Annotated in this window: 48 protein-coding genes (2 of these 48 running past the window's edge); 22 read left to right on the top strand and 26 right to left on the bottom strand. The window is 67.6% G+C overall.

Annotation, left to right across the window (positions count from 1 at the left end; translation table 11 throughout):
- The 4 genes from NJ1_RS13295 to NJ1_RS13280 form a co-directional block, all read right to left on the bottom strand.
- On the bottom strand, positions 1 to 2,479 hold the 5' portion of the coding sequence (locus NJ1_RS13295; RefSeq protein ID WP_245717366.1) for a Z1 domain-containing protein. The gene continues 476 nt to the left of window position 1, outside the view; only the first 2,479 of its 2,955 coding nucleotides appear in the window; its start codon is at positions 2,477 to 2,479; the stop codon falls past the left edge of the window.
- Positions 2,476 to 4,017: an ATP-binding protein gene (locus NJ1_RS13290; protein WP_067692986.1), complete on the bottom strand. Its 1,542-nt coding sequence runs from the start codon at positions 4,015 to 4,017 to the stop codon at positions 2,476 to 2,478. Before NJ1_RS13290 ends, NJ1_RS13295 begins: the two co-directional genes overlap by 4 nt.
- Positions 4,018 to 4,164: 147 nt before the next feature.
- The gene (locus NJ1_RS13285) at positions 4,165 to 5,058 is read right to left on the bottom strand and encodes a lipase family alpha/beta hydrolase (RefSeq protein ID WP_067692594.1); all 894 of its coding nucleotides are present in this window, start codon (positions 5,056 to 5,058) and stop codon (positions 4,165 to 4,167) included.
- 189 nt (positions 5,059 to 5,247) lie between these two features.
- Complete coding sequence (locus tag NJ1_RS13280; RefSeq protein ID WP_067692591.1) at positions 5,248 to 5,859, bottom strand: TetR/AcrR family transcriptional regulator; 612 nt, start codon at positions 5,857 to 5,859, stop codon at positions 5,248 to 5,250.
- Positions 5,860 to 6,027: 168 nt separating this feature from the next.
- Between NJ1_RS13280 and NJ1_RS13275 the strand changes: the two genes are divergently transcribed.
- Complete coding sequence (locus tag NJ1_RS13275; protein WP_067692588.1) at positions 6,028 to 6,798, top strand: SDR family NAD(P)-dependent oxidoreductase; 771 nt, start codon at positions 6,028 to 6,030, stop codon at positions 6,796 to 6,798.
- A gap of 89 nt (positions 6,799 to 6,887) precedes the next feature.
- Here NJ1_RS13275 and NJ1_RS13270 read toward each other — a convergent pair whose 3' ends face one another.
- Complete coding sequence (locus tag NJ1_RS13270) at positions 6,888 to 7,637, bottom strand: TetR/AcrR family transcriptional regulator (RefSeq protein WP_067692585.1); 750 nt, start codon at positions 7,635 to 7,637, stop codon at positions 6,888 to 6,890.
- Between the two features lie 412 nt (positions 7,638 to 8,049).
- On the opposite strand from NJ1_RS13270, the gene NJ1_RS13265 reads away from it, so the two are divergent.
- The 3 genes from NJ1_RS13265 (at position 8,050) to NJ1_RS13255 (ending at position 9,598) form a co-directional block, all read left to right on the top strand.
- Positions 8,050 to 8,706 (top strand): hypothetical protein, encoded by a 657-nt coding sequence (locus NJ1_RS13265; protein WP_067692582.1) that lies wholly within the window; start codon positions 8,050 to 8,052, stop codon positions 8,704 to 8,706.
- Between the two features lie 81 nt (positions 8,707 to 8,787).
- Positions 8,788 to 9,093 (top strand): hypothetical protein, encoded by a 306-nt coding sequence (locus tag NJ1_RS13260; protein ID WP_067692579.1) that lies wholly within the window; start codon positions 8,788 to 8,790, stop codon positions 9,091 to 9,093.
- Positions 9,094 to 9,169: 76 nt separating this feature from the next.
- Positions 9,170 to 9,598, top strand: coding sequence for a hypothetical protein (locus NJ1_RS13255; RefSeq protein WP_067692576.1), 429 nt, complete (start codon positions 9,170 to 9,172; stop codon positions 9,596 to 9,598).
- A gap of 57 nt (positions 9,599 to 9,655) precedes the next feature.
- On the opposite strand, the gene ilvC is transcribed toward NJ1_RS13255, so the two are convergent.
- The 3 genes from ilvC to NJ1_RS13240 all read right to left on the bottom strand — a co-directional run bounded on the left by ilvC (position 9,656) and on the right by NJ1_RS13240 (position 13,279).
- Positions 9,656 to 10,657: a ketol-acid reductoisomerase gene (ilvC, locus tag NJ1_RS13250; RefSeq protein WP_174557079.1), complete on the bottom strand. Its 1,002-nt coding sequence runs from the start codon at positions 10,655 to 10,657 to the stop codon at positions 9,656 to 9,658.
- A 151-nt stretch (positions 10,658 to 10,808) separates the two neighbouring features.
- Positions 10,809 to 11,312 carry an acetolactate synthase small subunit gene (ilvN, locus tag NJ1_RS13245; protein WP_067692570.1) on the bottom strand — a complete coding sequence of 168 codons (504 nt, stop codon included), beginning with the start codon at positions 11,310 to 11,312 and terminating at the stop codon, positions 10,809 to 10,811.
- Complete coding sequence (locus NJ1_RS13240; RefSeq protein ID WP_067692567.1) at positions 11,309 to 13,279, bottom strand: acetolactate synthase large subunit; 1,971 nt, start codon at positions 13,277 to 13,279, stop codon at positions 11,309 to 11,311. Before NJ1_RS13240 ends, ilvN begins: the two co-directional genes overlap by 4 nt.
- A 315-nt stretch (positions 13,280 to 13,594) precedes the next feature.
- On the opposite strand from NJ1_RS13240, the gene NJ1_RS37935 reads away from it, so the two are divergent.
- The 3 genes from NJ1_RS37935 to NJ1_RS13225 all read left to right on the top strand — a co-directional run bounded on the left by NJ1_RS37935 (position 13,595) and on the right by NJ1_RS13225 (position 16,914).
- Positions 13,595 to 14,458 (top strand): PH domain-containing protein, encoded by an 864-nt coding sequence (locus tag NJ1_RS37935; RefSeq protein ID WP_084478097.1) that lies wholly within the window; start codon positions 13,595 to 13,597, stop codon positions 14,456 to 14,458.
- A gap of 134 nt (positions 14,459 to 14,592) precedes the next feature.
- The gene (gene ilvD / locus NJ1_RS13230; protein ID WP_067692564.1) at positions 14,593 to 16,434 is read left to right on the top strand and encodes a dihydroxy-acid dehydratase; all 1,842 of its coding nucleotides are present in this window, start codon (positions 14,593 to 14,595) and stop codon (positions 16,432 to 16,434) included.
- 180 nt (positions 16,435 to 16,614) lie between these two features.
- Entirely contained in the window at positions 16,615 to 16,914 is a 300-nt protein-coding gene (locus NJ1_RS13225; RefSeq protein ID WP_067692561.1) for a hypothetical protein, read from the top strand.
- 123 nt (positions 16,915 to 17,037) lie between these two features.
- Here the strand turns inward: NJ1_RS13225 and NJ1_RS13220 are convergent, their stop codons facing one another.
- Positions 17,038 to 17,973: a DoxX family protein gene (locus tag NJ1_RS13220; protein WP_067692558.1), complete on the bottom strand. Its 936-nt coding sequence runs from the start codon at positions 17,971 to 17,973 to the stop codon at positions 17,038 to 17,040.
- A gap of 137 nt (positions 17,974 to 18,110) precedes the next feature.
- Here NJ1_RS13220 and NJ1_RS13215 point away from each other — a divergent pair, with 137 nt between their 5' ends.
- The gene (locus tag NJ1_RS13215; RefSeq protein WP_067692555.1) at positions 18,111 to 19,265 is read left to right on the top strand and encodes a PQQ-dependent sugar dehydrogenase; all 1,155 of its coding nucleotides are present in this window, start codon (positions 18,111 to 18,113) and stop codon (positions 19,263 to 19,265) included.
- A gap of 475 nt (positions 19,266 to 19,740) precedes the next feature.
- Here the strand turns inward: NJ1_RS13215 and gatB are convergent, their stop codons facing one another.
- The 4 genes from gatB to NJ1_RS13195 all read right to left on the bottom strand — a co-directional run bounded on the left by gatB (position 19,741) and on the right by NJ1_RS13195 (position 25,136).
- Complete coding sequence (gene gatB / locus NJ1_RS13210; protein WP_067692979.1) at positions 19,741 to 21,255, bottom strand: Asp-tRNA(Asn)/Glu-tRNA(Gln) amidotransferase subunit GatB; 1,515 nt, start codon at positions 21,253 to 21,255, stop codon at positions 19,741 to 19,743.
- Between the two features lie 235 nt (positions 21,256 to 21,490).
- The gene (locus tag NJ1_RS13205) at positions 21,491 to 23,986 is read right to left on the bottom strand and encodes an ABC transporter permease (RefSeq protein WP_067692552.1); all 2,496 of its coding nucleotides are present in this window, start codon (positions 23,984 to 23,986) and stop codon (positions 21,491 to 21,493) included.
- Positions 23,983 to 24,771 (bottom strand): ABC transporter ATP-binding protein, encoded by a 789-nt coding sequence (locus NJ1_RS13200; RefSeq protein WP_067692549.1) that lies wholly within the window; start codon positions 24,769 to 24,771, stop codon positions 23,983 to 23,985. The genes NJ1_RS13205 and NJ1_RS13200 overlap by 4 nt, the downstream gene beginning before the upstream one ends.
- 35 nt (positions 24,772 to 24,806) lie before the next feature.
- Positions 24,807 to 25,136 carry a hypothetical protein gene (locus NJ1_RS13195; RefSeq protein ID WP_067692546.1) on the bottom strand — a complete coding sequence of 110 codons (330 nt, stop codon included), beginning with the start codon at positions 25,134 to 25,136 and terminating at the stop codon, positions 24,807 to 24,809.
- A gap of 178 nt (positions 25,137 to 25,314) precedes the next feature.
- On the opposite strand from NJ1_RS13195, the gene NJ1_RS13190 reads away from it, so the two are divergent.
- The 6 genes from NJ1_RS13190 to NJ1_RS13165 all read left to right on the top strand — a co-directional run bounded on the left by NJ1_RS13190 (position 25,315) and on the right by NJ1_RS13165 (position 32,530).
- Positions 25,315 to 26,691, top strand: coding sequence for a sensor histidine kinase (locus NJ1_RS13190; protein ID WP_084478095.1), 1,377 nt, complete (start codon positions 25,315 to 25,317; stop codon positions 26,689 to 26,691).
- Positions 26,688 to 27,374 carry a response regulator gene (locus NJ1_RS13185; RefSeq protein WP_067692543.1) on the top strand — a complete coding sequence of 229 codons (687 nt, stop codon included), beginning with the start codon at positions 26,688 to 26,690 and terminating at the stop codon, positions 27,372 to 27,374. Before NJ1_RS13190 ends, NJ1_RS13185 begins: the two co-directional genes overlap by 4 nt.
- 57 nt (positions 27,375 to 27,431) lie before the next feature.
- Entirely contained in the window at positions 27,432 to 29,168 is a 1,737-nt protein-coding gene (locus tag NJ1_RS13180; protein WP_067692540.1) for a serine/threonine-protein kinase, read from the top strand.
- Complete coding sequence (locus tag NJ1_RS13175) at positions 29,158 to 30,114, top strand: serine hydrolase (RefSeq protein WP_084478093.1); 957 nt, start codon at positions 29,158 to 29,160, stop codon at positions 30,112 to 30,114. Before NJ1_RS13180 ends, NJ1_RS13175 begins: the two co-directional genes overlap by 11 nt.
- A gap of 268 nt (positions 30,115 to 30,382) precedes the next feature.
- A complete protein-coding gene (locus NJ1_RS13170; RefSeq protein WP_245717365.1) occupies positions 30,383 to 31,360 on the top strand; it encodes a serine hydrolase in 978 nt (325 codons plus the stop codon).
- A gap of 138 nt (positions 31,361 to 31,498) precedes the next feature.
- Positions 31,499 to 32,530: an ATP-dependent 6-phosphofructokinase gene (locus NJ1_RS13165; RefSeq protein WP_067692969.1), complete on the top strand. Its 1,032-nt coding sequence runs from the start codon at positions 31,499 to 31,501 to the stop codon at positions 32,528 to 32,530.
- A 90-nt stretch (positions 32,531 to 32,620) separates the two neighbouring features.
- On the opposite strand, the gene NJ1_RS37930 is transcribed toward NJ1_RS13165, so the two are convergent.
- From NJ1_RS37930 to NJ1_RS13145, 6 genes are all read right to left on the bottom strand, one after another.
- Positions 32,621 to 32,818: a DUF397 domain-containing protein gene (locus NJ1_RS37930; protein ID WP_084478091.1), complete on the bottom strand. Its 198-nt coding sequence runs from the start codon at positions 32,816 to 32,818 to the stop codon at positions 32,621 to 32,623.
- Entirely contained in the window at positions 32,815 to 33,696 is an 882-nt protein-coding gene (locus NJ1_RS13160) for a helix-turn-helix domain-containing protein (protein WP_067692537.1), read from the bottom strand. Before NJ1_RS13160 ends, NJ1_RS37930 begins: the two co-directional genes overlap by 4 nt.
- A 668-nt stretch (positions 33,697 to 34,364) precedes the next feature.
- Positions 34,365 to 34,595, bottom strand: coding sequence for an RGCVC family protein (locus NJ1_RS40975; protein ID WP_369690856.1), 231 nt, complete (start codon positions 34,593 to 34,595; stop codon positions 34,365 to 34,367).
- Between the two features lie 207 nt (positions 34,596 to 34,802).
- Positions 34,803 to 37,475, bottom strand: a complete 2,673-nt coding sequence (locus tag NJ1_RS40180) for a serine/threonine protein kinase (RefSeq protein ID WP_218025181.1) — start codon at positions 37,473 to 37,475, stop codon at positions 34,803 to 34,805.
- A gap of 67 nt (positions 37,476 to 37,542) precedes the next feature.
- On the bottom strand, positions 37,543 to 38,202 hold the full coding sequence (locus tag NJ1_RS13150; protein WP_067692534.1) for a response regulator: 660 nt from the start codon (positions 38,200 to 38,202) through the stop codon (positions 37,543 to 37,545).
- A gap of 138 nt (positions 38,203 to 38,340) precedes the next feature.
- Positions 38,341 to 39,555, bottom strand: a complete 1,215-nt coding sequence (locus NJ1_RS13145) for a sensor histidine kinase (RefSeq protein ID WP_245717363.1) — start codon at positions 39,553 to 39,555, stop codon at positions 38,341 to 38,343.
- Positions 39,556 to 39,722: 167 nt separating this feature from the next.
- On the opposite strand from NJ1_RS13145, the gene NJ1_RS13140 reads away from it, so the two are divergent.
- Positions 39,723 to 40,556: a hypothetical protein gene (locus tag NJ1_RS13140; protein ID WP_157573926.1), complete on the top strand. Its 834-nt coding sequence runs from the start codon at positions 39,723 to 39,725 to the stop codon at positions 40,554 to 40,556.
- A gap of 232 nt (positions 40,557 to 40,788) precedes the next feature.
- Positions 40,789 to 42,102 carry an alpha/beta-hydrolase family protein gene (locus NJ1_RS13135; RefSeq protein ID WP_245717362.1) on the top strand — a complete coding sequence of 438 codons (1,314 nt, stop codon included), beginning with the start codon at positions 40,789 to 40,791 and terminating at the stop codon, positions 42,100 to 42,102.
- 7 nt (positions 42,103 to 42,109) lie between these two features.
- Here NJ1_RS13135 and NJ1_RS40970 read toward each other — a convergent pair whose 3' ends face one another.
- The 3 genes from NJ1_RS40970 to gatC form a co-directional block, all read right to left on the bottom strand.
- Positions 42,110 to 44,317, bottom strand: a complete 2,208-nt coding sequence (locus NJ1_RS40970) for an ADP-ribosylglycohydrolase family protein (RefSeq protein WP_218025180.1) — start codon at positions 44,315 to 44,317, stop codon at positions 42,110 to 42,112.
- Between the two features lie 142 nt (positions 44,318 to 44,459).
- The gene (gatA, locus tag NJ1_RS13125) at positions 44,460 to 45,929 is read right to left on the bottom strand and encodes an Asp-tRNA(Asn)/Glu-tRNA(Gln) amidotransferase subunit GatA (RefSeq protein ID WP_067692528.1); all 1,470 of its coding nucleotides are present in this window, start codon (positions 45,927 to 45,929) and stop codon (positions 44,460 to 44,462) included.
- Between the two features lie 61 nt (positions 45,930 to 45,990).
- Positions 45,991 to 46,290: an Asp-tRNA(Asn)/Glu-tRNA(Gln) amidotransferase subunit GatC gene (gene gatC / locus NJ1_RS13120; protein WP_067692525.1), complete on the bottom strand. Its 300-nt coding sequence runs from the start codon at positions 46,288 to 46,290 to the stop codon at positions 45,991 to 45,993.
- A 245-nt stretch (positions 46,291 to 46,535) separates the two neighbouring features.
- Here gatC and NJ1_RS13115 point away from each other — a divergent pair, with 245 nt between their 5' ends.
- The 3 genes from NJ1_RS13115 (at position 46,536) to NJ1_RS13105 (ending at position 48,412) form a co-directional block, all read left to right on the top strand.
- Positions 46,536 to 47,186 carry an ACT domain-containing protein gene (locus NJ1_RS13115; protein ID WP_067692522.1) on the top strand — a complete coding sequence of 217 codons (651 nt, stop codon included), beginning with the start codon at positions 46,536 to 46,538 and terminating at the stop codon, positions 47,184 to 47,186.
- Between the two features lie 201 nt (positions 47,187 to 47,387).
- Positions 47,388 to 47,846, top strand: a complete 459-nt coding sequence (locus tag NJ1_RS13110) for a hypothetical protein (protein WP_067692520.1) — start codon at positions 47,388 to 47,390, stop codon at positions 47,844 to 47,846.
- 26 nt (positions 47,847 to 47,872) lie between these two features.
- Complete coding sequence (locus NJ1_RS13105) at positions 47,873 to 48,412, top strand: hypothetical protein (RefSeq protein ID WP_067692517.1); 540 nt, start codon at positions 47,873 to 47,875, stop codon at positions 48,410 to 48,412.
- A 151-nt stretch (positions 48,413 to 48,563) separates the two neighbouring features.
- Here the strand turns inward: NJ1_RS13105 and NJ1_RS13100 are convergent, their stop codons facing one another.
- Positions 48,564 to 49,070, bottom strand: a complete 507-nt coding sequence (locus tag NJ1_RS13100; RefSeq protein WP_067692958.1) for a GNAT family N-acetyltransferase — start codon at positions 49,068 to 49,070, stop codon at positions 48,564 to 48,566.
- A gap of 178 nt (positions 49,071 to 49,248) precedes the next feature.
- Here NJ1_RS13100 and NJ1_RS13095 point away from each other — a divergent pair, with 178 nt between their 5' ends.
- The 3 genes from NJ1_RS13095 to NJ1_RS13080 all read left to right on the top strand — a co-directional run bounded on the left by NJ1_RS13095 (position 49,249) and on the right by NJ1_RS13080 (position 54,297).
- The gene (locus tag NJ1_RS13095; protein ID WP_067692515.1) at positions 49,249 to 52,173 is read left to right on the top strand and encodes an alpha/beta hydrolase; all 2,925 of its coding nucleotides are present in this window, start codon (positions 49,249 to 49,251) and stop codon (positions 52,171 to 52,173) included.
- Between the two features lie 400 nt (positions 52,174 to 52,573).
- Complete coding sequence (locus tag NJ1_RS13085) at positions 52,574 to 53,377, top strand: 2OG-Fe(II)-dependent halogenase WelO5 family protein (RefSeq protein ID WP_067692509.1); 804 nt, start codon at positions 52,574 to 52,576, stop codon at positions 53,375 to 53,377.
- Positions 53,378 to 53,436: 59 nt separating this feature from the next.
- Entirely contained in the window at positions 53,437 to 54,297 is an 861-nt protein-coding gene (locus tag NJ1_RS13080) for a PhzF family phenazine biosynthesis protein (protein WP_067692955.1), read from the top strand.
- Here NJ1_RS13080 and NJ1_RS13075 read toward each other — a convergent pair.
- From NJ1_RS13075 to NJ1_RS13065, 3 genes are all read right to left on the bottom strand, one after another.
- Positions 54,275 to 54,736, bottom strand: coding sequence for a RidA family protein (locus tag NJ1_RS13075; RefSeq protein ID WP_067692506.1), 462 nt, complete (start codon positions 54,734 to 54,736; stop codon positions 54,275 to 54,277). The genes NJ1_RS13080 and NJ1_RS13075 overlap by 23 nt on opposite strands.
- Positions 54,737 to 54,818: 82 nt before the next feature.
- Positions 54,819 to 56,936, bottom strand: a complete 2,118-nt coding sequence (gene ligA, locus NJ1_RS13070) for an NAD-dependent DNA ligase LigA (protein ID WP_067692504.1) — start codon at positions 56,934 to 56,936, stop codon at positions 54,819 to 54,821.
- Positions 56,937 to 57,124: 188 nt separating this feature from the next.
- Positions 57,125 to 57,671, bottom strand: partial view of an ArsR/SmtB family transcription factor gene (locus tag NJ1_RS13065; protein WP_067692951.1) — the 3' portion only. Its footprint extends 242 nt past the window's final position; the window shows 547 of its 789 coding nt (coding positions 243-789); the start codon falls outside the window, past its right edge; the stop codon is at positions 57,125 to 57,127.

Genomic DNA, 57,671 nt, shown 5'->3' with positions numbered 1-57,671 from the left:
CAAATTGGCCGGGGGTGAGCCAGCGCATCCGGTCGATGATGTCGATCAGTTCGGATGCGCCGAAACAGCCCGTCAGAGCGGAGAATCGATGAACGGGCTTGTTGTGGAGATGGTAGGCGAAATCGGTTGTCGTAGTAGTCAATCGGTCGAAGACCGGGGACCAGAGTTCAGTGTTGTGGCGCATATCCGCGGCCTTGATGGGGTAGGCGAACGGCTCGCGCCAGCTGCCAGGTGAACGGATCTCCACGAGTTGGGCGTTGTACATCTTGTTGGGGCTGGTGGGTCGCAGAGTCGGGAGGTGCTGGGATACCAAAGGAGGCACCTGAGCCGGGGTCACCTGTGGCATTCCGTCGACCATCACCGCGTACTGCTCGAGTTCGCTGCGGAAGCTTTCCTCGTCCATACATACCGCCTCGAACGCCTTGTACAGGTCGATGTCCTGCTTGCCCTGCACCTCTTCCCGCCCGATATACAGCCGCACCAGGTCCCGATACCCCTTGCGGAAGCCGAACCAGCGGCCCATCTGCATCAGAGCCGAGGCGTTGGCGGAGCGGCGGCGGAAGTAGGACACCGTAAGGCCTTCGACGGTGAATCCGCGGGACAACTTCTGGCCGCCGATGAGGATCTTCCAAATGGAACGGCGGTCGAAATCGGCGTCGCCGGTGGCTAGTTCAGCGTCTCCGTTCACCACGATGATGGGTTTCTGATCCGCGCTGATGTTCTGAACGGTGGGGCCGACGTAGGGCATCAGGTCGTCGTAGGTGGTGGGGGTGGTGTAGCCGGCGGAGCGAACGGCCGAGACCGGGGCTACGTCGGTATCGAAGAGGGTGCGGAGTCGGTCGTGGCCGCGGGCGCTGGAATAGGCTGCTTCCCACCAGATCTTGGTAATGCGACCGAGCAGCTCTCGGTGGGACTCGACCCAGTTGGACTCGTGAATGAGCATGGTGTGGTGGCGGAAGTAGCTGTCACCCAGTCTGTCTCGGTCTTGACGGTAAAGCTTCATTGCGCCTGCCAGGACGAACATGTCGATGGCACGTTCGAGCGGTTCGGTGTCGTCTTCGTCGGTGACTACGACGTCGCGCACGTGAGCCAGCTCGTTGGAGTTGGCTACGTTGCGGTCGTCATCTGTGTCGTCGAGGTCGAAGTCGTGGAAGTCGCTGGCGCCCATGTATCCCTCGGGACGGGCGAGGGAGATGATGAAGTCCTTGGGGAAGATGTCGGCGCTGTCGCTGGGGTCGATGAAGACGTTCGCGTAGGGAGTTGCGGTGTAACCGACGTACTGGGCGCGGGGCAGCATGGTCAGGAGTTGGGAAATCTTCTGATTGATCGCAGTACGTTCGACGTCAGGCTTGGGCCGCGAGGTGTTGACCGAGGCTTCATCGGATTCGTCGTCGATGATCAGGACCGGGATCTCGTCGAGCGGGGTGCGGATCTTGTTGAGGTCCTTCACCAGTTTCGTGAGTACCGACTTGTTCTTCTTCACCACCATCAATCGGGCTGCGGCGCGATGCAGGTTCACAGGGTCGTAGAGCGGAAGCGCAGGTTCCTGCTTCTCGAACTCCAGCGCGACGATGCCTTGCAGCAGGCTTTTGTAGTCGTCGTACCGGGTGGTCAGGCGGTGGATGTCGAACCCACCCAGAGCAGAAGGGACAGTGCCGAATTCGACGAACTTGCGCTGGATCCACTCGGGATCGTCGGCATAGTCGGATTCGAATTCGCTGGCGCCGCGCAGCACGTTCTCCCGGCCGACCAATTCCATGTCGAGTCGGCGCTGGGTCTGATCACGCAGCAGGTTCAGAGTGCCACCCAGGACAATGACGAGCCGGTAGCCCGCATCGATTGCGCGCGCGATGACGCCGGTGAAATTCGCGGTCTTGCCGGACTGCACATAACCGACGACCAATCCCTTGGACTGGTACGCCTCCGGCCGAGTTGGATCCGAGAGTCGTTCCACCACACTTTCGGTCGCCATATCGAGGGTCGTGATCGCATGGTCGGTCCACCCGCGGCGACTCAGCAGCTCGCTGTACATCGGCCAGTACCAGGACCGACCCTGATGGGTGTCGTGCCAGGGCACGAATTCCTTGCTGATTACCACGGGCAGCGGCACTTTGATCACCGGTACCGCGGCGTCGAGCAGCTTCGCTGTTTGCCCGTCGAGCACCAGTTGTGCGTATACATCGGCGCGGCGGAGGTCGGTGCAGGGCTCGGCGGTCGACCATTGCGGTCTGGGGGCGAAATCCCAGACCCGCAACTGCTTTCGCCACAGATCCACGAGTTGATCACCGGCGTCTGCGGCACGCAACGCCTGTTGGAAGTCTGCTTCGGAGGCGTACGGCGCTGCGCCGGGGATGTCCTCGGCGTGATACTCCAACGCGCGTTCGAGGCGCTTGGGTTTGTTGCGGGACAGATCATTGAGAACCGATGTGTGCAAGGCGATTCGCGGCGCCGCGTCCGGGATGTGCAATGTCATCGTCATTCACCGTCCCGGTCGCTCAAGCGATCCATCTCCGCGCGTGCAGCTGCCACCAGTACTGATTGCCACATTTGCAGATTGTCCTTGTCGCGTGGACCGATTCGTTCGCGTTGGAAGACCTCGTGCACCATCAGATACAGCATCGACTTGATCATCGGGGCGTCGTTGAGGCCACCTCGGCGGCCGCCGAGGATGCCGGGGCGGTAGCGCTGGTTCAGGAGGATCTGGCGGTCCTCACGGTCGAGTTCGAAGAAGGCATCGCCCTCCAGGGCCTGCCATTTGATGACGATCGGTTCCTCGCCGATCAGGGGCGGGAGTTCTTCCGAGATCACCTCTCGGATGCTGGGGTCCAGGCCTTTTCCCGGCGGGATCACCGGCTTGCGTTCTACGCCTGCGCGTTTGCGCGCATCACGGTAGGTGGTGTCCGCGTCTGCGACGTAGGTTGCGAAGAACGCGCCGCTGTCGTCTGCCGCGTTCTCCAGTGCCGCAATGAACTCCGGCGAGATTTCCACGCCGTCCTTCTTCACAGTCAGGCGGAACACATCGCTGGAGGTGGACGGCAGCTCGACCGCGACCCGGGCCAGGGCCAGGTGCTGTTCGGGTTGGCGGAAGTTGTTCCAGCCGCCCGCCTGGACGAGGCGGTCGTTGCGGTAGAGGTAGAAGCCCTGGGTTTCGATGAGCGAACCGATGCCGCGGAATTCGGCGATCGAAGATTTGGGCGGCCAGATGTGGGCGGTCATCGACACCACACCGACCTCGGCGTTCTCCACCTTGAAGGTCTTCGGATAGTCCTGATTTCCGGTGATCGGGTAGCCGAACGGGTCGAGCGGCATGACGCCGTAGCTGGTCACCACCATGCCGGTGGTGATGTCCTCGACCGCGATGGTGATGTTGAAGTCCTCACGGGTGAGGAATCGGTGCAGTTGCAGGCCCAGGTGCATGCCGAGTTTGGCGATGATCCGAGCGATGTAGCGTTCGGTCTGCTCCAGACTTCCGTTGCGCGGGAAGTCCTTCACGCCGTCCCAGCGCACGACGGTGCCGTTCCATTTGATCGGGCTGCCGCCGGAGTAGCGGTCGATAAGGGATTGGGCGTACGCCGGTTCGACTATGTCGCAGTGGAATCCGTCTTTCGCGTGCTCCATCACCCAGCGTCGTCCGGCCGGGCGACTGGTCTTGGTGCGACTGACCACCGCGACGGCCGACGCGCTGCTGAGCGACGCCGATTTCAGGCCGGTGCCGAACATGCCGAGCGCGCCGTGCTGGTAGTCGCGGCGACCGCCGACGGTCATGGCGACGTCGAGCTCGTCCTCGGTCATGCCGCAGCCGTCGTCGACGATGAGGAGGCTGACCAGGCGGTCGCCGTCACGCAGGAAATGAATCACCACGTCGTTGGCGCCCGCGTCGATGGAGTTGTCGACCAGGTCGGCTACGGCGGCTTCGAATCCGTAGCCCTGGCTGGTGAGCGCCTCCATGTATCGCGGATCCGGCGGGAGTTGCTTGCTGCCGACTGTCGGTACATCGAACTTCCACTCGTCCGCCATGTCCACCCCGATGCCACGTAATTGCCGACCCCGTTCCGAGCAGTGCGGAACTCAGTGAACAATACGTACGCCATCGGAGGTTGTTACGCCAGCTGTCGAAGCGGACAGGAAGCGCGAATGTGCGTACCGGTCAGTAGGACTCGGTGATCAGATGTACGGGCTCGGGCTCGGGGCGCAGGGGATCTTGGGGACCGAGCCGGGGGTGAAGGTGTTGAGCATCAGCGCTGCCACGGTCGGGTCCACCGAGACGCTGTTGTGCCCCGCCAGGTTCACCGGACAGACGTCCTGGAGGGTGATGTTGGTGGCGTTGGGGGCTTCTCGGATGCCGCTGGTGTACGGGACGACTTCCATGTCGGCCTTGGTGACCAGGTTGGTGTAGTGCACGTCCGGGGCGTAGACGCCGGCGGCTTGGAGGTTGTGGATGAAGTCGGAGACCGGGAGCATGTCGACGCAGCCCTGGCAGATCGGGCGGAGGGCGGCGAAGACGGCGTTCTGGGCGTTGAGGCCGTAGGCGGCGTTGACGAGGGGGTCCGCGACGTGGGTGCCCTGCCAGATGGGGACCAGGTTGAACGTTTGGTCGACCACCTGGTTGCCGCCGTCGAAGAGGAGGTAGTTGGCGGCTACCAGGGTGCCTTCGGACCAGGTCAGCAGGTCTACCTTCGGGGCGCCGGTGGTGGCCAGGACCCGGTTGACGAAGTCGCGTAATTCGGTGCTGGACTGCGGGATCGGCTCGAGGCCGCCCATGCCTGCGATGGGGCCCGCCTGGCCGGGGTAGATGCCGTAGGTGACCGAGAAGACGCAGTAGCCGTTGTTGTGCAGGAGCGGGGACATCGCGGGCCAGCCCGCGCCGTTGCCGGTGATGCCGTGGACCAGGACCACGGGGCGGGGGTGCGCGGCGGTGGGGACGCAGGACCAGTCGTTTCCGCCGGGTGGGGTGTAGGGCGGCTTCGCGGCGTTGGTGTCCGAGAACCATTGCGCCACTGAGTAAACAACGGGGAGCTGGTCGGGTTCGGCGGCGGCGGTTCCTCCCGAGACGAGCATCGCGGTGGTTGCTGCCAAAGATAGGCCGAGACGACTCCAGATGCGACGCAAGCGATCCTCCGGTGTCCATGCGAATGGGTAGCCGAGAAGTCGCTGCGCGCGACCGATTGCCACTGTATCGCCGGACATGCCGGACATCGCGGGCAAAACGCCGACGGCATCCAGCAGCGTTCCGCGGACAGCGGCCGCTCAGAGTCCCGCGCCGAGAACCCGCATGCAGCGCACCACCAGGCTCGCCGGATCCTGTCCCCCATCGGCCGCCCACTGCTCCAGGGCGATTCGGATGGAACCGGCGGCAGCGGCTGCCAGCAGACGCAGATGTAGCGGATCCGCATCGGGTCCGCCCAATTCGGCCAGTACCCTTCGCAATTCGCGTTCGCCCTCCATGTTGATGCGATGCCAGACCGCGCGCAGGGCGGGGTCGGTGTCCATCGCGCGCAGCAGGCCCCGGGTGAGCTCGAAGTCCTCGCCGCCGTCGATGGTCAGGGAGCGGACGGCGGCGGCTTCGAGGTCCGCGAGGGTGGGCAGGCCGCCCGATCCGGCCGCGATCGCCCCGAACCAGCGTTCCGCGCCGGTGGCGAGCATCGGCTCGACCGCGTCTTCCTTCGTGCGGGCGTAGCGGTAGAAGGTACGCAGTCCGATGCCGACCTCGGCGGCGATCTGGTCGGCGGTCACGTCGGCCGTGCCGTGTTCGGCGAACAGGCGCGCGGCGGCGCGGGCGATGTCCAGGCGCGTTTCGGACTTGCGGCGTTCGGCCAGGGTGGGGCGGCGCGCTGCGGGTTCGGTGCGCGGTGCGGGCACTCCACTACCTCCGGGTCAGGGGATGTCTATCGGCAATCCTAGTCGACGGGATGCCACTATGGCATGACGTGCCATTGAGGCGTAACGTGTCGAGTAGTGGGGCAGGACCCCGAAAAGGCCAGGTCGAACCCCGAGAGCCTGGCACAGCTGGAACAAGGAGATGTCGCAATGGAGCGTTTCACCGATCGCCGAGTACTGATCACGGGCGCGGGATCCGGGATCGGACGGGCCACCGTGCACCGCATCCTGGGTGAGGGCGGGCGCGTGGTCGCTGCCGATATCAACCAGGACGGGCTGGCCGAGACCGCCAAGCAGGCCGCCGCGAACGGGAATGGCGACCGGCTCAGCACCGTCGCGATCAATATCGGCGACGAGGATTCGGTCAAGGCGGGAGTCGCCTCCGCGGTGGAGACCCTCGGCGGGCTGGACGCGCTGGTCAATGCCGCGGGAATTCTGCGTTCGGCGCACACCCACGAGATGCCGCTGGCCGATTTCAACACCATCATCACGGTCAACCTGACCGGTACGTTCCTGATGATCCGCGAATCGCTTCCCGCGCTGCTGGAGTCGGGCAAGGGCGTGATCGTGAACTTCACCTCGACGTCGGCGTTCTTCGCCCACCCGTATATGACCGCGTACGCCGCGTCCAAGGGCGGCATCATGTCGATGACCCACGCGCTGGCCGCGGAGTACGGCAAGCAGGGGCTGCGCGTGGTCGCGGTCGCGCCGGGCTCGATCTCCAGCGATATGACCGACGGCAAGGGCCCGGGCCTGCCCGCCGACGCCGACTTCACCCTGTTCACCAAGCTGATGCCGATCCTCGGCCAGGGCTTCGCCTCACCCGACACGGTCGCCGGCGTCGTGGCCATGCTCGCCTCCGACGATGGTGCGTTCATCACCGGCACCGAGATCCGCATCGACGGCGGCACCCACCAGTAGTCACACACACTGGCGCCGGTTAGCTTGCGCCTGAAAGACATTCACCACACGGCCCGCCGGATGCCCGGCGGGCCGTTGGCGTGCGAGAGTCAACCGGCGATGACCCCGGCAACCCCGTCGAGAATCAGGTCCAGGCCGAAGTCGAAGTCCTCGTCGCCCGGCTCGGCGGTGTCGGGGATCGACTCGAACAGGCCCGAGGCCAATAGTGCTGCCACGTCGGGGAATCGGGTCTCGTCCACCACCGCGGACAGCTCTCGCTGATAGCCGCGCAGGGCTTGCGATTCGTTGAGATCCGCTGCGCCACGGTGTACTTCGAGTTGGCGACCAGTGAGGAAAGCCTGGCGAACGTAGCCGCCCACCACGGTGATCACGCCGATCTTCGCGGGCCAGTCCAGCGCGGTCTCGCGCAGCGTGCGAAGTCCCACGTCCATCCACGCGATCGCGTGCGGGCCGCGCGGCGGACCGACGATCGGGAGCTGCGCGAGCCACGGATGCCGCCGGTGAACGGCGAGTTGCGCACGCGCCCAGTGACTTAAAGCAGGTCGCCAGTCGCCGGGGACGACACCGGGGATGTCGGGGAACGGTCCCAGCGCCAGATCGGCCATCAGTACGTTCAGCTCGTCTTTGGACCCGATGTGCCGATACAGCGACATCGGCGTGACGCCGAGGGCCGCAGCGATTTTCGGCAGCGTCACCGCGGGCAAGCCGCCGAGGTCGGCCAGATCGATCGCCGTGCGCACGACGCGATCGACGTCCAGCCCGGCGGGACGGCCCAGCCGCGCACCCGCTCGCAGTCGCCACAGTCTGGCGAGCTCATCGGAGATGTTCTCGTCGGCCATTCCTGCGCGTTACCTCCGGTCTGCTCTTGACAACGAAGTTAACATACTCCTTATAGTATAAGTCATATACTTATGGTGCGGCGGGACTCACCTCGGCCATACCGGACCTGACACCACCGAACACCCACACCCGAGCTGGGATCCGCATCCACGGGCGAGCCCCCGCCCACCGACACGGCACCCCTGAAACGGGCGGCCCGCGAGGAGACGGGCACCTGGGCCTAACCGAGACCGCACGCGGGGACACGCCCCTTCGGCGAGGCCAACCGGTCGCGGTGGCACCCCCTCCGCGCGCGCCCGCCGCACCAGCCCCACCCACAGCACCGCCAGCCAACTGCCACCGACCACAGGCAGGGCCACACCACCCACTGCCCGAAGCCGCACACATCCACTTCACCAGAACCGAGATCCCATGGACAACAACGCAATACAGCGAATCTCCGGAGCCTCCGCACTGATCGGCGCGGCCTTCCTCCTGATCGAACTACCCCTGTACTTCGTCTACTCCGGCCCACCCCCGGACGGCAACATCCTCACCCGCAGCCTCTTCGGCCTGCTCGGCACGACCGCGCTGATCGTCTTCATGACCAGCCTGAACCACCTGATCAAACGCATCGGCCCCGCGTACGAGTGGGTCGGATCGCTCGCCACCACCGCCGGATCGATGTGGCTGACAGTCGTTTTCGTCTCCACCGCCCTGGAGGTGGGCGCGGTGATCCAGTCCCCCACCGACATCGACCCGACCATCACCGTCTCGGGCACCTACATCCTCTACGGCACCGTTTCCCGGCTCCTCGAGGCGTTGTTCTTCGCGGCCTTCGGTGTCGCGATCGGCCGCACCGCACTGCTCCCCCGGTGGGCCTCGCGATCGGCGTACGCCCTGGCCGCAATCAATCTCGCGTTCGTCCCGTCCCTGTACTTCGGCAACACCCCTGCGAACTTCTACGCCGCCAACGGCTGGGGAACCACGGCGACCCTCGGCGGATTCACCATGATCTGGCTGCTGTTCATCGGAGTAGCGCTGCTCCGCGCCACCGCGGCTCCGCCCCTGAGCGCCGCTCATCCCTGAGGACTACCTCACCCTGAAATTTCCCGGAAGAATGCTCATACCATGGTCTTTCGCGCGGCATCTGCGGCACAGTCGAGAACTATGCAGTCGATCAGAAGAACCGCCCGCATCGCCGTGGCCGGTGCCCTCGTCCTGATTCCGCTCGGCGCGGTCACCATCCCGGCCACCGCCGACATCACCCTCGAGCCCGGTGTTTCCGAAGTGGCCCGGCCCCACCACAATGACCGAGACCCGTGGAACGACAACAACTCCCGCGACCCCTGGAACAACAACCGGCACGATCGCCGCGACGACGATTGCGACCGGAACGACCGCAACCGGTCGCATGACCCGAACCGGTCCTGGTATCAGCAGGCTCTTCCGCGCGGGGCGTTCGGCAGCTCCTGACCGCGACCCGCCCGGGATTCGGGACAAACCACTGATTACGGCACGCACGTCCTCACCAGCGCATACTCTGCGCGAAATGTACTGTCTGGCACTGGTGCTGGCACCGCCCAATCACCCCGACCCGGTCCGCTTCGCGGAGACGGCAATGACGCCCTACCTGCGGGACGACCGCGAGACCCGCGACGATTCCCGACCGGACGATCCCAGACCCTACGACGGCTTCCGCATCGGCTGGCACGACGAGACCGGTGTGCTGTGGCGCTCCCGGCTCGGCGATCTGCCCGCCCATCACCCCGTGGAGGGGGCCTCGGACGAGACTCGCCGCGTCGGCGACGTGGACTTCGACAACCGCCTGTTCCCCATCCCCTCGGCCGTGCTCACCCCGGACGGCCGCCTGCATCAGGTCAGCCCCAACTTCTTCCCCAGGGTCTCCGAATGGCACGCTGCCCGTGACCTTCTCACCGAGGACCCCGATCGCATCCTGATCCCGATGGCCTGTTACTGATGAATGCCGAAGGGCCCGTTCGCATCAGCGAACGGGCCCTTCGAAAAGCTGGAAACCTTACGCGGTTTCGGTGATCGGGCGATCGACCCAGCTCATCAGACCACGCAGCTTGGCGCCGGTGACCTCGATGGGGTGCTCGGCGTTGGCCTTGCGCAGGCCCTCGAGCTCGGTGTTGCCGTTCTCGACGTTGGCCACGAGGCGCTTGACGAAGGTGCCGTCCTGGATGTCGGACAGGATCGCCTTCATGCGCTCCTTGGTGCCGGCGTCGATGACGCGCGGGCCGGACAGGTAGCCACCGAACTCGGCGGTGTCCGAGACCGAGTAGTTCATGCGGGCGATGCCACCCTCGTACATGAGGTCGACGATCAGCTTGAGCTCGTGCAGGACCTCGAAGTACGCCATCTCGGGCGCGTAGCCGGCCTCGACCATGACCTCGAAGCCGGTCTTGACGAGCTCTTCGGTGCCACCACAAAGAACGGCCTGCTCACCGAACAGGTCGGTCTCGGTCTCTTCCTTGAAGGTGGTCTTGATGACGCCGGCGCGGGCACCACCGATGGCCTTGGCGTAGGACAGCGCCAGGGCCTGGCCCTCGCCCTTCGGGTCCTGGTCCACGGCGATGAGCGCGGGAACGCCCTTGCCGTCGACGTACTGACGACGCACCAGGTGACCGGGGCCCTTCGGGGCGACCATGGCGACGGTGACGTTGGCCGGAGCCTTGATCAGACCGAAGTGGATGTTCAGGCCGTGGCCGAAGAACAGCGCGTCGCCGTCCTTCAGGTTGGGCTCGATGTCATTGGTGAAGATCGAGGCCTGCGCGGTGTCGGGCGCGAGGACCATGATCACGTCGGCCCACTCGGAGACCTCGGCGGGGGTGCCGACGGTCAGACCGGCCTCTTCGGCCTTCGGGCGGGACTTGGAGCCCTCGGTCAGGCCGACGCGGACCTCGACGCCCGAGTCGCGCAGGCTCAGCGAGTGGGCGTGGCCCTGGCTGCCGTAGCCGATGACAGCGACCTTGCGGCCCTGGATGATCGACAGGTCAGCGTCGTCGTCATAGAACATCTCGACTGCCACTTTGGGGTTCCCTTCTGGATGGGCTCATCCCCGCCGAACGGGGAACTTTCATGAATTCAAATGTGTGTATCGGTTCAACGCGAACCGGGGCCCCGCATACGCGGGAAGGTGGCCGCCGACCTTTCGATCGGCGATAACCCTAGCGTGTGGCCGTAATCGACTTGGGCCCGCGGCCCACCGCGACGACACCGGACTGCACGATCTCGCGGATGCCGTACGGCTCCATCATGCGAAGCAGCGCGTCGAGCTTGGACCGGGTTCCGGTCGCCTCGATCGTCAGCGCATCGGGTGACACGTCGATCACCTTGGCGCGGAACAGATTCACCGCTTCGATCACCTGGGTGCGGACGCTGGCGTCGGCGCGCACCTTCACCAGGATCAGCTCGCGGGCAACGGAGGAGTCGTTGTCCTGCTCGACGATCTTGATGACATTGACCAGCTTGTTGAGCTGCTTGGTGACCTGCTCGAGCGGCAGGTCCTCGACCGTCACGACGATGGTCATGCGCGAGATATCGGGGATCTCGGTGCCACCGACCGCGAGGGACTCGATATTGAACCCGCGGCGGGAGAACAGGCTGGCCACGCGCGCGAGCACGCCCGGCTTGTCCTCCACGAGCACGGAAAGGGTATGGGTCGTGCTCATTGCTCGGTCCCCTTCTGGGCGGCATCGGCAGCGCGCTCGTGCGCGGTCAATGTGGCCTGCTCGTGCGACATGGCCTCGTGGATGACGGCGGGCTCGGAGACCGACTCGTCGTCGTCGAACAGCGGGCGGATGCCGCGCGCGGCCATGATCTCGTCGTTGGAGGTGCCGGCGGCGACCATCGGCCACACCTGCGCGTCCTTGCCGACGATGAAGTCGATCACCACGGGACGGTCGTTGATCGACTGCGCCTCGCGGATCGCGGCCTCCACGTCCTCTTCCTTCTCCACGCGAATTCCGTGGCAGCCCAACGCTTCCGCGAGCTTCACGAAGTCCGGGATGCGCAGGGTGTGTGTACCCAGATCGGTGTTCGAGTAGCGCTTCTCGTAGAACAGGGTCTGCCACTGGCGGACCATGCCGAGGTTGCCGTTGTTGATCAGCGCGACCTTGATCGGCACGCCCTCGACGGCACAGGTGGCCAGTTCCTGATTGGTCATCTGGAAGCAGCCGTCACCGTCGATGGCCCAGACCTCGCGATCCGGCATGCCCATCTTCGCGCCCATGGCGGCGGGCACCGAGTAGCCCATGGTGCCAAGGCCACCGGAGTTCAGCCAGGTACGCGGCTTCTCGTACTTGATGAACTGCGCGGCCCACATCTGGTGCTGGCCGACGCCGGCGCAGTAGATGGCATCGGGACCGGCGAGCTGCCCCAGCTTCTCGATGACGAACTCCGGCGACAGCGAACCGTCGGACGGGGTCTTCCAGCCCAGCGGGTACGAGCTGCGCACGCCGCTGAGGTAGGTCCACCACTGCGAGATCTCCAGCAGCGGAGCGGTTTTGCCGGTGGCGGCCGGATCGGCCTTGAGGGTCTCGATGAGCTCGGCGATGACCTCGCGGCAGTCGCCGACGATCGGGACGTCCGCATGCCGGTTCTTGCCGATCTCGGCGGGGTCGATATCGGCGTGGATGACCTTGGCATTGGGCGCGAAGGAGTCCAGCTGACCGGTGACGCGGTCGTCGAAACGCGCGCCCAGGGTGATCAGCAGGTCCGACTTCTGCAGGGCCGCAACGGCTCCCACGGTGCCGTGCATGCCGGGCATGCCCATGTTGAGGGTGTGGGTGTCGGGGAACGCGCCGCGCGCCATCAGCGTGGTGACGACGGGGATGCCGGTCAGCTCGGCGAGCTCGAGCAGTTCCTCGGACGCATCGGCCTTGATCACGCCGCCGCCGACGTAGAGCACCGGAGCCTTGGACTCCATGATCATGCGGGCGGCTTCGCGCACCTGCTTGCCGTGCGGCTTGGTCACCGGACGATAGCCGGGCAGGCGCATCTCCGGCGGCCAGCTGAACGTGGTCTGCGCCTGCAGCACGTCCTTCGGGATGTCGACCAGGACCGCGCCCGGGCGGCCGGAGGAGGCCAGGTAGAACGCCTCGGCCAGCATGCGCGGGATGTCGATCGGGTCGGTCACCAGGAAGTTGTGCTTGGTGCACGCCATGGTGATGCCGGAGATGTCGGCTTCCTGGAAGGCGTCGGTGCCGATCAGGCTGCGCCCGACCTGGCCGGTGATCGCGACCAGCGGGACCGAGTCCATCTGCGCGTCGGCGATCGGGGTCACCAGGTTCGTCGCGCCGGGACCGGATGTGGCCATACACACACCGACCTTGCCGGTTGCCTGGGCGTAGCCGGTGGCCGCGTGGCCGCCGCCCTGCTCGTGGCGGACCAGCACGTGGCGAACCTTGACCGAATCGAACAGCGGATCGTAGACGGGGAGAATCGCGCCACCGGGAATACCGAAAACCGTGTCGACGCCGAGCTCCTCGAGCGAGCGGACGACGGACTGCGCGCCGGTGACCCGCTCGGGCGGGACCTGGCGGCGATTCGGAGTGCTGGCCACAGGCGCAGTCGGCTGCGAGGCCGAAGGCGCGGGCCGACGGGCCGAGGGCCCGGGTCGGGCGGTAGGTGCGCTCACCGTCTTGGTTCCTTACTGCTTGTCGTTCCGGTCCAAAGGGCTGTGCCTGAACAAGTGAGATGCCTGAACACAAAAAAGCCCCCGACAGCCATGGCTGTTCGAGGGTGGCGCGTCGCAGTCGCGAGCTGACGTAATTGACTACAGTCGTCGGCTCAGCGCTGGACGCGCCGGCCGATTACGAGCAACTCGATTCGATTCACGCACAAGACGGTAATTGTGCCTGCATCGTCCAGTCAAACATCTGACCAAGGGTGTCCCATTATGTGAGACAGAGCGGTTGTTCGGGTCCGTTCAACACAATGCGAGGATGGGGGTGTGTCATCACCGCATCAGTCCGTGCCACCGGCGCAATCGTCCCACACCCCCGACCTCGGATCGGACACGGGTCCATTTCCCGAAGCCCGTTTCCGCAGCGACTGGCTGTGGCTGCTGGGCGTGTTCATCGGTCCGCTGATCGTTGTCGTCCCGCTCTGGCTGCTACGCCTGCAAACCGATCTGACCAGCACCGGGGTCGAAACTCGCGGGTTGGCCCGGACCCGGCGGGTGCCGTGGTCCGAGATCGAGGGCGTGCGGGTGCCCGGCTTCGGCCGGGTGTATCTGCGCACCACCGATGGCACCGAGATCCCGCTGCCGGGCGTCGACTTCGCGCGGCTGCGGGCGCTGCTGGTGGCCGCGCGCGGTCGCATCCAGGACCCGGGTGTGCGCGTGATCGGACTGACCCGGCTGGCGCACATCGCGGTGTTCATGGTGCTGATGGGTGTGATCTTCCCGTTCGCCGGGCTGCCGCAGGTGCTGTGGATTCTGTTCGCGATTCCGATCGCCATGGCGGTGTGGATCGAGCGCACCCGGACCAAGGTGTCCGCGGACGGTCTGCACTTGCGGACCATGTTCTCGACGCGGCACATCGATTGGTCCGAGGTGAAGGGCCTGCGCATTCCGGCGCGCGGTTTCCTGCGGGTGCATCTGGCGGACGATTCCGATGTGAGTTTGCCCGCTGTCGGCTACGACCGGCTGCGCGATCTGGTCGAGGCGTCCGACGGCCGGATCCCGGATCCGTTCGTGGAACCCGAGGACGCGGACGAGGCGGAACTCGTCGCGAGCGAGGTCGAGGAGCCGATCACGGCCGAGGCCGATGAGCACGGCACCACGCCCTCGGAGCGCGACACTTCAGACAAGTAGGCGCGTGTCGGGGTGCGAGGTTTCGGGCGCTGAGAGGGACCGGCCAGCGCGGGAGTAACGTTGTGATCCCCGCCGGACCATTCCGGTGTAGTCGCCGACCAGCCCCTGCGACGAGAACTCGAGGATCGAAACTCATGCCACCGCTTCGCTCACGAACCACCACCGTCGGACGCAATGCCGCGGGAGCTCGCGCTCTCTGGCGCGCCACGGGTATGACCGACTCCGATTTCGGCAAACCGATCGTCGCCATCGCGAACTCGTACACGCAGTTCGTGCCGGGCCATGTGCATCTCAAGAATGTCGGCGAGATCGTGGCCGAGGCGGTTCGGGCGGCGGGCGGCGTACCTCGCGAATTCCACACCATCGCGGTCGACGACGGCATCGCCATGGGTCACGGCGGCATGCTCTACTCGCTGCCCTCGCGCGAGATCATCGCGGACTCGGTCGAGTACATGGCCAACGCGCACACCGCCGACGCCCTGGTGTGCATCTCCAACTGCGACAAGATCACCCCGGGGATGCTGAACGCCGCCATGCGGCTGAACATCCCGGCCGTGTTCGTCTCCGGCGGTCCGATGGAGGCCGGTAAGGCCGTCGTCGTGGGCGGCGTCGCCCAGGCCCCGACCGACCTGATCACCGCCATCTCCGCGAGCGCCTCGCAGGTCGTCACCGACGAGGGCCTGGACGAGGTCGAGCGCAGCGCGTGTCCGACCTGCGGCTCGTGCTCGGGCATGTTCACCGCCAATTCGATGAACTGCCTCACCGAGGCGCTGGGCCTGGCCCTGCCGGGCAACGGCTCCACCCTGGCCACCCATGCCGCCCGCCGCGCGCTGTTCCAGAACGCGGGCCGGGTCATCGTCGATATCGCCACCAAGTGGTACCGCGACGACGACGCCTCGGTGCTGCCGCGAAATGTGGCCAACGCCAAGGCTTTCCGCAACGCGATGGCGCTGGACGTGGCCATGGGCGGCTCCACCAACACCGTGCTGCACACCCTCGCCGCCGCGCAGGAGGGTGAGATCGACTTCGATCTCGCGACCATCGACGAGATCTCGCGCCGCGTGCCGTGCCTGTCGAAGGTCTCCCCCAACTCCGATTACCACATGGAGGACGTGCACCGCGCCGGTGGCATCCCGGCTCTGCTCGGCGAATTGCGCCGCGGCGGGCTGCTGGAAACCGACGTCACCACCGTGCACACCGCGACGGTCGAGGAGTGGCTCGACACCTGGGACATCCGCTCCGGCAAGGCTTCCGAGGAAGCGATCGAGCTGTTCCACGCCGCGCCCGGCGGCGTGCGCACCACCGAGCCGTTCTCCACCGAGAACCGCTGGTCCTCGCTCGACACCGACGCCGAGGGCGGGTGCATCCGCTCGGTCGAGCACGCGTACACCGTCGAGGGCGGGCTGTGCGTGCTGCGCGGCAACATCGCACTCGACGGCGCGATCCTCAAGACCGCCGGCATCGACGAGGACCTGTTCACCTTCGAGGGCCCGGCCGTGGTGGTCGAGTCCCAGGAGGAGGCGGTCTCGCTCATCCTCGGCAAGAAGATCGTGCCGGGCGATGTGGTCGTGGTGCGCTACGAAGGCCCCAAGGGCGGTCCGGGTATGCAGGAGATGCTGCACCCGACCTCGTTCCTCAAGGGCATGGGCCTGGGCAAGAAGTGCGCGCTCATCACCGACGGCCGGTTCTCCGGCGGCACCTCGGGTCTGTCCATCGGGCACATGTCGCCCGAGGCGGCCGGCGGCGGCGCGATCGGCCTGATCGAGAATGGCGACCGCATCCGCATCGACGTGCACTCCCGTGCGCTCGAATTGCTGGTCTCGGACGAGATTCTCGCCGAGCGGCGCTCGAAGATGGATGCGCGCGAACGGCCTTGGCAGCCCGTGGCTCGTGAGCGGCCGGTCACCACCGCGCTGCGCGCGTACGCCGCACTCGCCACCTCCGCGGACAAGGGCGCAGTGCGCCACGTGCCGTAGGCCGCGGTGCGCCACGTGCCATGGGCCGCCGGTGCGGCCACGAGCCGTAAGCACCGGCACAGTTTCACTAGTTCGATTCGGCGTCGTTCATCGACCCGGCAGGGGGCTCGCCCCGAGAATTTCTCGGCCGAGCCCTCCGTCGGGTCCGCGCGGCGCCTCGGCTCAATTTCGGGGACAGATATGACAATCGAATACGTCGGCAAGGCCGACACCATGCTGGCCGAGTACTCGGCGATGCTCGAGCGCAGCGACGTTCGCAACACCGAGGCGCGCGCACTGCTGGCGGAGGCGGAGGACCTCGCCGCGCAGTCACGCGAACTGGGTTCGGCCGAGTTCATGGCCGAGCCCGCGGAGGCGGCCGAGATCAGCGCGCATCGCGCGATGCTGCAGCAGCAGATCGACAGCAAGTCCGGACTGGTCATGCAGCTGCATCACGAGACGTACCAGGAGTGGGAGCAGTTCACCGCGACCCAGTGGTGAGCTAGCCGTCCGGCGGTGAACCGGATCCGACGTAGATGAAGCGGCCGGGGTGATTCGACATCACCCCGGCCGCTTCGTATTCCGATGTTCGTTCGGGCATGCCGCCGCGCGACGACCGCCCGATCAGTCGAACGGGCCGATCCCCGTCAGCGGATTGCCGCCGTGCATATAGACATAGGTGAGAATCGCGGCCGCGATCGCCGCCACCAGGACCGCGAGCGAGCCCATGAACGGCCTTGTGGCCCAGCCGCGATTGCGGTCCAGCGACAACCGGCCCGGCCCGGTCAGCAGGATCGCCGCCGCACCGCCGGCCAGGATGGACTCCAGTTCCACCCCGGTCTGCGCCTTGTACTGGAACCCGGCGACCATGCCCTGCTTCCACATCCAGGCGTCGAGAATGACGGCCAGCACCGCGCCCGCGGCGAGTGGGGTGGCCAGGCCGAGCACGAGCAGGATGCCGCCACCGAGTTCGCCGGCGATGAGCAGGGCGGCGGAGATGTCGGGCTGCTTCCAACCGCCGTTCTCCATCATGGCCTTGGTGCCGTCCAGGCCCGGGCCATGGAACCAACCGGCCAGCTTCTGCAGGCCGTGGTAGATGAAGGTGCCGCCGATGACCAAGCGCAGCAACAGAAGTCCGAGGTCCAGGGTGCCGCGGCGGTCGTCACGACGGCGCACCCGGTTGTTGGGTTCGGTCGACGGCGCGGGCGGAATGCTGGCGAAGGAGTAGGCCGGGGTGGCGGCGGTCTCGGAGGTGACCTCGGCGGTGTCCGACGCGCCCGGGATCGAATTCTTCAGTTCCGAATACAGCGGCACCTCGGGATCGAGGCCCAGCTCCTCGTCGGTGCGCGCCGGCTCCTTGGAGAGCTTCGCGGACTTGTCCAGGACCTCGGTCCGGCCGGTGTCCGCAGCCGCGCCGAAGTCGGCGGTCGCACCCGACGCGGTGAACTGCTCGGTCGGCGAATCGAAAGGGCTGCGGACCGGTTCACCGGCCGGCCGGGGCGTTGCGGGCGGGATCTCGCCCGGCGCGGCGGCGGAGGGCTCGTTCGGCTTCTCGGTCACGCGGGTCAGAGTATGCGCCCGAGGGGCTCAGCACACGGCTGTCCGAGGGCGTGTCCACTGTCCGGTTCGTGGAGTGTCGGTGGAATGTCGCACCCCCGTCCGAGCAGACGCGTCGGGTTTTCCGTAACGTCTGAGCCATGAAGTTGGTTGCCGCAGGTCGTGTCGGGGTGGGCACGCGGAGGGTCGTGCTGGGCGTGACGCTCGGCGCCGTGCTGCTGTCCGGCTGCGCCCGGTTCGATGATCGCGCGTCCAGCCCGTTCACCACCGAACCCGTCTGGCAGGACGCCGACCAAGGCACCACCACTCCGAAGGTACCGCCCAGCACCGCCAAGCGTCCCGACCTGCCGTGTGTGGATCCGGATCCGGCGGTCGTGGTGTCCTGCCTGGACACCACCGGCGGACTGGTCGCGCTGCCCGACGGCGGCAGTGCGCTGGTCGCCGAGCGGCTCACCGGCCGGATCCTGAAGGTGGTCGCCACCGATGAGGGGGTGCCGCCCGAGCCGGTGGAGGTCGCCCGCCTCGACGTGGATCCCACCGGCGACGGCGGCCTCACCGCGCTGGCCCTGTCCCCCACCTACGGTGAGGACGGGTTGATCTACGCCTACGTCACGACCCCCTCCGACAATCGCGTGGTGCGCATCTCCACGTCCGATGCCGGTGGCGCGCCCAAGCCGATCCTCACCGGAATCCCGAAGGGCCCCAACGGCAATCGCGGTGGCATCGATTTCCACACCGTGAGCCGCATGCTGGTCCTGACCGGCGATGCCGGAAACCCCTCCGCCGCGGCGGATTCCGGCTCGATGGCCGGAAAACTGTTGAGCGTCGAGTCCCCCGGTCCCGGCGCGAACGCCGCCGTCGTGGCCTCGGGTATCGGCGTGGCCGGTGGCGTCTGCTCCGATCACAAGGACTCGATCTGGATCACCGATCGCACCGCCACCGAGGACCGGCTGCAGCGGATCGGCCCGGACGGGGTGGCCGTGAAGGCCTGGAGCTGGCCCGATCACCCGGGTGTCGCGGGATGCGCGGCGGCGAGTGACGGTGTGGCCGTGGCACTCACGAACCAGAAGGCACTGGCCCTGGCCACCGCCGACAAGAACACCCACGCTGTCACCGCGGCTCCCTCGCTGCTCTCACAGGACAAGTACGGCCGCCTCGACGGCGCGACGCTGGGCGGCGACGGCAACATCTGGGCCGCCACGGTCAACAAGACGGACGGCCAGCCCAACCAGTACGACGACCGCGTGGTGCGGATACCGCCGCCGTCCGGCGGCAACGGCTCCGGCCCGGACTAACCCCGGCCATCACCTGCGGCGCGCGGCGAAAGCCGTGCGCCGCAGGCGTATCCGGACCGAAACATGCCCGGTGAGCGGAACTTCCTGGCATACGGGCGATTCCGCGCCTACTGTGGCGGGCATGCGCAAACTACTCGTAATCGGTCTCGTCGTCGGTCTCGCCACTGCACTGGTGAAGTGGCGGGCGAACGCCAACGGCTAGGCACTCCCGTCGAACACCCTACGGCGCACAGCGATCGCTGTGCGCCGTAGGCGCGTCCGGGGTCGGACGCTGCGCCTGTGCACCCTGGCGCCGCCCGCATCGCGCGGTCTCGCGGTCCACCGTGGACGGGCTCGAAGAACCCGTACGCCGTGGCCGCGTCGCGTGATCCTTCCGAGCATGGGGCGAGAAACGACTGCGGCACACGGGGTTACCGTGTGCCGCAGAGGTATCGGGTGAGCGGTATCGGGTATTCGGTATCGGATATTCGGTGGCCTACTCGCTGACGCCGCAGGCCGCGAGAACGAGTTCGCGCACGCGGGCGGCGTCGGCCTGCCCGCGCGTGGCCTTCATGACATCGCCGACGACCTTGCCCGCGGCCTGGATCTTGCCGGAGCGGATCTTCTCGGCGATGGCCGGATTGGCCTCCAGGGCCTTGTCCACCTCGGTCTGCAGGGCCGAATCGTCGCTGACCATGCCGAGGCCCTTGGCTTCGACGATGGCGGCGGGCTCGCCCTCACCGGCCAGGACGAAGTCCACGACCTGCTTGGCGACCTTGTTGTTGATGGTCTTGGCCTCGACCAGTCCGGCGACCTCGGCGACCTGCTTCGGGGTGATGGGCAGATCCTCGAGGGCGACCTCGCGCTCCTTGGCCTTCTCGGTCAGGTAGGCGACCCACCAGGAGCGAGCGGCGTCGACCGAGGCTCCGGCGTCGACCGTCGCGATGATCACGTCCAGCGCGCCGGCGTTCACCAGGTCGCGGAAGACCTCGTCGGACAGACCCCAGTCGGCCTGGATGCGGCCGCGGCGCAGCCACGGGTACTCCGGAATGGTGCCGCGCAGCTCCTCGACCCACGCCGCGTCGGGCGCGATGGGCTCGAGGTCCGGCTCCGGGAAGTAGCGGTAGTCCTCGGCGGTCTCCTTGACGCGGCCCGAGGAGGTGGAGCCGTCGCCCTCGTGGAAGTGGCGGGTCTCCTGGATGATGGTGCCGCCCGCGCTCAGCACCGCGGCCTGACGCCGCATCTCGTAGCGCACCGCGACCTCGACGCTCTTGAGCGAGTTCACGTTCTTGGTCTCGGTGCGAGTGCCGAATTCCTTGGCGTCCTTGGCCATCAGCGAGACGTTGGCATCACAGCGCAGCGAGCCCTGCTCCATCTTCACGTCCGAGACGTTCAGCGACTTGAGCACCTCGCGCAGCGCGGTGACGTAGGCGCGCGCGACCTCGGGGGCACGCTCACCGGCGCCCTCGATCGGCTTGGTGACGATCTCGATCAGCGGCACGCCCGCGCGGTTGTAATCCAGCAGCGAGTGCGACGCGCCGAGGATGCGACCGGTCGCCCCGCCCACGTGCAGCGACTTACCGGTGTCCTCCTCCATGTGCGCGCGCTCGATGGCGACCCGGAAGATCTCGCCGTCGTCGAGCACGACATCGAGGTAGCCCTCGGTGGCGATCGGCTCGTCGTACTGGCTGATCTGGTAGTTCTTCGGCTGGTCCGGGTAGAAGTAGTTCTTGCGCGCGAAGCGGCCCCACGGGGTGATCGAGCAGTTCAGCGCCAGGCCGATCCGGATGGCCGATTCCACGGCCTTCTCGTTCACGACCGGAAGCGATCCGGGCAGACCCAGACACACCGGGCACACCTGGGTATTGGGTTCCGCGCCGAACTCGGTCGGGCATCCGCAGAACATCTTGGTGGCCGTGCCGAGCTCGACATGCACTTCCATACCCAGCACCGGCGCGTACCGGCTGATGACGTCGGTGTAGTCCATCAAGTCGACCGTGGCTGCGCTCATGGCGTCCATCCTAGGGAAGCCCGCCACGCGGGCGAAAACCACCGTCACCTGTGGCTCGCGCGCCCGTCCGTCGCGGCCCGCGCGGGCGCCGATATCGCCGACGAACACCGTGAGAGCCCCGCGCCGCCGACGCGAACGCCCGAGAGAGACGTGCGCGCCGACGGCGACGGCCGATCGACGGCGATGTTCAGTCCACGATGTTCAGTCGACGGCGATGTTCAGTCGATGGCGATGTTCAGTCGATGGCGATGGCCTCCACGATCGGCAGCCGAGAGGCTCGGACCGCCGGAGGGATGGATCCCAGAAGCGACAGGACCAGCGCGGCGACCGCGTAGACCAGCAGCAGCGGGCTGGGGTGGTAGGCGATATCGAGGGAGATGGCGTTGCTCAGGGCGATGGTCGCGAGGTAGTGCACGGCCGAGCCGACCACCAGACCGATTGCCGCGCCGGTCAATCCGATGCCGACCGCTTCGGTGAGGATGGTCCGGAGCAGGAACTGTCTGCTGATTCCCATGGCACGCAGCACGCCCAGTTCGCGGCGGCGTTCCAGCACCGAGAGCATCAGCGTGTTGAGCAGCGCGACCGTGGCCACCAGCACGACGATCCACAAGATGGCGGTGCTCAATGACGTGCCCTGCTGGACGCTGCCGGTGATCGCGTCCACCGTGGCGGCGCCGGTGGCGACATGCAGATCGGGGGGAACGGCCGCGCGCACGGCGGCCATGACGGCCTCGCGATCCGCGCCCGGCGCCAGGTCGATGCCGATGATGGTCTCGCCGGGCCGCTGGTACCACTGCCGCAGCACATCGAGATCCATCACGACGATGCCCGAGATGGCGGAGAAGTACGGGACCACCCGCAGCACCTGCACCCGGTGCACGCCGGTGGGAGTGGGCAGGTCGAGGTCGGAGCCCTCGTGCACGCCCAGCGAACCGGCCACGTCGCGCGAGACGATCACCCCCTCGCCCGCCGCCATCCGAGCCAGATCGCCCTGGGTCGCGCTGTCCAGCGCCGCATTGCGTGCGACGCCGCCCTCATACCCCTGGAGCATGACGCGGCCGCGGCCCAGTGTCGCGAAAGCCATTTGCGCCGAGCCCATATCGCCGATGCCGGGGATGGCCCGGAGCTTCGCCTTCAGCTCGGCCGGGAGCAGCGGCCCGGTGGGGAACTGTTCCATCGGGGTCGGGCTGACGAAGATGTCCGTGCGGCCCAGATCCTGGAAGGTGTCGGTCGCCGCCGAGACCATATTGCGGGTGGCGTTGCCCATGGCCACCACGGCGGTCACACCGATCATCACGGTCATGGCCGTCGCCCAGACGCGGCGCGGGGCGCGTTCGAGGGTGGTCGCGCCCAGTGCCCCCGGTGCGCCGAACAATCGGGCGACCCCGGCGATCACTCGCACGATGGGATCGGTGGCGGCGAAGCACAGCACGATCGCCCCGAGAATGGACAGCGAGATCGAGGCCAGCGAGTACCTGCCCAGGTCGGCCTTGGCGATCACGATGCCGCCGACGACCATGACCGTGCCCAGAACCACTGCGGCCCAGCGCATCACCGGCTTGACGGAGTCGGACGCGGACGCGCCGACCGGGGCCAAAGCCTCGATGGGCTCGACCTTGTAGACCTGGCGAGCGGCGAGCGCGGCGGCCGAGACGCTGGCCAGGACGCAGGCGACGACGGCCACCGGCACCGCGTAGCCGGGCACCATGTACTCGGTGCGCGCCTCCACCGACTGCACGATCGCCGCCGGGAGTCGAACGATAGCGGTGCGCCCCATGAAGATTCCGGCGATCGCGCCGATCAGGCCGCCGAGCAGTCCGAGCAGTGCCGCCTCGGCGATCAGATCGCGCACCATCGGGGTGCGCCGGCCGCCGATGGCGCGCAGCAGCGACAGCATCGGGCGACGTTGCACCACAGCCATACTCATGGCGTTGTAGATGAGGAACGAGGACACGATCAGGGCAGCCGCGGAGGAGGCCAGCGTCGAGTACCGCACCAGTTGAATGGCGCCGCCCGCCTGCGCGGCGCGCAGCGACGGATCCGCGACCACCGCACGGCCCGCCACCACCTCGGTGAGCGTCGAACGCAGCTGCTCCACATCGGCATTCGGCGCGGCGATGATCTGCACCGAGTCGAGTTTCGCGGTCCGGCCGGTGATCTTCTGCGCGACCGGCAGCAGAGCGACCACGATGTGCCCGCCGTTGAGCCGGCGCGCGGCCTCGTCGTCGAGCACGCCCGCGACGGTGGCGGTCACCGAGCCGAGCTGGAACCGCTCACCCTCGTGCCTGCCCATCGCGGCGCCGACCAGCACGCCGTTCGAGACCGAAAGCAGTGTGGACGCCTGGTCTTTCAGCGGTCCGTCCAGATCACTGCCGAGCTGGGACACGCTGGCGTCCGCACCGATGAGCAGTGCCTTGTTCTCGTCCGTGCCGATGGATTGCCGCAGCATGGGCACCGCCGCGGACACTCCCGACACCGTCCGGATCTGTTGCAGCAGTTCCTGATCGAACCCGGCATCGGTGATACCACTGACCTCGAGCGCCGCATTGCCGCCGAGGCTCTGGGTGAGTTTGTCCACCGAGCCGGTGATCGAGCCGGAGATGCTGAACACCGAGACCAGCAGTCCCGCCGAGATTCCCATCACCACCATCGACATGACGGTGCGACCGCGATGGGCGAGAAGTTCACCGATATTGAACAGCCGCAGCCGATCCCATGCCGCCTGGATCATGCGCGCACCACACCGCTGCCGTCGGCGGCCTCGCCCGCGGCCTGACCGTTGGCGGTGACAGCGACGTCGGCGGCGGCCGGGACCGTGCGGACTTCACCGTCATCGGCGCGCTCGACCGACTCGTTGGATCCGATCTGCCCGTCCCGCAGGGTGATGATCCGGTCGCAATAGCGCACCGCGCCCATGTCATGGGTGACCATGACCACCGAATTCCCCTCGCGGGTGATGTCCCCGAGCAGTTGCAGGATGGCCGCACCGGTCTTGGAGTCCAGGTTGCCGGTGGGTTCGTCGGCCAGGATCAGCGGCGGGTCCATGATGAGCGCGCGCGCCACCGCGACCCGCTGCATCTGCCCGCCGGACAGTTCGGCCGGCCGGTGTTCGGCGCGGTCCGCGAGGCCGACCAGATCCAGCAGTTCCAGGGCGCGCGGCTTGGCCTTGCGCAGCCCGGTGCCGTCCAGCAGCTTGGGAATCGCCACGTTCTCCCACGCCGAGAGCGTGGGCAGCAGATTGAAGAACTGGAAGACGAATCCCACCTGATGCCGCCGGAATTCGGACTGCCGGTCATCGTCGAGATCGCCGATTTCCTTGTCCTGGAACCGAATCGATCCGGAATCCGGGGAGTCGAGCGCACCCAGCAGGTGCAGCAGGGTGCTCTTGCCCGATCCGGACGGCCCGATGATGGCGGTGAACTCCCCCGCCTCGATGCGCAGGCTGATCCGGTCCAGTGCGGTGACCCTCTGCCCACCCACCCGGTATTCCTTCGTGATGTCGGTCAATTCCAGCATGGTCGTCGTTCCCCTCGTAGATCAGCCGGTGTGGATCAACCGGCCAAGGCCCGCGGTCGCGGACCGCGGTAGAGCTGATCGGTGTCGTACCTGTCGAGAATCGCGCGCAGCGCGGGCTGCTCCGCGGACAGTTCGAGATAGCTCTCGACCGCGGACTTTCCCTGTGCCAGAGCGTGATCCAGTTTCACGTTCAGGTGGTTCTCCCACCGATGGCGCAGCGCCAGCAGGACCCCTTCGGGTCCGCCGAAGAGCCGGCGCAGCTCCGGCAGATCGTCGAACAGCGTGCTGTCAGCGGGATTTCGTGCCGCCCGATCCAGGATCGTGTGCAGGATGTCGGTGCGAGCATGCAGGTCTGCCCAGGACATGGCCCCCAACCTTTCGTCACGCACCCGATCCGTCGGGTGCCGATGAGCACCCACGCTACGGTCGCGCCGCGATGCTGTCGTCGTGCCGAGGACCCGACTTGACCTCCTACCCCGGTAGGAGCCGGACCCCTGCCGCCGAACGATGTACGCCGTCGAATTCGGCTATTAGCCTGACAGGATGGACGTGAGCGGCGCCACCCCGCAATCGGGCGGGCGGGTGTTCTGGCGACTACGCGACGGGGCACGGCGCAGCGGCGTGCGGGTCAGGCAGTTCGCCCGCGACCCGGTGGCCCAGTTCCGGCGCAATGTCGAGCAGTTGCCGTTCGACTATCCGGTCTCGACGGTGGTACTGATCGATGTGGTGCTGCTGGTGGTCTCGACTGCCGCGCTGATTCAGCGGTTCAGCTATTTCCCCAGCGTGGTGCCGGTCTTGGCGGTGGTGCTGACCTATCTGAACGGGCCGCTGTACGCGTTCCTCGGGCTCAGTCCGAAGCCGTGGCTGATGGCATTGCTGACCATGTCCGCGACCGCGCTGTTCATGTCGCAGCCGGTGGATGTGGATGTCGCGCCGTTCATCCTGATCTGCGCCGCCGGTGAGATCGCCGCCATCACCCCGCTGCTGATCAGCGTCGTGGTCGCCGCGGCGATGGCGGCGGAGGTGGCTCTCTTCGCCGTCCTCGGGAACTTCGAGACCGGGACGCCGCCCTATCTGGTCGGAATTCTGTGCGGCTGGATGGCCGGGCGCGCGCTACAGGCGCAGACCAAGTACCTCAATCAGGAGCGCGCCTATCAGGACATCCGCACCTCGCAGGCCACGGACGAGGAACGCCGCCGCATCGCCAGGGAGGTGCACGACGTGATCGCGCATTCGCTGAGCATCACGCTGCTGCACGTCACCGCCGCCCGCCACGCACTGCAGACCGATCGGGATGTGGACGACGCGGTGGACGCGCTCACCGATGCCGAACGACTCGGCCGCCAAGCCATGGCCGATATCCGGCGCACCGTCGGACTGCTGGATCAGCGCCCCGCACCGCAGACCCCCGAACCCGGCCTGGACGACCTCGGCGATCTGATCGCGGATTTCGTCGGCGCGGGGATGGAGGTCGACTTCCGGGTGGACGGCGACATCTGCGGCGTGTCACCGGGACTGGGCCTGGCGCTGTACCGGATCAGCCAGGAGTCGCTGGCCAATGTCGCCAAACACGCGCCGGGCGCGTCGGCACGGCTGCGCATCGAGGTGTCCGCCAGGGACATCGCGGTGACGGTGACCAACACCCTGCCGACCGGCGCGGCGCAGCGACCCGGACGCGGCATGGGTATCTCCGGAATGCGCCAGCGAGCGCGCATGCACGGGGGCGGGCTCAGCGCGGGTCCCTGCGAGGACGGCTGGCAGGTGCAGGCGCGAATTCCGTTCTCCGGGCAGCCGATCGACTGTGCCGCCACCGCGGCCGAGGACTCGGTCTGGTCGATGATCCACTCCATGAAACGCAAGCGGCAGGAAAGCCGCACCGAACCGGCGAGCACGCCGCAGACGCCTCGGGAGAGTGTGTGACCTCGCAATCGGACGAGGATCTCGTCGCCGTCCTGGTGGTCGACGATCAAGAGCTGGTGCGGGGCGGCCTGCGCCGAATCCTGCGCCGCCGTGACGGTTTCGCGGTCAGCGAATGCGCGGACGGTGACGAGGTGCCCGCCGCGGTCGCGGCCGGCAGGCCGGATGTGGTGCTGATGGATCTGCGGATGAAGCGGATCGGCGGGATCGAGGCCACGCGCATCCTGCGGACGATCGCCGATGCCCCACCGGTATTGGTGCTCACCACCTTCGACGACGATCAGCTGATGCAGGGCGCGCTGCGGGCGGGCGCGGCCGGGTTCATCCTCAAGGACTCTCCCGCCGAGGATCTCATTCGCGCGGTGCGCACGGTGGCCGCCGGTGGTTCCTGGCTCGATCCGACGGTCACCCCGCGGGTGCTCTCGACCTACCGGTCGGTCCGCCCGACCCCGACGGCCGCGAACAGCCGCCTGTCCGAACTGACCGTGCGCGAGCTGGAAGTTCTCGAACTCATCGGCCGCGGGCGCGTCAACACCGAGATCGCCCAGAGCCTCGGCATCTCGGAAGTGACCGTGAAAAGCCACGTGGGACACATCTTCGGAAAGCTGGGGTTACGCGACCGTGCGGCGGCGATCGTGTTTGCGTTTGACCATGGCGTAGTCGCACCGGGAGAATCCACTTCCTGAGGGTGGGGAGCGCGTTGTCAGTCGCACCCCGCCCAGGAAAGTTGGAGGTTTGACGGGGTGGATGCACCGCCATCGCGGGCCGGCGGCACGTTCGGGCCGTACGAGCTCCGCTCGCTGCTGGGCCGGGGCGGCATGGGAGAGGTCTACGAGGCCTACGACACCTCGAAGGATCGCGTCGTAGCACTCAAGCTGCTACCGCCCGAGCTCGCGAAAGATCCCTCCTACCAGGAACGTTTCCGCCGCGAATCGCAGGCGGCGGCGCGGCTCGCCGAACCCCACATCATCCCGATCCACGACTGGGGCGAGATCGACGGTCAGCTGTACATCGATATGCGGCTGGTGCGCGGACAGGATCTACACTCGCTGCTCGACGCCTCCGGGCCGATGCCGCCGCTGCGGGCGGTGAACATCGTCGAGCAGATCGCGGCGGCGCTGGACGCCGCGCACTACTCGGGTCTGGTGCACCGGGACGTGAAACCGGCCAATATCCTCGTGACCGATGCGGATTTCGCATATCTCGCCGACTTCGGCATCGCGCGCGCCGAGGGTGACACCACCATCACCATGACCGGTACCGCGGTCGGGTCGTATGCCTATATGGCGCCCGAGCGCTTCGACGACGCCGGTCCGGTGACCGGGCGCGCGGACCTGTACTCGCTGGGCTGTGTGCTGCACGAATGCCTCACCGGGGCAAAGCCGTTCCCGGCGCACAATATGAGTCTGCTCATCCGGGCGCACATCTCCGAACCGCCGCCCCGGGCCAGCACGCTGCACGACGGAATTCCGCCCGCCCTGGACACGGTGGTCGCGCGGGCACTGGCCAAGGATCCGAACGGCCGCTTCGTGACCGCGGGCGAATTCGCGCGGGCCGCCCGCGCGGCGCTGGCCGGTGGCGTGACGCCACCGCCCCCGACGGAGATGCTGCCGCCGCCCAGGACCGTGCCCCCGGCCGTGCCGACCGCCGGACCCCAGGGCGTGCCGACCACGGTGCTGCCGGTGCGCAATTCGGATCCGACTGTGGTGCAACCGAATACGGGAAATCTCCCGGCCTATGTCACCGGCGCCTTCCCGCCTGCCGAGAACGACACTCCGCCCACCAGCGATCTGCCGGTGATCGTGCCGTCGGATCCGACCATGGTGCGGGTCAGCGACTTTCACTACACGCCGCTGCCGCCGACGGCGCAGCAGAGCGCGGTGTGGGGGCACGCGCAGGCGCAGCAGCAGGACTTCCCGTACGCGCCCACTCCCGATCCCTCGCTGTATCCGACCTCGGATCATCCGCGGATGGAGTCGGCTCCGCCGCAGCGGTATCGGTCGCGGCGCCGGTCGTTGGCGGTGCCGATCTCGATCGGCGTACTGGTCGTGGCGGTCGGCGCGATCGCGGGTGCGATCGGCTGGCAGGTCCTGGAGAACGGATCGAACAAGACGAACACCAGCGCGTCGCAGGACAGCGGCGGCGGGGCGACGGTTCCGCTGTCGCAGCCGAAGGGCTCGGCCACGACCACGACTCCGAGCGCCGTGCAGTTGCCGGCGGGTTCGACGCCGTGCACTCCGGTGTACGCCGAACTCAACGGGTATACAACGGCCGCGATCGGGAATACCGTCACCAGTTGCCCTTTCGCCGAGGAGGTGCGTCGGGCGTATGCCGAGGCGACTGCCGGGCGAGCGGGCGCGGCAAGTAGTGTGGTGGCGGTCAGCCCGGTTACCCGCCGGGCGTACACGATGAACTGCACGGCAGCAGGTAAATTGGTCACCTGCATCGGTGGCGAGAACGCGGTGGTGTATGTCTACTGACCCAATTCCGGCCTGTCGCAAGGCCATTGCTCGATGTTTCGCGGTGGCGACGGTGCTGGCGGTATCCGCCTGCGGCGTGCACGGGACCACATCGGGCGCCTCGTCGTCGAATTCGGGCGAGATCGTGCCGGTGGCAGCGGGTTCCGAGGCGGCGGGCGGCATGGTGATGGCCGCGCCCAATTTTCCCGAACTGTTCGGTCTGCCGAAATCGGTCACCTTCGCAGCGGATTTCGCCGATCTTCAGTCCGGACTGGACGGTCGAATTGGACTGGCGGTCATGCCGGTCGGCGGCGGCGATATGACGGTGCTGGGCAACTGGACCACCGGCATCGCCTGGTCCACCATCAAGGTGCCGCTGGCGCTCGCGGCGCTGCGCCGCGATCCGGACGGCCTGCGCTCGATCGCCGAAGCCGCCATCACGTTCTCGGACAACGATGCGGCACAAGAGCTTTGGAACTCCCTCGGCACCGGCAGCCAGGCCGCCGCCGCGGTCGAGTCCGTGCTGCGCGAAGCCGGTGACAACATCACCGACGTCGCCGCGCGGCACACCCGCCTCGCCACGCTGGACTCCGACGATCTGCTCGCCTTCGGCGCGACCGACTGGGCGCTGACCGATCAGGTGCGCTTCGCCTCCCGGCTGCCCTGCCTCCCGCGCGCCAATTCGGTGGTGTCTCTGATGAGTGAGATCACCCCGAGCCAGAGCTGGGGCCTGGGCCGGTTGATCGGCGCGGAATTCAAGGGCGGCTGGGGACCCGACGACGACACCGGCAAGTACACCGTCCGGCAGTTCGGTCTCGTTCCCACGCTGGCCGGTCCGGTCGCGGTCGCGCTGGCGGCCGAACCGGAGTCCGGCGTGTTCGAGGACGCCACCGACATGATGGACAAGATGGCGCTGCTGCTCGGCGATCACCTGCCCGATCTGCGCGGCGGGCTCTGCAGCCACTGACAATGTGCTCGAAAGCCACCGACAATGTGCTCGAAAGCCACCGACAATCCGCTCGAAAGCCACCGACATTCGCTCGCGGGCGCTCGAGTGCCGTTGACAAGTCCGAGCAGCCTTGGCAATTCGGACAAAAGGCCCTGAAAAGCAGGTTTACGCACCGCGTTTGACCCCACTACCCGTCCCGCACAACAATCCTTGCGATTGACGGGTGCGGGTGGGTCCGCTAGGAAACAGGGACTCACCGGCACCCGGGGATGATGGAGGTATTGGGGTGGACGCACCGTATTCGCGGACCGCTGACCAGCGCGGAGCCCACGACGCTCTGGATGGCGCACGCGATACCGGGACGGGCGCGCCCCGATCCGGACGACCACGCGGACGACTGGCGCGACTGGCCGGCTGCGGGGCGGCGGCGCTGCTGGCCGTGGTCGTGACCGGATGCGGCAGCAAGCCGGTGCTACTACCGGACCCCACCGGCACCGCCTCCGCGCGCGCCGCGGCCCCCTCCAGCATGGTGGTGACCGTTCCGGGCACGCTGGCCTGGGATTTCGTGAACGAGCTGCGCCCCTCGCTGAACGCCAAGGTGGGGCTGGCGATCATGCCGGTCGGCGGGGACCGGGTGGTCGCGCTGGGTGATTGGACCACCGGACCTGCCTGGTCGACGATGAAGGTGCCGCTGACTCTCGCGGCGCTGCGCGAGAATTCGGGCTACACGGGGGCGGCCAGTTCGGCCATCACGCTTTCGGACAATTCGGCGGCCGACACGCTGTGGCAGTCGCTGGGCACGCCCACGACCGCGGCGGACGCGGTCGAATCGGTCCTGCGCGAGGGTGGAGACGGGGTCACCAAGGTGCCCGCCACCCGCGCCCGATCGGACTACTCGGCGTTCGGGCAGTCCGACTGGTCGCTGTCGGACCAGCTGCAATTCGCCTCGAACCTGCCGTGCCTGCCGCAATCGGACTCGGTCACCACGCTCATGGGCAAGATCAGCTCGGGGCAGCGGTGGGGGCTCGGCAATCTGGACGGGGCCGAGTTCAAGGGTGGCTGGGGACCCGACGTCAACGGCAACTACCTGGTGCGACAGTTCGGGCTGATTCCGGTCGAGGGCGGCGAGGTCGCCATCGCCATTGCCACACAGGCCAATTCGGGGTCCTTCGACGAGGGCACCACGATCCTGACGAAGGTGGCGACGCTGATCAGCAAGCATGTGAGCGAGCTGCGCGGCGGCAATTGCCCGGGGCCGCACTGAATCGTTCTTCCGGCAGGCACTGAATCGTTTTTCCGGCAGGCACCGAATCGTTCTTCCGGTGGGCACCGGGCAGGGCTTAACCCACCCTTCACGGGGGTGCGACCCACGCCACACCGTCTTCAGGGCAAGATGGACGCCATGCGCATCGGAGTCTTGACCGGAGGCGGGGACTGCCCAGGCCTGAACGCCGTGATCCGTGCCGTCGTTCGTACCTCGAACGGCCGCTGGGGTGACGCGATCGTCGGCTTCCAGGACGGTTGGCGCGGGCTACTCGAGGATCGCAAGATCCACATCCTCAACGACGACCGCACCGACCGGCTGCTCACCAAGGGCGGCACCATGCTCGGCACCGCCCGGACCAATCCCGACGTATTGCGCGCCGGACTCCCGCGCATTCGCCAGACCCTCGACGACAACGGCATCGACGCCCTCATCCCGATCGGCGGCGAAGGCACCCTGACCGCCGCGAGCTGGCTCGCCGACGAGGGCGTGCCGGTGGTCGGCGTGCCCAAGACCATCGACAACGACATCGACTGCACCGATACCACCTTCGGTCACGACACCGCGGTCTCGATCGCCACCGAAGCCATCGACCGCATCCACACCACCGCCGAATCGCACCAGCGCGTCATGCTGGTCGAGGTGATGGGCAGGCACGCCGGGTGGATCGCGATGAACTCCGGTATCGCCTCCGGTGCGCATCTCACCCTGGTACCCGAGGTGCCCTTCGATGTCGACGACGTCTGCGCGATGGTCAAGCGGCGCTTCCAGCGCGGTGATTCGCATTTCATCTGCGTCGTCGCCGAGGGCGCCAATCCCGACCCCGACTCGATGTCCCTGCGCGACGGCGGCATCGACGAATTCGGGCATGTGCGCTTCACCGGCGTCGCCCAGCAGCTCGCTCCCGAGATCGAACGGCGGATCGGCAAGGAGGTCCGGGTGACCGTCCTGGGCCATGTGCAGCGCGGCGGCACGCCCACCGCGTACGACCGCGTGCTGGCAACACGTTTCGGCGTCCACGCCGCGGAGGCGGTGCACGCCGGGAACTTCGGGCAGATGGTGGCACTGCACGGGACCGAGATCGATCTGGTGCCGTTGTCCGAGGCCACCAAGCAACTCAAACTCGTGTCCCCCGAGCGGTATCACGAGGCCGCCGCCTTCTTCGGCTGATCACCCACTCGACCACTGAATCGGCCCACCGCATCCGTGCGGTGGGCCGATTCATCGTTCGGTACAGCACCATTCGCGAACGCGCCGCTGTCAACGACGGTCGAAATGTCCCTTCCTCAATGCGTGGGTGAATCGATCCCATTCGGACGGACCGAACAGCAGGGCCGGACCCGTGGGGTTCTTACTGTCCCGGATTCCGACTCCGCCTGGTAGGAAAGCGATTTCGACACACTCCTTCGCACCGGTGCTACGGGCGCTCTTGAACCATCTGGCGCCGGCTTCGTTCACGTCGCGTACTCCTTCGCTGCCTTTCGCAAGAGGTCTCTACTGCTTGTCTCGTCCAGCGCCGAGTGCCGGATCGATTGGTACGCCTGGTGATACCGCTCGACCGCCGCCTGCTTCTCCAGGTAGAGGTCGCCCAGAAAATTCTCCAGGTACACCACGGTGGGTTCGACCGGTCGGTTTCCGCTGTCCCGGCCGAAATCCACAATCACGAAGGGCCCGACGGTATGTCCGAGCGGGACGCCCGCGGTGAAGGGTAGTACACGAACAGCTATCGTTGGAAGTGTCGACATATCCGCGACGCGCCGCAGCTGCGCCGCCATGATCTTCGGGTCGCCGACAACGCGCCGAAGTGCGGTTTCATGAAGCACCACATCGAAAGTGGCGGGGCTGCGGCGACGGGTGAGCAGACTCTGGCGGCGGGTCTTCAGCTGCACCCGACGGTCCAAACGGTCGCTTCCAGCATCCGGCCAGTAATCATTGATCAGGACGCGCGCGTAGTCCGCGGTCTGCAGCAGGCCGGGGATCAGATCGGGTTGGTAGGAGACCAGCGAGCGAGCCGAAGCCTCCAGGCCCACATAGACATTGAAGCCCTCGGGCACCACGTCGTCGTATTCGTGCCACCAGGACTTGACGCTGGCCTGCTGAGCGAGGTTCGCCAGGGCCGTGGTGAACTCGTCGTCGAAGTCGTAAATGCGACAGAGCTCCCGAATGTCCAGAACCCGAATCTTTTCGGCGTTACCGGTTTCCAGACGCTGGAGTTTGGATTCGCTCCACTCCATGAGGCCGGCCGCCTCCGCGATCGTCATATTGCATTGCATCCGGCCCTCTCGGAGATATCTCCCCAGTTGACGGCGCGGCAGCGTGGAACCCCGATCGGACATCGAATCCTCCCCCACGAAGACAATTTTCGGTCACTGTGAACGATGCTCCCATGCGCTATGAATGCTGACCTGGAGGTTTCGCAAACTTTCAGGAGACACGCGGAGTTCGATTGTCGGTTCGCTCCCGGGGTGCTGGACTTGCTGTGCGCCCGGTGAGAACCGGAGCTCTGAACTCTCTGGACCCACTCGTCCCCGAACCGGGCGCACCCCTCACCCCCTCGCACCCCTCGCACCCCTCACCCCCTCGCACCCCTCGCACCCCTCACCCCCTCGCACCCCTACCCCCTGCGCACCCCTCACTCCTGCGCAGCCGGGGCATGCTTCACAAGCTGGTGTGAGCCCGAGCGCGGACCCGCGCGCGCCGGCCAGAGTCAGCGGGCGGCCGTCAGCCGAGCCTCTGGTCTGGCGGTGGGTGGTCCGATCACATTCGATCGGGATGGTCGCTGCGATCCCACGCTCGCGACTGCGCGCACAACTCCGTGCCGCTGCCGAAGCGGCGGTCATGACGGCGGCGGCGATCTCCGACTCGGCCACATCCCCCGAGTCGTGCGCCGCTCAGAAATCGGGCCCACCCCGATCGGCCGCCGATGTGCGCGATTCGACTTACTCCGCGAACTACCGACCGGATTTCACCCAGGCGCGTCGACCTCGGCGGGACGGCGGCACCACTATCGCCGGTAGTAGGTCTTTTCGTGCTCGGCCGGGAGGATGCAGACGCACCTTCTGTCCAAGCCGCTGGTCGCGGTCGCGGAGCAGAAGCGGATACCGACTCCGGCATGGGCTTCCCGGTCGTGCGGGCATGCCGCACAGAAGGACTCGACCGGCGCTGCGTCGATGGGGGTGGCTTGTTCGATTGACGACAATTGCCTCACCTCTTCATATGTCAACGCCGTAGACATACGACGCAGACACCTCCAAGCTACACCTACCACCGAGGACGTGCCCCTGACCGATCCACAGCCGAGGCGAGGCGGGGTCGATGCCGTAATTCCGAATGCTCCGCACCGGAGCGGACCGGTAAAGCCGGCGTCATCGGCCCGCCCTCGGGAGGACACTGCCGTGACAACCCACCGCGGCGCTCACAACCGATGGCAACCGTGCCTGCCCTAGCCGGATACCACCACCACGACGAGGGCGAGCATCAAGACCAGGGCGAGCAAACCCAGCCCCAGCACGAGTAGAGCGGTGGTCTGCGATGGCTCCGACCGGCCCTGCCCGATCGCGGGGCGCTGCTCGGCGCCGAACCTGCCCGGTGCGAGGCCCGGCTCCGATCGGCGTGCGTCACCGGCACGCGGGCCACCCGCTCCCGCGTATCCTGGAACGTCGACCCCACCACCGATCACGATCTGCACATCGTCCGAATCTTCCTGGTAATCCGCCGCTTTCGCGCTCGAGGGGCCCTCGCCGACCGCACTGTCGGCCAACGGTTCGCCGACCACCGCGTCGCGTTCCTTCGCTCCGGAATCGGACGGGCCTTCGTCCGGCGACGCACTCGCCCGCGATTTCGCCGCACCTCGACGCCGCAGATACAGCGCACCGAGCCCGGAGGTTCCCCGCGACGGCACGAAAGCTCCCGAGACGGGATGCCTTTCGACTCGATCCTCCTGCTCGGCATCATCGCCGGGTGTCGCGGAGTCGGAGACCTGCGCCACCGAGGCTCGATCGTCGAGTCCGGCACCCGACGTGCGACCGATCGCTTCGGTCGGGAGGCCAGCGCCCTTGTCCGGCATGCCCGAGTCCGATGCCGCAGGCAGAGGCATCGGCCCGGAACGATCTCCCGAGGCCAAGGGTTGCGGCGGGCTGATTGTCGAATGACCCCCGGCCGCAGCGGGTTCCAGCTTCCCGCGCGTCGGTGACGGGTCCGCGGGACCTTCCGATGCGAACCCCGGTGGCCGCATGTCTCCTTCGGCGCCCGGAGCCGGGTCGGTGGCGCGAGCGGTCGCACTGGTGGACGGATCACGGGAACCGGACGCCGCACGATCTTGCCCCTCGGCCGGTTCGGTCCGACGACTCTCCGGACCCGCCCCGTCACCGCGCACGGAATCGCCCGCATCCGAATCCTCGTGCACTGCAGCGGCATTCACCGAGTGCTGCGCATCGCCGCCGGGTGCTCCCGGTTCGGCAGGCTGTTGCTCGGTGCCGGAAGGCCCCAGGGCGGTAGGGCCGGACCGAACAGGGACTACCGGCCTGGGTGCGCTCTCGGTGATTGCCCGTGCGGGATCGGATTCGGCGGATACGGGACCGGAATCGACCGGCGCGGAGGCGGAATCAGCAGGCACCGAACCGGAATCGGCGGAGGCGGGGCCGGAGTCAACCGGCGCGGAAGCGGAATCGACCGGGGCGGAAGCGGATTCCAAGGGCGCCTGGTGCGCGAGCCGTGGTTGTTCGAGGAGGTCCGTCCGCTGCTCGGAGAGGTTCTCCGCACTCGGGTGTGCGGAGCCCGGGCGAGGCAGGAGGTCGGTGCGCTGGGACGAATCATCCTGGCCGGGAAACGGATTCGGTGCGGGGTGCGCGGGTTGCGGCGGAGGCGTCCGATAGGTGGGGGCGGACGGTACGCCGTACCCGGGAGGCGCGGGCTGCGGTTGAGCGACGTGCGGTGGCGCGGGCTGCGGAGCATGCGAAGGCGCGGGCTGAGCCGCATAGGGAGGTGCCGGTTGAGACGACAGCGGGGGTGCGGGTTGAGCCGTATGCGGGGGCGCCGGTTGGGCTGCGTGCGGAGGCGCGGCAGGCTGCGGGGGCTGGGCGGCCGCCGGTTGGGCGGGTGCGTACACCGGTGGCGAATAGCCCTGGGGGGCTGGGTAATTGGGTGCCGCGTAGGGCGGCAGCGGGGATGCGGGGTACGGCCCGGCCGGGTAACCGGGGGGCTGGGGAAAACCGGGGGCCATGGGCGGATAGGCGGGCGGGTAGACCGGCATCGGGGGGATGGGCGGTGGGAGTTGAATGGTCTTGGCCGTGAGGGCGCGGCGGGCGGCCTTGGCGAACTCGGTACAGGAGGCGAAGCGGTCGGTGGGGCGCTTGGCCATGGCCTTGGTGATCACGGCGTCCATGGCCTGGGTGAGGCCGGGGCGGCGCAGACTGACCGGTGGGGGCAGGAGCTGGAGGTGCCCGTTGATCAGGTCGGTGGGGTTGGGCGAGTCGTACGGGCCCGCGCCGATCAGCAGCCAGTAGAGGGCGCAGCCCAGGGAGTACTGGTCGGTGGTGTGGTCCAGGGGCGCGCCGGTCATCTGCTCGGGCGAGGCGTAGGCCAGGGTGGCGGTGAACATGCCGGCCTGGGTGAGATGGGTGGAGTCCTCGCGCAGACGGGCGATGCCGAAGTCGGTGAGGAAGACGCGCTCGCCGTGGCCGGCCACCGCACGAGCCAGAATGATGTTGGCGGGCTTCACATCCCGGTGCAGCACACCCATGCCGTGCGCGTAATCGAGTGCGGCGGCGACGCCTTCGATGATCTGCACGGCCCGCTCGGGCGGCAGCGTCATGACGTTCACGCCGGCGGCGTCGACCCCGTCGATGTACTGCATGGAGATCCAGAGCTGTTCGTCCTCGGTGCCGCGGTCGTACACCTCGACGATATTGGGGTGATCCAGCTGCGCGACGAGATCGGCCTCGCGCTCGAAGCGCGTCCGGATCTCCTTCTCCGCGTAGAGTTCCCGGTTCATCAGCTTCAGCGCCGTCAGCCGGCCGAGGCGAGCGTGGCGAGCGAGATAGACCGAGCCCATCCCGCCCTGTCCGAGCAGCCGCTCGACGATGAATCCGGCGAACACATCACCGCTGTTCAACAAGTCGACGACCCCCTTCCGGTGACGTACGAGTCCGTGAGCCTACCCCGCTGACCAGCCGATCGGCAGGTCAGCCGGGGGTTACCAGACCACTTTCGTAGGCCAGTACGACCGCTTGCGCACGATCGCGCAGATTCAGTTTGGCGAACACCTTCGACACATGGGTCTTCACCGTCTGTTCCGCCACGAAAAGAGATTCGGCGATCTCCACATTGGACATGCCGCGCGCCACCAGTTCGAGCACTTCCCGCTCGCGCGGGGTGAGGGCGGACAGGGCCGGCGCCGGGGCGCGCCGGGCCCGGCGCCTGGTGACATCGGCGATGAGGCGGCGCGTGACGGTCGGCGCGAGCAGGGCGTCTCCGGCCGCGACCACGCGGACCGCGCGCACCAGCTCCTCGGCGGGCGCGTCCTTGAGCAGGAATCCGCTCGCGCCGATGGTGAGCGCCTCGTACACGTAGTCGTCGATGTCGAAGGTGGTGAGCATGAGAACCCGCACCGGCGGATCGAACCCGGCCGACAGGATCGCCCGGGCCGCGTCGAGACCGTTCATCTCGGGCATGCGCACGTCCATCAGCACCACATCGGGGCGCAGCCGCTTCGCCTCCGCCACAGCGGCTTTGCCGTCCGGCGCATCGCCGATCACACTGATGTCCGCCTGCGCGGCCAGCAATGCCCCGAAGCCCTGCCGCACCATCGCCTGATCATCGGCGATCAACACCGTTATCGCCATAGTCCCGCCTCACGCACGCCTCCGAGTTTGCCAGAACGCGCGCCTTACCGGCCCGCCCGCCGCGACTTCGCACCTCCGACACGCAAATACCCGCCCCCGGGATCACTCCCGAAAGCGGGTATCGGTACGACTCCGAGGTCAGGCGCCCAGGCCGAGTGGCACGTCCGCGGCGAGCACCTGGGTCACCGGGAGAGTGGCGTTCACTTCGAATCCGCCGTCCGGGCGAGGGCCCGCGATGAGCGTGCCGCCGACCGCCGCGGCCCGGGACTGCATGCCCGCGATGCCGCTGCCGGGGGTGCCGACAGTGTCGACGTGTCCCGCACCGACCGGCCGGTCATTGCGGATGGTCAAGGTGAGAGTGGTGCCGAAGGCGATACGCACGGTGATCGCCGCACCGGGCGCGTGCCGCGAGGCGTTGGCCAGCGACTCCTGCACGATCCGGTACACGGCCAGGCCGGTGGTGTCGGGCACCGCGGCGAGCCCCTCGTCCATCACCCAGGTGATCGGCACGCCCGCTCGGCGTGCGCCCTCGCACAGGGTCACGACGTCCGAGGCGGTGGGCTGCGGCGCGTGCTCGGGGAGTTGCCCGTCACTCCGCAGTACTCCCAGCAGTCCGCGAATCTCGTTGAGCGCCGCGCGGGCCCCCGAACCGATGGAGTCGAATTCCGCGCACGCGTCGGCGGACAGGCCGTCGATCCGGTACGGCGCGGTCTGGGCCTGCACCACCACCATAGACATGTGGTGCGCGACCACGTCGTGCAGATCGCGGGCGATCCGGGCCTTCTCCTCGAGGATGGCGCGCCGCGCACGCTCGAGCTCGGTCTCCTCCTCCTGCTTGAGCAGCGCTTGGCGCGATACCGCCAGCCAGCGCACCAGCAGCCCGAACACGACCAGGCCGGTGATGGCGATCGGCCACCCGAACCCGGCCTCGGCGAAACTGTCCCCGGTCTGCGCCATGGTGGTGGCGAACAGCAGCGAGGTGGAGAGCCAGGCCACCCCGACGATCTGCATGGGCGAGCGCACCGCGACGGCGAACACCAGCGTGAACAGCGCCAGGATGTGCACCACCTGGAAGGGCAGCGTATTGCCCGGCTGATGCGGCACCGCCAGCGCGATCAGCAGCGCCGAGCCGGCCGAAACCGCCCACCCCAGAGCCGGATTCACCCGCACCAGCAGGACCGGGAACGCCGCGAACCCGGCGATGAACGGCTGCGCCGCCGCCGGAACCTGATGGGTGAGGTGCAGTGTCGGCCACGCCACCGCGATGAACACGATCGCGACCAGGACCGTGAGCGCGTCGACCCACAGCCGTGCGGACTTGGGGCGACTTATCGCCACAGACTTTCCGAGCATGTCTTCGACGGTAGAGAATCGGTGGTGCCAGCACGTCATACCCCCGGGTGATCTCGTACCCCCTACTCCGGTACCGCCCGTCGCGCCCGGCTCCCCCGCCTCGCTCACAAGGGAACACGTCCCCAGCGTGACGCCCTGATATCGCCCCGATTCCTAGCGTCAGCGGCATGAGAGCGTTCCCGTCCTCCCCGGCCCGCACGCCCCGTTCCACCCCGATCGGCCGGCCCCACTCCGCCGCGCACGTTCGCCTCGGCTCGGCCGCCGCCGTGAATCGGTCCGACGTCGCGGGTGGTCCCTCGTCACAGCCCGAGAGCACTCGGCTCGATCCGCTGCGCCGCGCGGGTCTGCTGGCCACCGCGACGACCCTGCTGTTCTCCGTCGCGGTGGTCTTCGCGCCCTCGTCGGCGTCGGCCGCGAGCCTGCCCCTCGCCCCCGAGAACGCCGGTGCGCGGGTGGCACTGATGGAATCGGCTGCCGCCCAACCGGATCCGGCGACCATTCCCGCCGATTTCGCCGCGGGGTCCGGGTACGAGCCCGTGCTCGAAGACGGGCTCCTGGTGAACCCGCACGGCGACTGCTCCTCCCCGGTGACCCTTCCGGCGGAGTTCACCCTCGCCTGCAAGGCCCATGACCTCGGCTACGACCTGCTCCGCTACGCGGGCGATCACGGCCAGCCGCTCGGCCCCTGGGCCCGCCAGAGCGTCGACGCCGCCCTCGAACAGCGCATGCACGCCGCCTGCGCTACCCGCCCCGACGCCATCGCGCGCGCTCGGTGCCAGGTCATGGCCACCATCGCCACCACCGCCGTGGACCTCAACTCCATCCGCCAGGACTACGGCGTCCCCATCCACGAGACCTTCTTCGACTCGGCCGATTCACCATCCAGCCACCTGCGCGACTCCATGATCTTCGCCCTCCTCGCCGCCGCCGTCGGAGCCGCGGCGGCCCTGCTGCGCCGCCGCACCCGCCGCACCACCCCGCCCGCTCTCCGGGCGGAGTGACCACATGGGCGGATCCACACCCGTGAACACCGATCCCGCACTGGGACAACTCGATTCAGGACGGTACGACATGTCTCGTGGCTCGACCTCGCAAGCCTTCGCCCCCGATATCACCGGCACGACCGGCGGGTTCGGTCCGCAGCCGGACGCAGGGGCGGATCCGGCCGCCTCCGTTGCGAGACAACGGGGTGCACGCCGACTGCGGAGTCCGGTCAGCGTCCGGGCGCCTCGGGTGGGGACCAGTGTGGGGGTGGCGGCCGGGGTGTTCGCCTCGCTCGCACCGGGATTGCTGCCTCGGACGCCGGGAGCTCAGGCGATCGTGACGGCGCTGCTGGTGTCGATCGGGCTCGGGGTGGTGGGAATCGGGCGGATTGTGCTGCGGCGCTTCGGGTCCTCAGGGCCGGCCGGGACGGTCCGGGTTCGGGTGCTGGTGGTCGCCGCCGCGGTCGCCGGGGTGGGGGTGGCGATCTCACAGGCGCAGGAATGGCAGAACCGGCTGCGGGACGCGATGGGGGTTGCGGCCGTGGGGCACTGGTACTGGGTGCACTGGGCGGTGGAGACCGCGATGCTGGTGGGTGTCGTGGTGGGATGCTGCCGGGGGATTCGATGGGCGGTGCGGCGGATCGGCCTGCTCCGCAGTGCCGTGCTGATGGCGGTGCTGGGGGTCGGAGTCCAGCTCGCCGTCGTGCCGACGATCGTCGAGTGGCGCAAGGCCACGTACGCGGCCACCAACGCCTATGTGGATCCGGTTGTCGCGCAGCCTGTTTCGGCCACCCGATCCGGAAGTCCGGGGTCGATGGCCAGCTGGCCATCCCTAGGAGCGCAGGGGCGGCGGTTCGTGGCGGGGAGTCCGACTCGGGCCGTACGGGTGTACGTCGGGTTGAATTCGGCAGCGGATCTCAATGCCCGTGTGACACTGGCGATTCGGGAGCTGGAGCGGTCGGGCGGGTTCGAGCGCGGGAACCTCGTGGTGACGGTGCCGACCGGGTCGGGATGGATCGACGGCGAGGCCGCGCGTGGCATCGACGAACGGTTCGGGGGTGATGTGGCGCTGGTCGGGCTGCAGTACTCGGACGCACCCAGCTGGGTGACGTTCATGTTCGGGCGCGACGCGGCCGAGGCCTCCGCGCGAGCGCTGTTCACCGCTGTGGAGCAACGGCTTTCGATCATGCCGCACGCACCGAAGCTCTATGTGTACGGACAGAGTCTGGGCGCTCTCGGCGGCAGCTCGGTCTTCACCGACGACGCCGATCAGGACCGCCGCACCTGCTCGGTGCTGTGGGCCGGTCCGCCCGCGGGGCAGGTGCACCGCGGTGGCGCGACCGTCCTGGCGAATGCCTCGGACCCGGTGGTGCACTGGTCACCGTCTCTGCTGTGGCAGCCCGCGAACCTCACCGGCACCCGACCCGATGCCCCCGTGCCGCACTGGATTCCGGTTCTGAGCTTCCTGCAGACCAGCGCCGATCTCCTGGCCGCCCTGAACGCCCCCTCCGGACACGGCCACCGCTACGGCACCGACCAGGGGTCGGCCTTGGGCAGCTGCTGAGCCACACTCACCCCGGATACCGGGCGCGCCACTCCTGCGGCGGTTCACCGAGGGCGTTCACCGGCGGATTCGGCCCGAACTCGGAGCAGAAGTCGGTGGCGAGGCTCTCGATCACGGACGCCGCGTCGAGCGGCGTGTGCCACTGCGCGGGGATGGCGGCCGCACCGAGCCGGGCGCCGAGCAGCGCACCGCAGATGGCCCCGGTGGAGTCGCTGTCCCCGGAGTGGTTGACCGACAGCAACACCCCCGTGCGGAAGATGTGTTCCGGTGTCCCCCCGGCGGATTCGGCGCACAGCGCCGCGCAGACCGCGATGGCCAGCGCCTCGGGTCCGATGAATCCGGATCCGAGCGTCTCGAGTGCCTCGGCCTGCAGCATCGGCGTGCTCTGGTGCGCGACATCGTCCACGAGCCGGATCGCGGCGGACAGCAGCCGGGAGGTCTCCTCGAAGTGCCGCTGTTTGGACAGCAGCGCACTGGCCTGCTCCAGCGCGGTGCCCAGATCCAGCCCGCGCGAGAGCCCGAAGACCATGGCGGCCAGGGTCCCGGCGGGCAGCCAGCCACTCGGATTCCCGTGCGTGAGCGCCGCCGCGTCACAGCCCAATTCGAAGGCCGCGTCGATCGAGTTCATCAGCCCGCAGGGCGCGGCGCGGACCACGGCCGCGCACCCCTTGGAGTCGTTGATCGGTGTGTCCCGGGTCCCCAGCGGAGATCCGGGCTGCTGCTGCGCGGCCACCAATTGGATGGCGTTGGCGGTGGCATGAGTCGGTCCGCGGTAGCTCATCAGCTCCGCGTGCCGGGTGAGTCTGCTGCGCAGGGGAAACGGCTGCTCGGGCAGGGGTGCGGCCGAGATGCCCTGCCCGCGCAGCCATACCAGCAGGCTCTCCTGGATCATGCCGAGCGTCGCGCCGCCGGCACCGCTCGAACGCGCCGCGACCGAACCGCGGATCAGCGCCTCCACGGTGAACAGCGTCAGCTGCGTCTCATCGGAGATACGGCCCTTGTACGTCTCGGGCCCGCCGGTGACGCCGCGAACCCCGTAGCGCTGCTGGATGTTTCGCAGCAGCATCGTCTCCACGGGGGCGCCCAGCGCATCGCCGACCGCACCGCCGAGCAGGCAACCGTGCACGATCTCGTACTGCGAGAGCGGCACGATGTCGTACTTGGACAGCGAGGCGTGCCGATCCCGGGACGGCGGCGGGTTCTCGGCCGAACCGCTCTCGTGCGGTGACGAACTCTCCTCGCGCCGAGTCGACGGCGCTTTCCCGACCGGCGTCGACCCCAGTCGGGTCGGCACCGATTCACCCTCGTGCCGGGCGAACCCGGACGCGGGTGTGCGCACCCCCGACCCGGGCGGCGTGTACACCCCCGAGCCAGGCGGCGCCGAACTCACCACTTCCCATGCCGCCTCGGCGAATTCGCTGCACGATCGGTATCGATCGTTCGGGTTCTTCGCCAGCGCCTTGCCCAGCACCGCGTTCAACGCGGCGGGCAGATCCGGCCGCAGCGAATCGGCCTCCGGAGGTGGCGACTGGATGTGCCCGAGCATGACCGTCGCGATATTGGTGGCGTCGAACGGGCCGCGCCCGGTCAGCATCCGGAACAGCGTGCACGCCAGCGAGTACTGATCGGACCGGTGATCCAGCGACTCCGCGGTCAGCTGTTCCGGGGAGGCGTACGCCAGGGTCGCGTTCAAGGTTCCGGTCCGGGTGAGCTGGATATTGTCGTCCAGCACCCGCGCGATGCCGAAATCGCTCAGCAGGACGCGCTCGCTGAACCCGACGCCGCCCGAGCGCGAGAGCAGGATGTTGGCGGGCTTCACATCTCGATGCAGGACGCCCTGGGAGTGCGCGTGATCCAGCGCCGCCGCGGTCTGCACGATGATCTGCACGGCCCGCCGCGGATCCACCGGATCCGGCCCCAGCGAGGTGCAGTCGATGCCGTCCACGAACTGCATGGCGATCCACAGCTGCTGGCCCTCGGCGCCGCGGTCGTACACCGTGATGATGTTCGGATGGTCCAGCTGCGACACCACGTCGGCCTCGCGCTCGAAGCGGATCCGAGTCTCGCGGTCCCCGAACATCTCCGGATGCAGCAGCTTGAGCGCCGTGAGCCGGGGCAGCCGGGGATGTCGAGCGGCGTAGACCGAACCCATTCCGCCACGGCCGACTTCGCGCTCGATCAGATAGCCCGCGAAGTACTCACCGCGTCGCAACATTCCCCGATACCCTCCACCATTCCGACCAGGTGCAGCCTACCGGGCATGGTGAACCCACCGCAGTGGTTAAGCACCGCACCCCTGTCACCACCGGAAAGACCGGATGGCGAAAGGGGTGCGGAGAGTGTTTGTTTCAGTGACGTCAGGCGATCGGACCGCGCGCGGCCTCGTACGCCGCGCCGACCCGGTACAGCCGGTCGTCGGCCAGAGCCGGAGCCATGATCTGCAGACCCACCGGCAGACCGTCGTCGCCGCTCAGGCCCGAGGGCACCGACATGGCGCAGTGCCCGGCCAGGTTGGTCGGCAGCGTGCACAGGTCGGACAGGTACATGGCCAGCGGATCGTTGACCTTCTCGCCCAGCTTCCACGGGGTGAACGGGCTGGTCGGCGAGACCAGCACGTCGACCGACTCGTACGCCTTGTCGAAGTCCTGCGCGATCAGGGTGCGGACCTTGAGCGCTTGACCGTAATAGGCGTCGTAGTAGCCCGAGGACAGCGCGTAGGTGCCGATCATGATGCGCCGCTTGACCTCCGGGCCGAAACCGGCCGCGCGGGTCATCGCCATCACCTGATCGGCCGAATGCGTGCCGTCGTCGCCGACCCGCATGCCGTAGCGCATGGCGTCGAAACGGGCCAGGTTCGAGGACACCTCGGACGGGAGGATCAGGTAGTAGGCGGCCAGCGCGTACTCGAAGTGCGGGCAGGACACCTCGATGACCTCGGCGCCCAGATCCTTCAGCTGCGCGACGGCGGCGTCGAAGGAGTTGATCACGCCGGGCTGGTACGAGTCCGAGTGCAGTTCCTTCACCACACCGACCTTCACACCGGACAGATCACCCTTCGCGCCCTGGCGGGCGGCGGCGACCACGGGCGGCACCGGCACGTCGCGTGAGGTGGAGTCGCGCGGGTCGTATCCGGCGATGACCTCGTGCAGCAGCGCGGTGTCCAGCACGGTGCGGCCGCACGGTCCACCCTGATCCAGCGAGGAAGCGCACGCCACCAGGCCGAAACGGGACACGGTGCCGTAGGTCGGCTTGGTGCCGACGGTCGCGGTGACGGCGGCGGGCTGGCGGATGGAACCGCCGGTGTCCGTGCCGATCGCCAGCGGAGCCTGGTACGAGGCCAGCGCCGCGGCCGAACCGCCACCCGAGCCACCCGGGATGCGGTCCTTGTCCCAGGGGTTGCGGGTCGGGCCGTACGCGGAGTTCTCGGTGGAGGAGCCCATGGCGAACTCGTCCATATTGGTCTTGCCGAGAATCGGGATACCGGCGGCGCGCAGCCGGCCGGTGACCGTCGAGTCGTACGGCGCGACCCAGCCCTCGAGCATCTTCGACCCACAGGTGGTCGGCATGTCGGTGGTGGTGAAAACGTCCTTGAGCGCCAAGGGAACACCGGCCAGCGGCGAGGACACGGTCCCCGCGGCGATGGCGCGATCGACCTCGGCGGCGGTCTGGAGCGCCTGCTCACCGGCGACGTGCAGGAAGGCGTTGATCTCCCCGTCGACCGCGGCGATGCGCTGAATGTGCGCCTCGGTGACCTCGACCGAGGAGACCTCACGCGAGTGGATCTTGTCCGCGAGATCGGCGGCGGACAACTGTGTCAGGTCCGTCATGCTGCATCCTCTCGCGAACGAACGGTGGTTACGCTCCGCTCCCGCATCCGGGCCCGAGCGCTCATTCGCCCTCTCCCAGAATCTGCGGAACCAGGAACCGCTGGTCCTCGACCGCGGGCGCGCCCGAAAGCGCCTGCTCCGGAGTCAGGCACGGCTGCACCACATCTGGGCGCGTGACGTTGGTCGCCGGATTCGGGGACGCGGTGGCGGGGACATCGGCGGCGGCGACCTCGGAGATCTGCGCGACGTGGGTCAGGATGGAATCCAGCTGACCGGCGTAGAGATCGAGTTCGTCATCCGTCAAAGCGAGCCGGGACAACCGGGCGAGGTGTGCAACCTCGTCCCTGGAGATGGCGGGCACCGCGGGACCCCTTTCGGCGTGGTTCGGGCATGGAGATTCGGCCACCCGACAGCCTAGCGAGTCACACCGGGCCGTCCGCCACAGGAGTCGCCCGGACCAGCTACCGTTGATAGGTAACCGCTCGGTAAGTGGCCTACATCACTACGGACGCTTCGATTCGATAACCCTGTCCCAGGGGTGTAAGTATTGCGGGACTCGGGTATACGTCCGAAAGTTTCGGTCGCACAACAAAGAAAGGAAGGCACGTGTCATACCTGCTTCGCGTGCAACTTCCGGATCGCCCAGGGAGTCTCGGTTCACTCGCCCTCGCGCTCGGTTCCGTCGGCGCCGACATCCTCTCGCTCGACGTCGTGGAACGCGGTGAGGGCTTCGCGATCGACGACATCGTGGTGGAAGTCGCGCCGGGCGCACTGCCGGACACCTTGATCACCGCCGCCGAATCCCTGCACGACGTGCAGGTGGATTCGCTGCGACCGTACTCCGGGATGCTCGACACCCACCGCGAACTCGAACTCATCGACCAGGTCGCCAATGCTCGCGACGACCGGCTGCAAGTGCTGGTCGACGGGGTTCCGCGGGTGCTGCGGGTCGGCTGGAGCACCGTCATAGACATGGGCCCACAGGGCGCGTTCCGGGTGGTGGGCTCGCAGAGCGCGCCGTCCACCCAGGCCGCCGCCGCGCCGTGGATGCCGCTGGAGAAGCCCGCGCTGCTCGACGGTGACAGCGACTGGGTTCCGCAACTGTGGCGGGACATGGACACCAAGCTTGCCGCCGCGCCGCTGGGCAACACCGGCAAGGCGCTGCTGCTCGGCCGTCCGGGCGGACCGGATTTCCGGCCGTCCGAGATCGCGCGGCTGGGGTACCTCGCGGGGATCGTGGCCACCGTTCTGGGCTGATCTTTTCCGATATTTCGCGCACCGGTGTGAGGTTCACACCGGTGCGTTCTGCTGTGTGCCGCATGAGTCTTTGCTGAGTATCGGGTGTGAGGTTGGTCCATATCTACTATCCGACTCAGTAGATGACCTACTATCTAGCTACGTAGATAAGTCACAATCCAGTGACCGGAGTACACGTGAGCAGAGAGGCAACGACGCCCCATGCAGCACTTCCACCGATCACCGCAGGCGCCACGAATCCGGCGGATCTCCCTCACCGTCGCGCAACTCGTCGGCGCGACCGCCGCGGTCACCATCGCGGCGGGAACCGCGACCGCGGAATCGCTTTCGCGTGAGGACGGCAACTCCGGCCGCCCGGGCGCCAGCGCGCCGGGCCGCCCCGGTGTGGACGAGCCCAACCGCGCCGGGCCGTTCAACCATCGTCCCGGCAAGTACGAGGGCGACACCACCGGCGCGCACCACATAGATCCGTACGGGTTCCACCACCGCGACTCGAATCCCGTTCTGCAGAACCAGCACCGGAACCCCGGATCCGAGCGGGTCCCCGCGCCGCAGTCCGCTCCCCGCACCGGCGCGGGCGGCCAACCCACCACCTGGACCCCGATCGAGGGCTCCGACGGCGGCTGGGCCGTCTGCCGGCCCCACGCCACCTGGTGCTGACCGTGAGACGAGAGCAGGAATCGACGATGACCACGATGACCCTCACACCCCGCACCCGTCGCATGCGCCGCGCGGCCGTCACCCCGCTGGCGATCGCCGCACTGACCGCCGCCGGGCTCCCGCTGGGCGCGGGCATCGCCGAGGCCGAGGAGCGCAAGACCCGCCCGGCCGCCGAATGCCTCTGGGCCGGTAAGGCTTTCGCACCGAACGCGACAGTCATCGCCGGTGGCAGCGAGTACCGCTGCGGCACCGATCGCGGCGCGCCGTACTGGGTCCGCGGCGCGAACACCGACCGCGCGAGCACCGTGTCCAACCCCGGCGCCCGCACCGCCCCGGCCGATCGATTCAGCCCCGGCGCCCGGCAACCCGGCACCAGCTACAACGACTACTGCGTCGGGGACCAGCTCATCCCCGGCACCGACGACATCTACCAGGTGGTCCGTCTCCCCGAGGGCATCACCCTCTGGAAGGCCGCCGCCCCCATCTCCCAGTGGCCGTTCGATTCCGCCGCGCCCGAATCCACCTGGCGCACATCGAGTCTCTGCATCGACGGCACCCTGACCTGATCCACCCCCGAACCTGACACCCGCCCGCATGCGATCCTCACCCGATCGCGTGCGGGCACAACCCTTTCCGCGGCGGCTGCCCACATCCGGTGCGGACAGCGCGGAAGCACGCGTCATCGACCCGCGCGATCGCCCGACCGCGTCCGGGCACTCACCCCGCTTCGGCGAGCCCCATCCGCATCACCGTCAACGGATTGCCCGCCATCGTGAACCAATCACGTTCGGGCACATGAACGAAACCCATCCGGTCGTACATCCGCCGTGCGTCAGCCATCCCGCCCATGGTGGTCAGCACCACCGCGTCGAAGCCCTCGTCCCGCGCGAGCTCGATCACCGCGCGCACCAGCGCGGACCCGACCCCCGCCCCGCGCGCCCCCTTGGACACCGCCAGCATCCGGAACTCCATCTCCCCCGGCCGCGCGATATCCGCGAATTCCGTCCCCGGCCGAGCCACCGTCAGCGATCCGGCGACCACCCCCGCCCGCACCGCGACCAGAATCTGCGCCAGCCCCGCCCGCTTCGCGGTATCGGCCAGCTCCGCGACATAGTCACTCCGCGGGTCGATATGACCCTCACCGACATAGACCTCGACGGTCAGTTCCCCGATCGCGTCGAACTCCCCGGCGCGAGCCTGGCGAATCTCGAACCCCTGAACCACCGACACCTCCACATTCGGAAACTCGCGCGCTTACGACTCACCATCATTCCCATGCACGTTCGCTCGGCAGCAGTCGGCATCCGATTCGTGGGGCTTTCGCAACCGGAAACACACCCTCGGTTCCGGGGCGATCTGTTAAGAAGGTGACGGTCGGGGATGTTCTACGAAGAGGTTGGCCATGGGGGTTCACGTCGTTTTCGTGCACGGTTTGTTCTCGTCGCGAAAGACCTGGTCTGCCATGACCGCGGCGATCGCGGCAGACCCCGAGATCGCAGGCGCTTTCGAACTGCACTACTTCGAATATCCCTCCCCCAAGTTCAACGGGCGGCCGGACCGGCGCATCGCCGATCTGCAGGATGTCGGCGGGGCGCTGGGCACCTATCTGAAGGCGAAGCTCCCCGACGGCGAACCGATCGTGCTGGTCACCCACAGTCAGGGCGGACTCGCCGTGCAGCAGTACCTGGCGGAGTCATGCCTGCAGCGCAGAGCCCATGAGCTGCATCGGATTCGGCAGATCGTCATGTACGCCTGTCCGACCACCGGCTCGGAATTCTTTCTCTCCCTGCGTAAATCGATGTGGTTCTGGCGCAATCCGCAGGAACGATGGCTGCGTCCGCTCAACGAGGCGGTGATGTCGGCGCACCAAACCGTCATCGAGCGTGTGGTTTTCGCGCACGGCCGCAGCGATACCGAGTGCCGCATTCCGATAGCGGCATACGGAGGCCTCGATGACGGAGTGGTGCCACCGAATATCGCAACCTGGGGATTCATCGACACCGGCAAGGTGCCCGGGAACCATTCCACGATCATCAAACCCTCCGGTCCGGACCACACCTCGTATCTCGTACTGAAACAGGCATTAACAGCCGTGGCGGCCACGGCACACGTGCAGCAGCAGCCTCCGAGCCCCGAGGACGGGCAGCTCTCGGTGACCGTTGATCCGCCGTGGGCCGAACTCACCCGCCCCCTGCGCGGCCGGGATCGATTACTCGCGGGAATAGACCACGACCGCAATGCCCGGGTTCACATACTCACCGGCGAAGGAGGTGTCGGAAAAACCCGACTGGCATTGGAAATCGCTACCCGGGCACGGCGTCGCGATATGCGGGTGTGGTGGATTCGCATGCCGCGGCTCAATGGGGGAATGCGCGAGGTCGCCACCCAACTCGGCGCGACGGACAATCAGATCGAACGCGCCTGGATGGGTATGAGCAGACCGTCGGATCTGGTCTGGAGCCTGCTGAACAAACTGGACAGCCCCTGGCTCCTGATCTTCGACAATGCCGACGATCCGCGCACGCTCGCCGCGCCGGGCGCCCATTTGTCGGACGGCTCCGGCTGGCTCCGCGAACCCAGCGGAGACAACGGGCGTGTTCTGGTCACGAGCCGGCAGGCCAGCGAAACTGTGTGGGCCTCATGGAGTCTCGTTCATGCGGTGCCCACCCTGGAGGCCTTCGCGGGAGCGGCCGTCCTGCGCGATATCTTCCCGGACGGCGGCAGCGTCGTGCAGGCGCGGGAACTGTCGGCGGAACTCGGCGGGCTCCCGCTGCGACTGCGCCAGGCCGGCGAGTATCTCGAATCGGCGAATCGGCCGCGCCGGGTGTTCGAGGGCCCGGACTCGGTGCGGACGTTCGAGAGCTATCGCCTCGCGATGCAGCGCCGCTGGCGCTCGCCGGACGAGACGTCCGGCGAGCTGGACGAGGCGCTCGGACTGGATCTCACCCGCGAGGTCATCGAACTCTCACTGTCCCTGGTCACCGATCGCGGCGTCCCCGATGCGCCCGCGCTGCTGAAACTGCTGTCCTGCTTCAATATCGCGCCGATTCCGTACTACGCGTTGTTCGCCGGCAACGCACTGGCGGGCTCCGACCTGTTCGCCGAGCCGGGAGCCCGCGCCGCCGCCCACGCGCTCGAGGAACTCGCGAACGTCGGGCTGATCCAACTGCAGCGCTCTCAGGCTGATGCCCCGGCCGATATCGAGCACGTGCTGTCCCTGCATCCGGAAATCCATTACCTCCTGCGAGAAGACGCCGATGTCCGCGATCGGCATACGGAGTACTACTCGCTCGCGGTGACCCTGATCGCGAGACTGGTCGCGGACCACGACCCGGACGATCCGACGCACTGGCCGATCTGGAATCGGCTGGTGGCCCACTCCACCCACGTCGCGCGCACCGCGCTGATCGGTCCCCGGCCACTGCGGGAGCACACCAATGTGGCCGAGGCGATCGATCTGGCCCGTTTGACGCTGCGCTATCTGGTGGCGCGGGGATTCCTCGATCCCGCCCACGAATTGGCGAGCGCACTGATCACCAATTGCGCCGAATGTCTGCTGGACCCGGACGACCCGGAGATTCTGGCCATCCGCCACGAACAGGCCCGGATCGTGCTCGAGCGTGGCGATCGACGCGTCGCCGAGCAGATGTTCCGGCAGATCCTCGCACTGCGCACCGAGAGACTGCCCGACGGCGAGCGTAATCCCGACACGCTGGCCAGTCGCCATAAACTCGCGCGCGCCATTCTCGAACAGGACGGCCGGGCGGCGGAAGCCGAGGCCGAGTTGCGCGCCATCGTCGCATTGGAGCGCACCGTCCGGGGCGCCGATCACTCCGACACGCTCGTTGTCCGCCGCAGCCTGGCGCGCGCCCTCATCTATCAGCGCCGTGCCGACGAGGCCGAACCGATGCTGCGCGAAATCCTCGCGGTGAGCCTGCGGGAGTGGCCGGAGACACGCATCGAAACCCGTTGGGTACGACAGACATTGGCGCGCTGTCTCGTCGAGCTCGAGCAGTACGCCGAGGCCGAACGGGAGGCGCGGTATGCACTGGATCTGTTCGAGAGTCCGGACGATCCGGCCGAGAATCCGAATCTGCGCTGGTCGCTGACCACGCATCGGACGCTGGCCATGGCGCTGCTCGGGCAGGCCAGAGTGCACGACGCGTCCGCGATCGTGGACCGGCTGCAACAGCAGGCCCGCACCCAGATCGACCCCGCCGATCCGCTGTTCGAGCGAATCATGGCGCTGTGGGAAGACATCCAGCAACGACTTCCCGAGCAACGCCCCGAACCGCCGAACGACTGTGACGAATCTGATGTACGGTAATTCGCGGCGCTGCTAACACTTTCGATGTTTGTCGCGTTGACCAGAGCATGGCCTTCGTAACCAGTATCGTCGCCACGGCGGGAGGGGCCGAAATGATACGGTCCGATAACGAATTCGATGAACCATCCATGCCTGTCGGCACGATCAACTATTCCAGCCCGGCCCAGGGCCTACAGGAGATCGCGCGCCAAATAGTCCTGGCGACACTGGAAGGCGATCGGCGTGTGCCCGAGCTCGACACCAGCCCATCGCCCGGCCGCACCTGGCCCTGACAGCCATTTTCCGGCGAACGTGAAGAGCATCTCGAAACGGCCTAATCGAGCTTGATCCCGCCGAATCTGTGAGAACCTACGTGCCTGGGTGACGCCGTATTTCACACTCCAACCCTGGGCAGGTGGACATGACGTCAGTTTGCACCCGCGATCCATTCTTCGTCGCCGTCGAGGCATCGGGATTCGAGCGCGACCACATCGCCGGCTTGGCGGCCGGTCGGTATGCCGCGATTCAGGTCGCGGATTTCCTTCCGGCACAGATATGTTCGGATGTGCTCACCGCGCTCGCGCGGGTTCCGTTCGATGCCTACGACACGAAGCGGGTCGACCCGCCGGTTTTCCGCTTCGGCATCGGAGTGAGCGATCATCGGGTCGACGGCGTACTCGCCGAAACATACTGGACGGCACTGGATTCCAGTCGGCAAGCATGGTCAGCCCTCCCCCTCGACTACGACCCGTTCGATCTGTGCCGGGCGGGCCTGGGACGCGACTGGCCGGGTGCGGTGCGGATCGCGCGGTCCGGCGGCAGAGAGCTCGGCCCGGGGGTCGCCCGCGAGCCGAACCAGGGTTTCCAAGTGCATTTCGATGATTCCATTCGCGAGTTTCCTGGCAGGCTGGTCGATGTGAACCTGGTCGCGCAGTTCGCATTCAATCTCTATCTGAGCGTCCCCGAGGACGGCGGGCAAACGATCGTATGGCGACATCGCTGGGGGCCTGGCGACGAATCATTCCGATTGCCCGATTCATATGGATATCGCAGCGCGGTGGTCGGCGAGTCCGAGTCATTCACACTGAGCCCAGCGGTGGGACAGGCATTGCTGTTCGATCCACGCAATTACCACGCCGTGCTGCCCAGCAGAGGAGGCCGCCGGATCGGACTCGGATTCGCTGTCGGATTAACCGATTCCGGCGAATTACACATGTGGGGCTGATTATCGACGAATCATTCATCGGGGTCACATCCGAGCCTCGAACACGCTACCTTCCAGCGATGGGGATTCTCCGCTACGCGGCGTTCAGTTCCGATCCGATCGGCGGCAACCCCGCCGGAGTGGTGCTCGACGCCACCGGTATGGACGCCGAAGCCATGCTCGCGACCGCGGCCGACGTCGGCTATTCCGAAACCGCCTTCGCCATTCCATGGGACGAAAAGACACTGGACGTCCGGTATTTCAGCCCACTGATCGAAGTCCCGTTCTGCGGCCATGCCACCATCGCCACCGCCGTCGCGCACGCCGAACGGCATGGCATCGGCGATCTGGTGTTCCGCACCGGGGCCGGTCCCATACCTGTGCGCACTCGGCACGACGACACAGGGGCCATCGTCGCCACCCTCACCTCGGTCACCCCGAACTGCCGCGCCATCAGCCCGGACGACCTCGAACCGCTGCTGCGACTGCTGAGGTGGACCGAAGCCGATCTCGATCCGGCGCTGCCACCGCGCGTCGCTTATGCCGGGGCGTGGCATCCCGTGCTCGCGGCGCGCACCCGCGAACGGCTCGCCGATCTGGATTACGACTTCGACGCCCTGGCGGAGCTGATGCGCGAGAAGAAGTGGACCACGGTCGATCTCGTCTGGCGAGCCTCGACGACGGAATTTCATGCCCGAAATCCCTTCCCGCCCGGCGGAATTCGGGAAGACCCGGCGACCGGCGCAGCGGCGGCCGCACTCGGCGGATACCTGCGCGCGATGGGCTTGGTGACGCCACCGACCACCATCACCGTGCATCAGGGCGAGGACATGGGCCGGCCCGGAGTGATCACCGTGGAGATCCCGGCCGGTCTGGACGCCGGGCTGGCGGTCAGCGGCACCGCTGTGGCGATACCCGTCAGTCCGCCAGCTGCACGGTAATTTCCAGCTCGATCGGGACGCGCAGCGGAAGATCGGGCACGCCGACCGCCGTGCACACACCACCTCGGTCCGGACCCAGCACCGCGGCCAGGAAGACGTTCGCGGCGGCCACCACCTCGAACTGCCGATCGAACCCGGGGGCGGACGCGACATACCCCGCCACCCGGACCACCCGGACGATCGAATCCAGTTCGGCAACGGCAGCGACCGCGGCCAGGGCCGAGAGCACACAGCCGCGGCCGAGCGCGGCGGCCTCCTCGACCGTGACCTCGGCGCCGACTCGACCGGTCCGCACCACCTCACCCGCCACCATGGGCACCTGACCGGCGATATGGACCACCGATCCGGTCCGCACGGCTGGCAGGTACACCCCTTTGGGCGGATTCACCTGCGGCAGTGGCACTCCGAGTTCGACCAGACGCGCGCGGACATCAGGCATGTGGTGGACGATACCCAGCCCGCCCCCTACGCGAGACGGCTTCGGCCGCACCGACCGCACGCTCGGGCGTGGCGCGTGCGAGTCAGGATTCCCCGGCGGGCTCGGCGGGCTCGTCGATCTCGGACGCGAAGGCATCCGGTCCCTCGGCGAGCAGTCTCACGAAGCCCTGCTCGTCGAGGATCGGGACGCCGAGTTCCTCCGCCTTGGCGGCCTTGGTGCCGGGGGCTTCGCCGATCACCACGAAAGCTGTTTTCTTGGAGACCGATCCGGCGGCTTTGCCGCCTCGAAGGAGGATCGCTTCCTTCGCGCCGTCGCGGGTGAAGGTTTCCAGGGAACCGGTCACCACGATGGACAGGCCCTCGAGGTTGCGGGGGATGGAGTCGTCGCGTTCGTCCTGCATGCGGACGCCGGCGGCGCGCCATTTGTCCACGATGTCCAGATGCCAGGGGACCGTGAACCATTCGCTCAGGGCGACGGCGATGGTCGGGCCGACGCCGTCGACGCCGGCCAGTTCCTCGTAGGACGCCTCCTGGATGCGGTCCATGCTGCCCAGGGCCGAGGCCAGGGAGCGGGCGGCGGTGGGACCGACGTGGCGGATGGACAGGGCCACCAGCACGCGCCACAGGGGGCGGTCCTTGGCGGCGTCCAGGTTCTGCAGCAGGCGCTTGCCGTTGGCGGAGAGGGTGCCGTTCTTGTTGGTGAAAAGCGTTGTGGTGAGCAGGGTTTTCTCATCGAGGGAGAACAGGTCGCCTTCGTCGGCGATCGCGTCGGACTGCAGCAGGTCGATCGCCGCCTCGTAGCCCAGCGCCTCGATGTCGAACGCGCCCCGCCCGGCCACGTGGAACACCCGCTCACGCAGCTGCGCGGGGCAGTACTGCTGGTTGGGGCAGCGGATGTCGGCGTCGCCCTCCTTGGCGGGGGCGAGTTCGGTGCCGCATTCGGGGCAGTGGGTGGGCATCACGAACGCGCGCTCGGAACCGGTGCGCGCGTCCACCACCGGGCCGAGTACCTCGGGAATCACGTCCCCGGCCTTGCGGATCGTGACGGTGTCGCCGATGAGCACCCCCTTGCGCACCACCTCGGAGGCGTTGTGCAGGGTCGCCATCGACACGGTGGAGCCCGCGATGGTGACCGGGGCCATGACCGCGAACGGGGTGACCCGGCCGGTGCGGCCCACGTTCACCTGGATGTCCAGCAGCGTGGTGGTGGCTTCCTCGGGCGGGTACTTGTAGGCGATGGCCCAGCGCGGCGCGCGCGAGGTCGCGCCGAGCCGGCGCTGCAGGGCGAAATCGTCGACCTTGATGACCTGGCCGTCGATCTCGTGCTCGATATCGTGCCGATGCTCGCCCCAGTACGCGACGCGCTCGAGGACCGCGTCCACGCCCTGCACGCGAATGGTGTGCGCGGACACGGGAAGTCCCCAGGCGGCCAGCGCGCGGTACGCCTCGAACTGCGAGTCCGCCGCGAAGCCCTCCAGCCGGCCGAAGCCGTGGCAGATCATGTGCAGCCGGCGGCGGGCGGTGACCGCCGGATCCTTCTGCCGCAGCGATCCGGCCGCGGTATTGCGCGGATTCGCGTACGGCGGTTTGCCTTCCGCGACGATCGAGGCATTGAGATTCTCGAAGTCCGCCAGGGTCATGTACGCCTCACCGCGCACCTCGAGCAGCTTCGGGACCGGGAATTCGTCGGTGCCGATCAACTCGTGCGGGATGTCGTCGATGGTGCGCGCATTGAGGGTGACGTTCTCCCCCGTGCGCCCGTCGCCGCGGGTGGCCCCGCGCACGAGCTTGCCGTCCTCGTAGACCAGGTTCAACGCGACGCCGTCGATCTTCACCTCGCAGACGAAGTGGGTGCCCGCGCCGGTCTCCGCCTCGACCCGGCCGATCCAGGCGCGCATCTCCTCGGCGTCGAAGACGTTGTCCAGGGAGTACATCCGCTCCAGGTGATCCACCGGCGCGAACTCGGTGGTGAAGCCGCCGCCGACCACCTGGGTCGGGGAATCGGGGGTGCGCAGATCCGGATGCGCCTCCTCGAGCGCCACCAGCCGCCCGAACAGCTCGTCGAACTCGCCGTCGGTGATGATCGGCGCGTCCCGCACGTAGTACCGGAACTGGTGATCTCGCACCTGTTCGGACAGCTGCTGCCACTGCGTGCGCTCGTCCCCGCTCGCCGGGGTGATCTCGCTGCCGGATTCGCTCACACCAGGCACTTTATCCGAAGGCACCGACAGGAACGTGCGACATTCCCGCACGTCACGCGCGTATCCGAGAGATTTTCGCGCCCGCGTCCCGTGAGCGGCCAACCGGTCGGAATCTCGCCGCTCCGCCGTTCGAGAGGTGCTGCGGCAGGGGCGTTCTCGGCGGCCGAGAGTTCTCGACGCCTCTCGGATCACGCCGGTTCCGGCAGCACGTCCCCGGTCTCCAGCAGCGTCTTGAGACTCGAGAGAATCGCGGGCCAGCCCTCGCTGATACCGAGCAATACCTCGCTGCCGGGTGCGAAGCCGTCGTGCACGACGGTGAGTTTCACCGTCTCGCCGGCGGGTTCGAGGGAGAAGGTGACCTTGGAGCGCGGTTCGCTCGACCACTTGGCCACCTCCTCGGAGTTCATGCCGAACTTCTCGGCGAACGCCGGGTCGAAGGTGTGCCAGGTGTAGGACAGCGTGCGATACGGATCGGCCGCGATGACCACCTGGGCGGGATCCGTGCTCGACCAATCCCGCTGGTGCCAGACCATTTCCGAGCCGGGTTGCCAGTCGGTGTCGAAGCTCGCACCCCAGTACCGGTTGGTGAAGGCCGGGTCGGTGAGCGCCTGCCAGAGCTGCACGGGGGTGGTCTTGATGTAGGTCGTATAGACGAATTCGTTGCTCATTGTCGCGGTCTCCAATGCGGTTTTCAGGTCGGCGAGTGCGTGCACCCGGCCGCGGTCGTATCGGTTG

The organism is Nocardia jejuensis NBRC 103114 (genome assembly GCF_001613145.1).
GTDB classification, from domain to species: Bacteria; Actinomycetota; Actinomycetes; order Mycobacteriales; family Mycobacteriaceae; genus Nocardia; species Nocardia jejuensis.
The sequence above is the reverse complement of the archived record's forward strand: the minus strand, read 5'-3'. Positions and strand labels throughout refer to the sequence as shown.

What these genes read in the sequence shown, in the direction of transcription:
- NJ1_RS13290 (WP_067692986.1), bottom strand. Translation starts at nt 4,017, where the DNA reads ATGGCGGACGAGTGGAAGTTCGATGTACCGACAGTCGGCAGCAAGCAA.
- NJ1_RS13285 (WP_067692594.1), bottom strand. Translation starts at nt 5,058, where the DNA reads ATGCTCGTCTCGGGAGGAACCGCCGCCGCCGAACCCGACCAGCTCCCC.
- NJ1_RS13275 (WP_067692588.1), top strand. Translation starts at nt 6,028, where the DNA reads ATGGAGCGTTTCACCGATCGCCGAGTACTGATCACGGGCGCGGGATCC.
- NJ1_RS13270 (WP_067692585.1), bottom strand. Translation starts at nt 7,637, where the DNA reads ATGGCCGACGAGAACATCTCCGATGAGCTCGCCAGACTGTGGCGACTG.
- NJ1_RS13265 (WP_067692582.1), top strand. Translation starts at nt 8,050, where the DNA reads ATGGACAACAACGCAATACAGCGAATCTCCGGAGCCTCCGCACTGATC.
- NJ1_RS13260 (WP_067692579.1), top strand. Translation starts at nt 8,788, where the DNA reads ATGCAGTCGATCAGAAGAACCGCCCGCATCGCCGTGGCCGGTGCCCTC.
- NJ1_RS13255 (WP_067692576.1), top strand. Translation starts at nt 9,170, where the DNA reads ATGTACTGTCTGGCACTGGTGCTGGCACCGCCCAATCACCCCGACCCG.
- ilvC (WP_174557079.1), bottom strand. Translation starts at nt 10,657, where the DNA reads ATGTTCTATGACGACGACGCTGACCTGTCGATCATCCAGGGCCGCAAG.
- ilvN (WP_067692570.1), bottom strand. Translation starts at nt 11,312, where the DNA reads ATGAGCACGACCCATACCCTTTCCGTGCTCGTGGAGGACAAGCCGGGC.
- ilvD (WP_067692564.1), top strand. Translation starts at nt 14,593, where the DNA reads ATGCCACCGCTTCGCTCACGAACCACCACCGTCGGACGCAATGCCGCG.
- NJ1_RS13225 (WP_067692561.1), top strand. Translation starts at nt 16,615, where the DNA reads ATGACAATCGAATACGTCGGCAAGGCCGACACCATGCTGGCCGAGTAC.
- NJ1_RS13215 (WP_067692555.1), top strand. Translation starts at nt 18,111, where the DNA reads ATGAAGTTGGTTGCCGCAGGTCGTGTCGGGGTGGGCACGCGGAGGGTC.
- gatB (WP_067692979.1), bottom strand. Translation starts at nt 21,255, where the DNA reads ATGAGCGCAGCCACGGTCGACTTGATGGACTACACCGACGTCATCAGC.
- NJ1_RS13205 (WP_067692552.1), bottom strand. Translation starts at nt 23,986, where the DNA reads ATGATCCAGGCGGCATGGGATCGGCTGCGGCTGTTCAATATCGGTGAA.
- NJ1_RS13200 (WP_067692549.1), bottom strand. Translation starts at nt 24,771, where the DNA reads ATGCTGGAATTGACCGACATCACGAAGGAATACCGGGTGGGTGGGCAG.
- NJ1_RS13195 (WP_067692546.1), bottom strand. Translation starts at nt 25,136, where the DNA reads ATGTCCTGGGCAGACCTGCATGCTCGCACCGACATCCTGCACACGATC.
- NJ1_RS13190 (WP_084478095.1), top strand. Translation starts at nt 25,315, where the DNA reads ATGGACGTGAGCGGCGCCACCCCGCAATCGGGCGGGCGGGTGTTCTGG.
- NJ1_RS13175 (WP_084478093.1), top strand. Translation starts at nt 29,158, where the DNA reads ATGTCTACTGACCCAATTCCGGCCTGTCGCAAGGCCATTGCTCGATGT.
- NJ1_RS13165 (WP_067692969.1), top strand. Translation starts at nt 31,499, where the DNA reads ATGCGCATCGGAGTCTTGACCGGAGGCGGGGACTGCCCAGGCCTGAAC.
- NJ1_RS13160 (WP_067692537.1), bottom strand. Translation starts at nt 33,696, where the DNA reads ATGTCCGATCGGGGTTCCACGCTGCCGCGCCGTCAACTGGGGAGATAT.
- NJ1_RS40975 (WP_369690856.1), bottom strand. Translation starts at nt 34,595, where the DNA reads ATGTCTACGGCGTTGACATATGAAGAGGTGAGGCAATTGTCGTCAATC.
- NJ1_RS13150 (WP_067692534.1), bottom strand. Translation starts at nt 38,202, where the DNA reads ATGGCGATAACGGTGTTGATCGCCGATGATCAGGCGATGGTGCGGCAG.
- NJ1_RS13145 (WP_245717363.1), bottom strand. Translation starts at nt 39,555, where the DNA reads ATGCTCGGAAAGTCTGTGGCGATAAGTCGCCCCAAGTCCGCACGGCTG.
- NJ1_RS13140 (WP_157573926.1), top strand. Translation starts at nt 39,723, where the DNA reads ATGAGAGCGTTCCCGTCCTCCCCGGCCCGCACGCCCCGTTCCACCCCG.
- NJ1_RS40970 (WP_218025180.1), bottom strand. Translation starts at nt 44,317, where the DNA reads ATGTTGCGACGCGGTGAGTACTTCGCGGGCTATCTGATCGAGCGCGAA.
- gatA (WP_067692528.1), bottom strand. Translation starts at nt 45,929, where the DNA reads ATGACGGACCTGACACAGTTGTCCGCCGCCGATCTCGCGGACAAGATC.
- NJ1_RS13110 (WP_067692520.1), top strand. Translation starts at nt 47,388, where the DNA reads ATGCAGCACTTCCACCGATCACCGCAGGCGCCACGAATCCGGCGGATC.
- NJ1_RS13105 (WP_067692517.1), top strand. Translation starts at nt 47,873, where the DNA reads ATGACCACGATGACCCTCACACCCCGCACCCGTCGCATGCGCCGCGCG.
- NJ1_RS13095 (WP_067692515.1), top strand. Translation starts at nt 49,249, where the DNA reads ATGGGGGTTCACGTCGTTTTCGTGCACGGTTTGTTCTCGTCGCGAAAG.
- NJ1_RS13085 (WP_067692509.1), top strand. Translation starts at nt 52,574, where the DNA reads ATGACGTCAGTTTGCACCCGCGATCCATTCTTCGTCGCCGTCGAGGCA.
- NJ1_RS13080 (WP_067692955.1), top strand. Translation starts at nt 53,437, where the DNA reads ATGGGGATTCTCCGCTACGCGGCGTTCAGTTCCGATCCGATCGGCGGC.
- NJ1_RS13075 (WP_067692506.1), bottom strand. Translation starts at nt 54,736, where the DNA reads ATGCCTGATGTCCGCGCGCGTCTGGTCGAACTCGGAGTGCCACTGCCG.